This is a genomic window from Rhodococcus sp. NPDC127593, from assembly GCF_042671975.1.
GTDB lineage: Bacteria > Actinomycetota > Actinomycetes > Mycobacteriales > Mycobacteriaceae > Rhodococcus_F.
Genome location: NZ_JBHXWI010000030.1, coordinates 56,745 through 114,415, shown reverse-complemented (window position 1 = coordinate 114,415; position 57,671 = coordinate 56,745). Strand labels below are relative to the sequence as shown.

49 protein-coding genes and 2 pseudogenes (2 of these 51 cut by a window edge) are annotated in these 57,671 nt (G+C 63.7%); 33 read left to right on the top strand and 18 right to left on the bottom strand.

Going from position 1 to position 57,671, the window contains the following annotated elements:
- The 13 genes from ACFVJ3_RS26975 to ACFVJ3_RS26915 form a co-directional block, all read left to right on the top strand.
- Positions 1 to 625 carry the end of an AMP-binding protein gene (locus ACFVJ3_RS26975; RefSeq protein ID WP_378454968.1) on the top strand. Its footprint begins 1,331 nt before the window's first position, so only the last 625 of its 1,956 coding nucleotides appear in the window; the start codon falls outside the window, past its left edge; it ends in the stop codon at positions 623 to 625.
- Positions 622 to 1,791: an acyl-CoA dehydrogenase family protein gene (locus ACFVJ3_RS26970; protein ID WP_378454967.1), complete on the top strand. Its 1,170-nt coding sequence runs from the start codon at positions 622 to 624 to the stop codon at positions 1,789 to 1,791. The genes ACFVJ3_RS26975 and ACFVJ3_RS26970 overlap by 4 nt, the downstream gene beginning before the upstream one ends.
- Positions 1,791 to 2,561, top strand: a complete 771-nt coding sequence (fabG, locus tag ACFVJ3_RS26965; RefSeq protein WP_378454966.1) for a 3-oxoacyl-ACP reductase FabG — start codon at positions 1,791 to 1,793, stop codon at positions 2,559 to 2,561. Before ACFVJ3_RS26970 ends, fabG begins: the two co-directional genes overlap by 1 nt.
- A 40-nt stretch (positions 2,562 to 2,601) precedes the next feature.
- Positions 2,602 to 3,810, top strand: coding sequence for an acetyl-CoA C-acetyltransferase (locus ACFVJ3_RS26960; RefSeq protein WP_378454965.1), 1,209 nt, complete (start codon positions 2,602 to 2,604; stop codon positions 3,808 to 3,810).
- Positions 3,811 to 3,878: 68 nt separating this feature from the next.
- The gene (locus tag ACFVJ3_RS26955; RefSeq protein WP_378454964.1) at positions 3,879 to 5,105 is read left to right on the top strand and encodes a CaiB/BaiF CoA transferase family protein; all 1,227 of its coding nucleotides are present in this window, start codon (positions 3,879 to 3,881) and stop codon (positions 5,103 to 5,105) included.
- Positions 5,102 to 5,908, top strand: a complete 807-nt coding sequence (locus ACFVJ3_RS26950; protein WP_378454963.1) for an enoyl-CoA hydratase/isomerase family protein — start codon at positions 5,102 to 5,104, stop codon at positions 5,906 to 5,908. Before ACFVJ3_RS26955 ends, ACFVJ3_RS26950 begins: the two co-directional genes overlap by 4 nt.
- A complete protein-coding gene (locus ACFVJ3_RS26945) occupies positions 5,905 to 7,305 on the top strand; it encodes an acetate--CoA ligase family protein (RefSeq protein WP_378454962.1) in 1,401 nt (466 codons plus the stop codon). Before ACFVJ3_RS26950 ends, ACFVJ3_RS26945 begins: the two co-directional genes overlap by 4 nt.
- 145 nt (positions 7,306 to 7,450) lie before the next feature.
- Positions 7,451 to 8,260 carry an SDR family NAD(P)-dependent oxidoreductase gene (locus tag ACFVJ3_RS26940; RefSeq protein ID WP_378454961.1) on the top strand — a complete coding sequence of 270 codons (810 nt, stop codon included), beginning with the start codon at positions 7,451 to 7,453 and terminating at the stop codon, positions 8,258 to 8,260.
- A 640-nt stretch (positions 8,261 to 8,900) separates the two neighbouring features.
- Positions 8,901 to 10,187 (top strand): MFS transporter, encoded by a 1,287-nt coding sequence (locus ACFVJ3_RS26935; RefSeq protein ID WP_378454960.1) that lies wholly within the window; start codon positions 8,901 to 8,903, stop codon positions 10,185 to 10,187.
- 166 nt (positions 10,188 to 10,353) lie between these two features.
- Positions 10,354 to 10,917, top strand: coding sequence for a nuclear transport factor 2 family protein (locus tag ACFVJ3_RS26930; protein WP_378454959.1), 564 nt, complete (start codon positions 10,354 to 10,356; stop codon positions 10,915 to 10,917).
- Between the two features lie 771 nt (positions 10,918 to 11,688).
- Positions 11,689 to 13,401, top strand: coding sequence for an ABC transporter permease (locus ACFVJ3_RS26925; protein WP_378454958.1), 1,713 nt, complete (start codon positions 11,689 to 11,691; stop codon positions 13,399 to 13,401).
- Complete coding sequence (locus ACFVJ3_RS26920) at positions 13,398 to 14,588, top strand: ABC transporter ATP-binding protein (protein ID WP_378454957.1); 1,191 nt, start codon at positions 13,398 to 13,400, stop codon at positions 14,586 to 14,588. The genes ACFVJ3_RS26925 and ACFVJ3_RS26920 overlap by 4 nt, the downstream gene beginning before the upstream one ends.
- A 59-nt stretch (positions 14,589 to 14,647) precedes the next feature.
- Positions 14,648 to 15,715, top strand: a complete 1,068-nt coding sequence (locus ACFVJ3_RS26915; RefSeq protein WP_378454956.1) for an ABC transporter substrate-binding protein — start codon at positions 14,648 to 14,650, stop codon at positions 15,713 to 15,715.
- 582 nt (positions 15,716 to 16,297) lie between these two features.
- Here the strand turns inward: ACFVJ3_RS26915 and ACFVJ3_RS26910 are convergent.
- Positions 16,298 to 16,990 carry a GntR family transcriptional regulator gene (locus ACFVJ3_RS26910; protein WP_378454955.1) on the bottom strand — a complete coding sequence of 231 codons (693 nt, stop codon included), beginning with the start codon at positions 16,988 to 16,990 and terminating at the stop codon, positions 16,298 to 16,300.
- 501 nt (positions 16,991 to 17,491) lie between these two features.
- Between ACFVJ3_RS26910 and ACFVJ3_RS26905 the strand changes: the two are divergent.
- From ACFVJ3_RS26905 to ACFVJ3_RS26895, 3 genes and pseudogenes are all read left to right on the top strand, one after another.
- Positions 17,492 to 17,763, top strand: a pseudogene (locus ACFVJ3_RS26905) (IS701 family transposase); the annotation flags it as partial.
- A gap of 182 nt (positions 17,764 to 17,945) precedes the next feature.
- Positions 17,946 to 18,104: a hypothetical protein gene (locus ACFVJ3_RS26900; protein WP_378454954.1), complete on the top strand. Its 159-nt coding sequence runs from the start codon at positions 17,946 to 17,948 to the stop codon at positions 18,102 to 18,104.
- A 3-nt stretch (positions 18,105 to 18,107) separates the two neighbouring features.
- Positions 18,108 to 19,007: an IS110 family transposase gene (locus ACFVJ3_RS26895; RefSeq protein WP_378454978.1), complete on the top strand. Its 900-nt coding sequence runs from the start codon at positions 18,108 to 18,110 to the stop codon at positions 19,005 to 19,007.
- A 51-nt stretch (positions 19,008 to 19,058) separates the two neighbouring features.
- On the opposite strand, the pseudogene ACFVJ3_RS26890 reads toward ACFVJ3_RS26895, so the two are convergent.
- The 9 genes and pseudogenes from ACFVJ3_RS26890 to ACFVJ3_RS26850 all read right to left on the bottom strand — a co-directional run.
- Positions 19,059 to 19,217: pseudogene (locus ACFVJ3_RS26890) on the bottom strand (acetyl-CoA C-acyltransferase); the annotation flags it as partial.
- 194 nt (positions 19,218 to 19,411) lie between these two features.
- Positions 19,412 to 20,935: an MmgE/PrpD family protein gene (locus ACFVJ3_RS26885; RefSeq protein ID WP_378454953.1), complete on the bottom strand. Its 1,524-nt coding sequence runs from the start codon at positions 20,933 to 20,935 to the stop codon at positions 19,412 to 19,414.
- Positions 20,850 to 22,169 carry an MFS transporter gene (locus tag ACFVJ3_RS26880; protein WP_378454977.1) on the bottom strand — a complete coding sequence of 440 codons (1,320 nt, stop codon included), beginning with the start codon at positions 22,167 to 22,169 and terminating at the stop codon, positions 20,850 to 20,852. Before ACFVJ3_RS26880 ends, ACFVJ3_RS26885 begins: the two co-directional genes overlap by 86 nt.
- A gap of 101 nt (positions 22,170 to 22,270) precedes the next feature.
- Positions 22,271 to 23,302, bottom strand: coding sequence for an ABC transporter ATP-binding protein (locus ACFVJ3_RS26875; protein ID WP_378454976.1), 1,032 nt, complete (start codon positions 23,300 to 23,302; stop codon positions 22,271 to 22,273).
- The gene (locus tag ACFVJ3_RS26870; RefSeq protein WP_378454952.1) at positions 23,302 to 24,333 is read right to left on the bottom strand and encodes an ABC transporter ATP-binding protein; all 1,032 of its coding nucleotides are present in this window, start codon (positions 24,331 to 24,333) and stop codon (positions 23,302 to 23,304) included. Before ACFVJ3_RS26870 ends, ACFVJ3_RS26875 begins: the two co-directional genes overlap by 1 nt.
- Before the next feature lie 2 nt (positions 24,334 to 24,335).
- The gene (locus ACFVJ3_RS26865) at positions 24,336 to 25,238 is read right to left on the bottom strand and encodes an ABC transporter permease (protein ID WP_378454951.1); all 903 of its coding nucleotides are present in this window, start codon (positions 25,236 to 25,238) and stop codon (positions 24,336 to 24,338) included.
- The gene (locus ACFVJ3_RS26860; RefSeq protein WP_378454950.1) at positions 25,235 to 26,179 is read right to left on the bottom strand and encodes an ABC transporter permease; all 945 of its coding nucleotides are present in this window, start codon (positions 26,177 to 26,179) and stop codon (positions 25,235 to 25,237) included. Before ACFVJ3_RS26860 ends, ACFVJ3_RS26865 begins: the two co-directional genes overlap by 4 nt.
- A 58-nt stretch (positions 26,180 to 26,237) precedes the next feature.
- Positions 26,238 to 27,662: an ABC transporter substrate-binding protein gene (locus tag ACFVJ3_RS26855; protein WP_378454949.1), complete on the bottom strand. Its 1,425-nt coding sequence runs from the start codon at positions 27,660 to 27,662 to the stop codon at positions 26,238 to 26,240.
- 484 nt (positions 27,663 to 28,146) lie between these two features.
- The gene (locus ACFVJ3_RS26850; RefSeq protein ID WP_378454948.1) at positions 28,147 to 29,052 is read right to left on the bottom strand and encodes a transcriptional regulator; all 906 of its coding nucleotides are present in this window, start codon (positions 29,050 to 29,052) and stop codon (positions 28,147 to 28,149) included.
- Positions 29,053 to 29,624: 572 nt separating this feature from the next.
- Here ACFVJ3_RS26850 and ACFVJ3_RS26845 point away from each other — a divergent pair.
- From ACFVJ3_RS26845 to ACFVJ3_RS26805, 9 genes are all read left to right on the top strand, one after another.
- Positions 29,625 to 29,993, top strand: a complete 369-nt coding sequence (locus tag ACFVJ3_RS26845; RefSeq protein WP_378454947.1) for a MarR family winged helix-turn-helix transcriptional regulator — start codon at positions 29,625 to 29,627, stop codon at positions 29,991 to 29,993.
- A 54-nt stretch (positions 29,994 to 30,047) separates the two neighbouring features.
- Positions 30,048 to 31,424 (top strand): MFS transporter, encoded by a 1,377-nt coding sequence (locus ACFVJ3_RS26840; protein ID WP_378454946.1) that lies wholly within the window; start codon positions 30,048 to 30,050, stop codon positions 31,422 to 31,424.
- A 132-nt stretch (positions 31,425 to 31,556) separates the two neighbouring features.
- Complete coding sequence (locus ACFVJ3_RS26835) at positions 31,557 to 32,720, top strand: iron-containing alcohol dehydrogenase family protein (RefSeq protein ID WP_378454945.1); 1,164 nt, start codon at positions 31,557 to 31,559, stop codon at positions 32,718 to 32,720.
- 208 nt (positions 32,721 to 32,928) lie between these two features.
- Entirely contained in the window at positions 32,929 to 34,416 is a 1,488-nt protein-coding gene (locus tag ACFVJ3_RS26830; protein WP_378454944.1) for an aldehyde dehydrogenase family protein, read from the top strand.
- Positions 34,417 to 34,475: 59 nt separating this feature from the next.
- The gene (locus tag ACFVJ3_RS26825; RefSeq protein WP_378454943.1) at positions 34,476 to 35,657 is read left to right on the top strand and encodes a MaoC family dehydratase N-terminal domain-containing protein; all 1,182 of its coding nucleotides are present in this window, start codon (positions 34,476 to 34,478) and stop codon (positions 35,655 to 35,657) included.
- Positions 35,654 to 37,240: a class I adenylate-forming enzyme family protein gene (locus ACFVJ3_RS26820; protein WP_378454942.1), complete on the top strand. Its 1,587-nt coding sequence runs from the start codon at positions 35,654 to 35,656 to the stop codon at positions 37,238 to 37,240. The genes ACFVJ3_RS26825 and ACFVJ3_RS26820 overlap by 4 nt, the downstream gene beginning before the upstream one ends.
- Positions 37,237 to 37,986: an enoyl-CoA hydratase/isomerase family protein gene (locus tag ACFVJ3_RS26815; RefSeq protein WP_378454941.1), complete on the top strand. Its 750-nt coding sequence runs from the start codon at positions 37,237 to 37,239 to the stop codon at positions 37,984 to 37,986. Before ACFVJ3_RS26820 ends, ACFVJ3_RS26815 begins: the two co-directional genes overlap by 4 nt.
- A 54-nt stretch (positions 37,987 to 38,040) precedes the next feature.
- On the top strand, positions 38,041 to 38,802 hold the full coding sequence (locus ACFVJ3_RS26810; RefSeq protein WP_378454940.1) for an IclR family transcriptional regulator: 762 nt from the start codon (positions 38,041 to 38,043) through the stop codon (positions 38,800 to 38,802).
- A 210-nt stretch (positions 38,803 to 39,012) separates the two neighbouring features.
- Positions 39,013 to 39,759 (top strand): alpha/beta hydrolase, encoded by a 747-nt coding sequence (locus ACFVJ3_RS26805; protein ID WP_378454939.1) that lies wholly within the window; start codon positions 39,013 to 39,015, stop codon positions 39,757 to 39,759.
- Here ACFVJ3_RS26805 and ACFVJ3_RS26800 read toward each other — a convergent pair.
- From ACFVJ3_RS26800 to ACFVJ3_RS26785, 4 genes are all read right to left on the bottom strand, one after another.
- Positions 39,756 to 40,502, bottom strand: a complete 747-nt coding sequence (locus ACFVJ3_RS26800; protein WP_378454938.1) for a 2,3-bisphosphoglycerate-dependent phosphoglycerate mutase — start codon at positions 40,500 to 40,502, stop codon at positions 39,756 to 39,758. The genes ACFVJ3_RS26805 and ACFVJ3_RS26800 overlap by 4 nt on opposite strands.
- A 95-nt stretch (positions 40,503 to 40,597) precedes the next feature.
- Complete coding sequence (locus ACFVJ3_RS26795; protein ID WP_378454937.1) at positions 40,598 to 41,953, bottom strand: MFS transporter; 1,356 nt, start codon at positions 41,951 to 41,953, stop codon at positions 40,598 to 40,600.
- Between the two features lie 123 nt (positions 41,954 to 42,076).
- The gene (locus ACFVJ3_RS26790; protein ID WP_378454936.1) at positions 42,077 to 42,454 is read right to left on the bottom strand and encodes a carboxymuconolactone decarboxylase family protein; all 378 of its coding nucleotides are present in this window, start codon (positions 42,452 to 42,454) and stop codon (positions 42,077 to 42,079) included.
- A gap of 34 nt (positions 42,455 to 42,488) precedes the next feature.
- Positions 42,489 to 43,415: an NAD(P)-dependent oxidoreductase gene (locus ACFVJ3_RS26785; RefSeq protein ID WP_378454935.1), complete on the bottom strand. Its 927-nt coding sequence runs from the start codon at positions 43,413 to 43,415 to the stop codon at positions 42,489 to 42,491.
- A gap of 360 nt (positions 43,416 to 43,775) precedes the next feature.
- Here ACFVJ3_RS26785 and ACFVJ3_RS26780 point away from each other — a divergent pair, with 360 nt between their 5' ends.
- From ACFVJ3_RS26780 to ACFVJ3_RS26750, 7 genes are all read left to right on the top strand, one after another.
- Positions 43,776 to 45,188, top strand: coding sequence for an aldehyde dehydrogenase family protein (locus tag ACFVJ3_RS26780; RefSeq protein ID WP_378454934.1), 1,413 nt, complete (start codon positions 43,776 to 43,778; stop codon positions 45,186 to 45,188).
- Positions 45,189 to 45,332: 144 nt separating this feature from the next.
- Positions 45,333 to 46,319 (top strand): ABC transporter substrate-binding protein, encoded by a 987-nt coding sequence (locus ACFVJ3_RS26775; RefSeq protein ID WP_378454933.1) that lies wholly within the window; start codon positions 45,333 to 45,335, stop codon positions 46,317 to 46,319.
- 116 nt (positions 46,320 to 46,435) lie between these two features.
- Positions 46,436 to 47,479 carry an ABC transporter substrate-binding protein gene (locus tag ACFVJ3_RS26770; protein WP_378454932.1) on the top strand — a complete coding sequence of 348 codons (1,044 nt, stop codon included), beginning with the start codon at positions 46,436 to 46,438 and terminating at the stop codon, positions 47,477 to 47,479.
- Positions 47,480 to 47,664: 185 nt separating this feature from the next.
- Positions 47,665 to 48,369, top strand: a complete 705-nt coding sequence (locus tag ACFVJ3_RS26765; RefSeq protein ID WP_378454931.1) for an ABC transporter ATP-binding protein — start codon at positions 47,665 to 47,667, stop codon at positions 48,367 to 48,369.
- A 134-nt stretch (positions 48,370 to 48,503) separates the two neighbouring features.
- The gene (locus tag ACFVJ3_RS26760; protein WP_378454930.1) at positions 48,504 to 49,268 is read left to right on the top strand and encodes an ABC transporter permease; all 765 of its coding nucleotides are present in this window, start codon (positions 48,504 to 48,506) and stop codon (positions 49,266 to 49,268) included.
- Between the two features lie 118 nt (positions 49,269 to 49,386).
- Positions 49,387 to 50,844, top strand: coding sequence for an MmgE/PrpD family protein (locus tag ACFVJ3_RS26755; RefSeq protein WP_378454929.1), 1,458 nt, complete (start codon positions 49,387 to 49,389; stop codon positions 50,842 to 50,844).
- A 213-nt stretch (positions 50,845 to 51,057) separates the two neighbouring features.
- Positions 51,058 to 52,038 carry an alpha/beta hydrolase gene (locus ACFVJ3_RS26750; RefSeq protein WP_378454928.1) on the top strand — a complete coding sequence of 327 codons (981 nt, stop codon included), beginning with the start codon at positions 51,058 to 51,060 and terminating at the stop codon, positions 52,036 to 52,038.
- Positions 52,039 to 52,243: 205 nt separating this feature from the next.
- Here ACFVJ3_RS26750 and ACFVJ3_RS26745 read toward each other — a convergent pair whose 3' ends face one another.
- The 4 genes from ACFVJ3_RS26745 to ACFVJ3_RS26730 form a co-directional block, all read right to left on the bottom strand.
- A complete protein-coding gene (locus ACFVJ3_RS26745; protein ID WP_378454927.1) occupies positions 52,244 to 53,101 on the bottom strand; it encodes an enoyl-CoA hydratase/isomerase family protein in 858 nt (285 codons plus the stop codon).
- A 767-nt stretch (positions 53,102 to 53,868) separates the two neighbouring features.
- Positions 53,869 to 54,918 (bottom strand): NAD(P)-dependent alcohol dehydrogenase, encoded by a 1,050-nt coding sequence (locus tag ACFVJ3_RS26740; RefSeq protein WP_378454926.1) that lies wholly within the window; start codon positions 54,916 to 54,918, stop codon positions 53,869 to 53,871.
- Positions 54,919 to 54,990: 72 nt separating this feature from the next.
- Positions 54,991 to 56,019, bottom strand: coding sequence for a zinc-binding dehydrogenase (locus tag ACFVJ3_RS26735; protein WP_378454925.1), 1,029 nt, complete (start codon positions 56,017 to 56,019; stop codon positions 54,991 to 54,993).
- Positions 56,020 to 56,062: 43 nt separating this feature from the next.
- Positions 56,063 to 57,250, bottom strand: a complete 1,188-nt coding sequence (locus tag ACFVJ3_RS26730; RefSeq protein WP_378454924.1) for a CaiB/BaiF CoA transferase family protein — start codon at positions 57,248 to 57,250, stop codon at positions 56,063 to 56,065.
- Between the two features lie 284 nt (positions 57,251 to 57,534).
- On the opposite strand from ACFVJ3_RS26730, the gene ACFVJ3_RS26725 reads away from it, so the two are divergent.
- Positions 57,535 to 57,671 carry the 5' portion of an MFS transporter gene (locus ACFVJ3_RS26725; protein ID WP_378454923.1) on the top strand. It continues 1,207 nt past the right edge of the window, so 137 of the gene's 1,344 nt are visible here — the first part of the coding sequence; its start codon is at positions 57,535 to 57,537; its stop codon lies beyond the right edge, outside the window.

The window sequence follows — 57,671 nt, the reverse complement described above, 5'->3', positions numbered from 1 at the left end:
CTTCAACGGTCCGTTGCCCGGCATGGATGTGGCCGTGCGCAACGCTGCCGGCGACCCCGTGACCGGTGAGGTGGGCGAGTTGACGGTGCACAACACCTGGCCAGGGATGACCCACGCCTTCTGGCATGACCGTGAGCGGTATCTGCAGACGTACTGGAAGCGCTGGGAGGGCATCTGGCTGCACGGCGATTTGGCCAGCGTCGACGCCCAGGGCAACTGGCGGATCCACGGCCGGTCTGATGACACCATCAAGGTGTCCGGGCGGCGAGTTGGTCCCGCCGAGATCGAAGCAGCGCTGCTCAAAGACCCTCGCATCGTGGAAGCCGCGGTGATCGGGGCGCCCGACGAACAGCGCGGCCAACGGGTGGTCGCGTTCGTCGTCGCCCGCCCCGGGGACCTCGATCTCGACGACCTGACACAGACGGCAGTGCACCATGTGGGCCGCTCGTTCGCGCCCACCCTGCACGTCGTGGCCACAGTGCCGAAAACCAAGAACGGCAAAGTGATGCGGCGTGCCATACGCGCCCGTCACCTCGGCGAATCGCAGGGTGACCTCTCCTCACTGGATCCGGCCACCCCCATCGAAGACATCCCCACCCATCAACAAGCAGGAGTGCAGGCATGACCGCAATCGCAACCGAGCAGAGCGATCTGGAACTGATTCGCCAGACGACTCGGGAACTGGCCCGCAAATTCGATCTCGAATACTGGCGGGAGAAGGACAAGAAGGGCGAATACCCCTGGGAGTTCGTCAAGGCGTTCGCCGACGGCGGTTGGCTCGGCGCGATGATCCCGGAAGAATACGGTGGGCTCGGGCTCGGGCTGACCGAATCGGCGATCATGCTCCACGAGGTGGCCGCCTCGGGTGCCGGCACAGCCGGCGCGTCGGCGATCCATTTCTACATCTTCCCGCCGGGCCCGATCCTACGCCACGGGTCGGAAGAGATGAAGCGCAAGTTCCTGCCGAAGATCGCCGCGGGTGAGCTGCTGATGGCGTTCGGTGTCACCGAACCGACCGCCGGCGTCGATACCTCCCGCATCACCACCAAGGCCACCAAGACCGACAACGGTTGGGTCGTCAACGGGCACAAGGTGTGGATCACCAACGCGCAGAACGCCCATAAGATCCTGCTGCTCACCCGCACCTCGCCACGGACCGAGGAGAACCCCCTCCACGGGATGACCCTGTTCTTCACCGATCTCAACCGCGAGCGGATCACCGTCCGCGAGATCGAGAAACTCGGCCGCTCGGCCGTCGACTCCAACGAACTGTTCATCGACAACCTCGAGGTCACCGCGGACGAGGTCGTCGGCGAGGTCGACAAGGGGTTCTACTACCTGCTCGACGGACTCAACCCCGAGCGCATCGTGGTCAGCATGGAGCAGGTGGGACTCGGTCGCGCCGCCCTGGAGATCGCGACCAAGTACGCCAATGATCGCGTTGTCTTCGACCGCCCGATCGGCAAGAACCAGGCTGTGGCTCACCCGCTGGCAGACTCCTGGATCCGTCTGCAGGCTGCCGAACTCACCGCGATGAACGCGGCCGCGCTCTTCGACTCGCATCAACAGTGCGGCGCGGAGGCCAACGCTGCCAAATTCCTCGGCAGCGAGGCGGGTTTCCAAGCATGCGACCGGGCGATGCAGACCCTCGGCGGCTACTCCTACGCGAAGGAATACCACGTCGAGCGGTTCTGGCGTGAGTCCCGGCTCCTCAAGGTGGCGCCGGTGTCGCAGGAGATGGTGCTCAACTACATTTCCACCAAGGTCCTCGGCCTGCCGAAGTCGTACTGATGAGCGCACCGAACCCCACCGTGGCGGCACGGCTGCTCGACAAACAGGTGGCCATCGTGACCGGAGGCGGTCAAGGCATCGGTCTCGCCATCGCGGAAGCGTTGACGGCCCACGGCGCGCGGGTCCTCGTTGCCGACATCGACGGGGACAAAGCCCGGGATGCGGTCGCCCCTCTGGTGGCCGCCGGTGCCGATATCGCAGCGCATCAGTGCGACGTCACCTCCGAGGCTGAGCAAACCGGGCTCGTCCAGGCGTGCCTCGACCGGTTCGGCCGGGTCGATGTCCTGGTCAACAATGCGGGTGTCACCCGCGACGGGTACATCTCGAAGCTGACTGAATCCGATTTCGATCTCGTCCTCGACGTGAGCCTGAAGGGGGCGTGGCTCGGGACGCGGGCGGTGGCCCCGCTCATGCGATCGCAGGGCAGCGGGTCCATCGTCAATGTCTCCTCGCTGTCGGGGAAGATCGGCAACCCTGGACAGACGAACTACAGCGCGGCCAAGGCCGGGCTGATCGGACTGACCAAGGCGTCGGCGAAGGAACTCGGCCCGGCCGGGGTGCGCGCCAACGCGATTCAGCCCGGGCTGGTGCGCACCGCGATGACGTTGGCGATGAAACCGGAGATCTTCGCAGCCAAGGAAGCGGAAGTGCCGCTGGGGCGGGCGGGTCTGCCCGAGGAGGTTGCCGGAGCGGTCATCTTCCTCGCGTCCCCGCTCGCGTCGTACGTCAACGGAGCCGTGCTCGAGGTGACCGGCGGCCGAGGTATCTGAGCCTGCCAGGCACCGATCAGCAGAAAGAAAGAAGGAAGACATGCGCGATGCAGTGATTTGCGAACCGCTACGCACTCCGGTCGGCCGGTACGGCGGCACGTTCAAGGAGATACCTGCTGCCGATCTCGCCGCTACCGTCCTGGCCGAACTGATCAGGCGAACCGGCATCGAGGGCTCGGACGTCGACGATGTCCTGTTCGGGCAGTGCTATCCGAACGGTGAGGCCCCGGCGATCGGGCGAGTCGCTGCGCTCGACGCCGGACTTCCGGTCACGGTGCCCGGGCTGCAGATCGACCGTCGCTGCGGCTCCGGTCTGCAGGCGGTGATCGATGCGGCCATGCGCGTGCAGACCGGAATCTGCGATCTGGTGATCGCCGGTGGCGCCGAAAGCATGAGCCAGGCCGAACACTACACACTGGGATTGCGGTTCGGGTTCCGTGGCGACTCCACCCCCCTGTCGGACCGCATCGGACGGGGACGCGTCACCGCCGGCGGCAGGCACCATCTGGTGCCGGGCGGCATGCTCGAAACCGCGGAGAACCTCCGCAAGGAGTACAGCATCAGCCGGCACGCCCAGGACCGCCTGGCCTTGTCCTCGCATCAGCGGGCCGTGGCTGCTCAGCAGGAGGGCCGTTTCGCCGACGAGATCGTCCCGGTCACCGTGTCCACCCGCAAGGGCGAGGTGACGGTCGGCACGGACGAGCATCCGCGGGCCGATGTATCTCTCGAGAGCCTGGCCGCGTTGAAACCGGTCCGACGGTCCGTCGATCCCGACGCGACCGTGACGGCCGGAAATGCCTCCGGGCAGAACGACGGCGCCGCGGCCTGCATCGTCACTACCCGCGAGCGGGCGGAGGAACTCGGGCTGCGTCCGCTGGCCCGACTGGTGACCTGGGCGGCGGCCGGGGTCGACCCGGCCCGAATGGGAATCGGGCCGGTGCCGTCGACGGAGACCGCGCTCGCTCGTGCCGGGCTCGAACTCAAGGACATGGACCTGATCGAGCTCAATGAGGCCTTCGCCGCCCAGGCGCTCGCCGTGACGGCGGCGTGGAAGCTCGGCGAAGACGACTTCGACCGGCTCAACGTCAACGGTTCGGGCATCTCGCTGGGCCACCCCGTCGGGGCGACCGGTGTACGGATCCTCGCCACGATGCTGCGGGAGCTCGAACGCCGCCAGGGCCGCTACGCACTCGAAACGATGTGCATCGGCGGCGGACAGGGACTGACTGCCATCTTCGAACGACCCTGAACAACAACCCGAAAACGCATGATCGGCAACCGATTTGCGAATGCTCAAGAGCTGTAGAGGAGGTGGATGTGACCGCAACGACGACGGACTGCCGCGAGGACGCGACAGCACCTGTAGTTGGCACGTCGAGGGGACCGCTCGCCGGGGTCCGGGTCGTCGTCCTGGCGGGAATGGGACCGGTGCCGGTCACGGCCATGATGCTCGCCGACATGGGCGCACGAGTGGTGCGCGTCGCGCGCCCCGCCCACCGACCGGCCAGGGCGCTGAACTCTACCGACGGCCTGCGGGAAAGGTGCGACCTGGTCAACCGCGGAGTCGAGACCGTGGCCGTGGACCTCAAGAGCGAGGACGGTGTCGAAACCGTATTGCGACTGGCAGCCGCGGCCGACATCTTTCTCGAAGGCTACCGGCCGGGGGTGGTCGAACGACTCGGACTCGGCCCGCACGTCGTCCTCGACCGGAACCCGGCGGTGGTGTATGCCCGGCTGACCGGGTACGGCCAAACCGGGCCGCTCGCACACACCGCCGGCCACGACATCAACTACGTTGCGCAGTCGGGAGTTCTGCACGCACTGGCGCGGTCCGGTGAAGCGCCGCGGCCACCGATGAACCTGCTCGGTGACTATGCCGGCGGCGCCGCTCTCGGCGCGTTCGGCATCGTGTGCGCGCTGTTCGAAGCCCGCATATCCGGGCAGGGGCAGGTTGTCGACGCCGCCATGGTCGACGGGGTCGCACTCCTGACCGCGAAGATCCAGGGTCTGCGCGCCGCTGGTCTCTTCTCGGACGAACCCGGCACCAACTGGATCGACTCCGGTGCCCCCTTCTACGACACCTACCGGTGCGTCGACGGTCGATACCTCGCGGTAGGCGCGCTCGAACCGGACTTCTACCGCGAGTTCGTCGCGCGCCTGGACGCCGACGTCTCCGAGTGGCCGGATCAGAATGATCGGGCGCGCTGGCCCCAACTGCGTGAACTGATCGCGACGCAGATCGGATCCAAGACCCAGGTGCAGTGGACCACGGTCTACCAGGGCACCGACGCCTGCGTCACCCCCGTGCTCACCTTCGACGAAGCGGCGGAACACCCGCACAACCTCGAACGCGGACTCTTTCAGCGCCTTGACGGAGCACTCCATCCCGCTCCCGCACCCCGGTTCAGCCGAACCCCCGCACGAGCTGTCAGCACACCGAACGAGGGGGCCGTCGACGTCGAGACCGTTCTCGAGTCATGGGATCCGAGATCCCCGGCACCCTCACCAGCCGATCCGCCCCACCAGGAAAGGACAATCTCATGATCGACAAGTACAAGGAGTTCACCAGCATCTCCTTCGAGAACAACCAGCCCGGAGTGTTGGAGGTGATTTTCGACGGCCCGAACCTCAACGCCGTCGACGAAACCACCCACAGCGACATCCCGCAAATCTGGTCGGTGATCGACCAGGACCCCGAGGTCCGGGCGGTCGTCGTCCGAGGCGCCGGCAAGGCCTTCTCCGCCGGCGGCAGTTTCGACCTCATCGACGCACAGATCAGGGACTACGACGTGCGGATGCGCGTGATGCGTGAGTCGCGTGACCTGTTCTACAACATCGTCAATTGCAACAAGCCGATCATCTCCGCCATCCACGGCCCGGCCGTCGGAGCCGGACTCGTCGTCGCCTTGATGGCCGACATCTCGATCGCTGCGAAGAACGCGCGCATCATCGACGGACACACCAGACTCGGGGTTGCCGCCGGCGACCATGCGTCGATGGTCTGGCCGCTGCTGTGCGGCATGGCGAAAGCGAAGTATCTGCTTCTGACGTGCCGGGAGATCTCCGGGGAGGACGCCGAGAAGGCGGGCCTGGTGTCCCTGTCCGTCGACCAGGCGGAACTGCTGGACACCGCCCGTGAGATCGCCGGCCAGATGAGCGCCGGCGCACAGGAAGCGATTCGCTGGACCAAGTACTCACTCAATCAGTGGTACCGCCAGCAGGGCCCGCTGTTCGACGCCGCGCTGGGCCTCGAGTTCCTGGGCTTCGGCGGCCCTGATGTCGTCGAGGGCGTCGCATCGCACCGTGAGCGCCGCGCGCCGTCGTTCCGGACGGAGACGTGGTCGTGAACACAGCCGTCGCAGATCTGCTCTTCAGGCCGCGTAATGTCGTCGTCTACGGGGCATCGTCGGACCCCGCCAAGTTGTCCGGGCGGCCGTTGGACTACCTGAAGAAATTCGGTTACTCCGGTGGGATCTACGCGATCAATCCACACCGCAATCAGGTCCAGGGCGTCCCGGCCTATGCGGACATCTCCGACATCGACGCAGTCATCGACCTGGCCATTATCGTCGTCCCGGCCGCATCAGTGGTGGAGGCGGTCGAGCGCTGCGCGACCGCCGGCGTCGGCACCGCGATCATCTTCGCCTCCGGGTTCGCCGAGATCGGTGACCCGGGAACGGCGATCCAGGACCGGATCACCGCGGTCGCCCGCAGCAGTGGAATGCGCGTGGTGGGCCCGAATTGTCTCGGTAGCTTCTCGGCAGGAAACTGTGCATACGCAACCTTCTCCACCGCGTTCGACGAGGAGGGCGAACGTCCCGATTCGGCGATCGCGCTCGTGTCCCAGAGCGGTGCGGTCGGCACCTTCACATACAGCACGATGAACTCGCTCGGACTCGGGGCACGGTACTTCGCCAACACCGGCAACGAGGCCGACGTGACGGTGGTCGAATTGCTCGCGGGCCTGGTCGACGCACCGGATGTGGACCTACTGCTCGGACACATCGAAGGAGTCAAGGACTTCGCCGCACTCGAGGAGCTGATGCGCTCGGCAGCCGACCACGGCAAACCTCTCGTCTTACTCAAGACCGGACGGACCCCGGCTGGTGCCCGTGCCGTCGCGGCACATACCGCGAGCCTCGCAGGCGACGACGATACATTCGAACAGGCTGTGACCACCTACGGCGCGGTACGGGTGCACAGCATGGAAGCGATGGCCGATGCCGCCCTCGCCTTCGCAGCCGGACGGACCGCAGCAGGGCGGCGGCTGACCGTCGTCACCCAGAGCGGCGGCGCAGGCGCCCTCGCGACAGACATCGCTGTCGAACTGGGCCTCGTCGTGGAACCGTGGGAGTCCGCGGACCGCGAACTGCTTGCTTCGCATCTGCCCTACTTCGGGTCTACGGCGAACCCAATCGATGCCACAGGGTCGTTGATCAACGACGTCGGAATCTTGACCCGAACCCTGCAGGTGGTCTGTGACAACGACGAGACGGACGCCGTGCTCGTGGTCCTCGGAAACTCCGACGCCGGAGCCGACGACATGGTCGAGGCTCTCCGACGTGCCTACTCTGCGACATCGAAACCCTTCTTCGTCGCGTGGACCGGCGGTAGTGGCCGACCACGTCGGCAACTGCTCGATGCCGGGATCCCGACCTACCCCGAACCGAGTCGTGCCGTCCGCGTACTCAGCTACCTCGTCGAACACAGCCTCCGTCGAGCGGTGGAGCCGGCTGCGGGATGAACGGTGAACTCGACGGTGGAAGTGCTCGAGCCACTGTTTCGGGGACGAAGGTCGACCCGCCGATGGTGTCGGTCGAGATCGTGGGCACGATGTGTGAATCCGGCGGAGGTGTCCTCCGCGCGGAGGACGAAAAAGGAGTTATGGCATGGGGCAGCGCGTAGCTGGCAAGGTGGCGGTCGTTGTGGGGGCAGGGCAGGTCGAGGGGCGGACCGTCGGCAACGGACGCGCCGCGGCACTGCTGCTGGCACGCGAGGGAGCGAAGGTGCTCGCCGTCGACAGGGACCTCACGTCGGCGAAGGAGACCGTTCGGCAGATCGTTGCCGACGGTGGCGAGGCGATCGCTGTGTGCGCGGATGTCACCCGCGAGCCGGACATCGCGGCAATGACGGCCACCTGCGTGCAGGAATGGGGGCGCATCGACATCCTTCACAACAACGTGGGTATCGGGGGAGTATCCGCCGGCGACGCGCCGGTCAGCGAGATCGATGCCGAGGCATTCACTCGAATTATTGCCATCAACCTGCAGGGCATGGCATTGACCTGCAAGCATGTCATTCCCGTGATGCGCGAGCACAGTAGCGGAGTGATCACGAACATCTCCTCCAATGCGGTGCTGATCAACTATCCGAACGTCGGCTACAAGACCTCCAAGGCGGGCGTGGTGGCACTCACCGAACACATCGCGATCACGGAGGCGAAGTACGGAATCAGAGCCAACACAATCCTTCCTGGGCTAATGGATACGCCGATGGCGATCGAACAGCGAGTCGGCAGAGGTGGCGCAACCCGAGAGCAGGTTGCCGCCGAGCGAAATGCGCGCGTGCCGTTACGTAATCGGCAGGGAACTGCCTGGGATGTTGCGCAGGCGGCGCTCTTTCTGGCTTCGGACGAGGCGGCTTTCATCACCGGTGCCTCGCTGGTCGTCGATGGTGGTCAAAGCCTGTTGGCGGGGTGAACGAAGGGGTTCAACCGTCGGAATTGTCTTGGCAACAAACCGCGATCACTGGTAGATCACCGTGTCGGGGTCGGTTGCGGGCCGCGGTCCTGGCGACCCAGGTTCCTGACATGAACGACCCGCCCGCGCTCGGCAAGAGTGGCGGCTTACTTCTGGTCGGTGCCGCGATTGCGGGCCAGCTGTCCGCCGTGTGCAGCTGCACGGGAATTGAAATCGTCACTGGGTGAAGGGGCGGCGTGGTCCTGCTCCGTTCGGGCGAATACCTCTGCGGCCGTAGCGTAATGCAGATTCTAAAGTTCGCGTTGGTCTCGACCCGAGGAGGGTTCCGGTATCTGTGGCCGACGGATAGTGGGAGGAGTCATACCTCTTGCCAAATGTGATCGATCATATATCATCGAGGTAGGCCACGGACCTTTGGCGATGCTGTGTATGACGAGCGGTGAATTCCGTCCGACTAGGTGGTATCCGAGCATCGACCTGGGGCGAGGAACGACATCCGCCGCTGGCAGACCGCCCATGCGTATGCGTCAAAGCATTGACAGACCCGTTTCCTACGCTCGGCATTGAACCAGCCCGGCCGCGGACCATATCATCGGAGATGAGGCACAAAGTGAGCACACCAGGACTAACCTCCCGAGCAGTGGAGCCAACCCGCACACGGCCCGGCAAGGTATTGGCCGCCTCGGTCGCGGCATCGTCGATCGAGTACTACGATTTCATGATTTACGGCACGGCGGCCTCGCTGATCTTCAACAGTCACTTCTTTCCGTCGATCAACCCCACGGCCGGTGTCCTCGCTTCGTTCGCGACGTTCGCTGTCGGGTTCGCCGCGCGCCCGGTCGGGGCAGCGGTGTTCGGCCACTTCGGAGACAAATTCGGCCGCAAACCGGCACTCCTCGGCGCCATGCTCCTGATGGCCATCGCCTCCACCCTCATCGGTGCCCTGCCGACCTACGCGACAATTGGTGTCGCGGCACCGATCGCCCTGACGGTTCTCCGGTGTGCCCAAGGCGCCGCAGTGGGTGGCCAGTGGGGCGGTGCAGCACTGATGGCTATCGAACACGCGCCGCCGAACCGTCGCGGCCTCTACGGTGCCGTCCCACAATTGGGTGTCCCGGTCGGAATGATCACCGGCACCCTGCTGTTCCTGGCACTCAACCAGGTCCTCGACGCCGAGCAGTTCTCCGCCTGGGGATGGCGGGTCCCGTTTCTGCTCAGCATCATGATGTTCCCCATCGCGTACTATATCCACCGATTCATCGAGGACACCCCCGCGTTCCAGAAAGCCGATGACACTCTGGCGGCGCGGTCGCACACGGTCAAGCGTTCCTCGGTCTTCGAGGTGCTGCGGCGCCCGCGGCAGCTTCTCCTAGCAGCCGGCACCTTCGTACCCGCCACCATCGCCTTCTACGTCATCAACACGGGAATGCTCGACTACGGCACCCGCGACCTCGGAATGAGCAAGAGCACACTGCTCACCGCGGTGTTGATCTCCATGGTCGGGTGGACGGTCGGTACGCTCGGATTCGCCTGGCTGTCAGACATCGTCGGGCGGCGTCCGGTCTTCGCCGGTGGTGCGATCTTCACCGGTATCTGGGCATTTGCAATCTTTCCGCTGGTGCAGACCCGCAGCTTCGCGCTGGTCGTTCTGGCAGCGCTGGTCGGGCTGCTTGCCGTCGGTGCCATGCAAGGACCGGTCGTCGCTCTCTTCGCCGAGATGTTCCCGCCGAGCGTGCGGTATGCCGGTGCGTCCATGGGAACCCAGGGCGCCAATATCATCGGAGGCGGTCTCGCCCCCCTGATCATGGTCGCGCTCCTCGAAACCACACACACCACCATCTCGGTGTCCGTCTATGTGGCGTCGGCCGCCGCGCTCAGCCTGATCCCGCTGGCGATGATCGGCCGAGCGCCCCAGCACGCGAATTGACTCGGCCACCGAGGAGGTGGGCCCTGGCGCGGCGTGCCTCGGTAACACCGGGCCGATCGGAAACCTGACAAAGGTCTGTTGATCGGGGGCTGACGTTTCTACGATGTGAGCGCGGATCGCAGCACAGCAACGACAGAATGTTGCCCAACGCCCGAGGAGTGATGGCATGAACGACAGAGAAATACCGGCGCCCGCGCTGCAACGCATCCTTGACCGTCAAGACATTTACGACGTGTTGTGTCGGTACGCCCGAGGGGTCGACCGCGGGGACTGGGAACTCGTCCGCTCGACCTACCATCCCGACGCCCACGACGATCACGTGGAGTACCAGGGAAACATTGACGGACTGATCGAGTGGCTGGACGCCCGGTTCGCCGGCGTCGACAACTCGATGCACTTCCTGGGCAACAGTCTCGTCGAGCAAACCGCGGCAGACTACGCCTCGGCGGAGACCTACTTCGTCAGCTCTCGCCTGATTCCTCCCACCGGCGACGCGGCGGTCCGCACGTCGCCGGGTGACGCCCTCTGCCGACAAGCCTGGGGTCGCTATCTGGACAGGTTCGAACGTCGTGACGGTGCGTGGCGGATCGCGAACCGGCGAGTCGTCGTCGACGCGCGCTTCACGTCGGTGGCGATCAACGGAATCCGAACGGACGGTACGTACTGGGGACTGCGCAACGCCGGGGATCCGCTCTACGCGGAACACGCCACTTTGCCCGGACGGGCCTGACCGCTACCCGGAGGAGCGACGGTCGGTCGGATCTGCGCGGGCCGCGACAGGAGCCGGCGGTAACGCTGCCGTGCCCGGTCGCGGCGCGATCCGTCGACGGTCGATACGCAGTCCGCGGCTATTCGATCCGGGCACGAGGGGGCAGGCGGCCCCCATGTCAGGAGCCGGCCGTCGGCACTCTCGCGCTCTCAAACGCCCCCCTCCTCGCGCAACGTACCTGTCTCGTCCGATGCGTGGAAATCCCGTCCACCGAACAGGTTTGCGCCACAGGCGCAGTTGGCAATCGGACGCTTTCGATACACAAGTAAGCGCCGACAAATCCCACGGTGCCACCCCCGCACACCTCGATGTCGACCTGCACCAGCCAACCAGGCTATGACAGTGCGCCTGCGTGATGCCAGGTGCTCGAGGTGGAATCCTGGGTGGGCAGGAGTTCTCCCGCATTCCTCGGGCGATCCCCGCTCGTCGTCGAGATCGTCCGTCGAATCAATCGTGGTCTGCGCCATTGCGGAATCCAGCAGGAGCCGTGGATGGCAGCGGAGGAAAGCTCAATCGTCTCGCAATCACCTTGAAGGTGAAAGGGTTTCACTCCAGTGCGTATTCGCACCGACCGGGACAAGTGAAGTCGTGACCGGCGACAGTGTGGGCATTCTTGACCCTTTCTCGAGCGCAAACAAAAACGACTCATCTTCGGTAAAGCCTTGCCCGACTCCTGTGACGCAGCATATATTATCGACTATCAGTGATCGAGTTCACGCAGAGGAGTTCCGCATGAGCGGACAATCAACAGCGCCATTTCCGTTGCAGCGTCACCGAAGGGAACTGGGCCGGCAGGGCCCGTGGATCGCGCTGACCGCACTGGTCGCAGTCCTGGTGCTCATCCCCATCGTTCCACTGCAGGGCAAGGCGTTCGCAGATGGCGGTGCCGGCCTGAAAGAGCTCGGGGGAATGCGAGGTCTGGGATCGGTACTGGTCAATACGCTGTATCTCGGTGTCGGAGCGACGGTCGTCGGTCTGGTGCTCGGCACGGGGCTGGCGTTATCCGTCCATTCGCTGCCGCCGAGGCTTCGCAGTGCCCTTTCGTTCGCCCCGGTGCTGCCGATCATCATCCCCGCGGTCGCGCACGTCGTCGGGTTCGTGTTCCTCTTCTCACCCGAGAACGGGTATGCCAACACACTGCTCAGAGCGACCCCATTTTTCGGTGACGATTCGTCCGGTCCGATCAACGTCTACACCCCGTTCTGGATCATCGTCTACACCGGCATCCACCTCTCCGCGTTCGTGTACCTCTTCGTCTACAGCGGACTTCAGGGGCTGGGCGAGGACTATGGTCTCGCTGCCCAAGCGAACGGCGCCGGCGGTCTCCGAATCCTGCGAACGGTCACCCTGCCGATGCTGCGGCCGGTTTTCGTCTACTCGGGGATGGTCGTGTTCCTGCTGGCACTCGGCCAGTTCACCGGACCACTGATCCTGGGCCGGCGGGAAGGGCTCGACGTCCTGACCACCAGAATGTTCGTGCTTACGACCGAGTATCCGATCCACTTCGCGCTCGTCGCGTCGCTGGGCACCCCGCTGCTGGTCCTCGCGTTCTTCCTGATGTTCGTCCAGCGACGACTGCTCGGCGACCAGAAGCGCTACGTGGGCCGAGGCGCGATGAGCATGGCGAAAGCACCCACCCGCCGCTGGACCACCGCAGCGGCGACCGCGTTCATCGCTGCCTTCGTCGCGATCTCGGCGATACTGCCGCTGCTCGCACTGGCCTTCGTGGCGCTGTCCCCGTACTGGTCCGGGAAACTGAGCGGAGAGCACTTCACCACCGCCCACTTCGTCCGGGCGCTCTCCGACGCCCGGGTGCGGGAGTCGATCACCACCAGCCTCACCGTGACCCTCGCCGGCGTGATTCTGGCGATGCCGCTCGGCCTCCTCGTCGCCCTCGCGGTCACGAACAAGGACCGCATCTGGCGGCCGGTCACGCTCGTGCTGGACGTGGCGGCAGCGCTACCACTCGCCGTACCTGCAGCCCTGATCGGATTCGGCTTCCTGTTCGCGTTCTCCTCGGCGAACACCGGACTGTACGGAACGAAAACCGCCCTGTTGATCGCCTATGTGGCGATCATGCTGCCGTATGCCGTCCGATACCAGTTGACGACCTTGATCGCGCTCGGCCCGCAGACCATGGAGTCATCCCGGGTCAGCGGCGCCGGACCGCTGCGGACCTTCACCCGAATCATCTTTCCGTTGTCCCGGGGAGGAATGGCCGCGTCGGCAGCAGTGATGTTCGTTCTGCTCATCCACGAGTTCGGTGTCTCGTTGCTGCTCCGGTCACCGGAAAGCACCGTGATGTCGGTGGTGCTGTACGAGGAGTTCAGCACCGGGTCCTACCCGCGAGTGGCTGTCGTGGCCCTCATCATGACTGTCATCACCGCAGGCGGCGTCGTAGCGGCACTTGCCTTCGGCGGAACCAAAGCTATGGAGCGACTGTGAACGAATCCACATTGACCACCGAAAAGACCGCACCCGCGCGCAAGCACTCGGCTCCGACCGTCGAGGTGCGCGTTTCCGGGTTGAGCAAGGGTTTCCAACGGCGACGCGAGAACGTCCGCGTTCTGAAAGAGGTCAACCTCGAAGTCCGGAAGGGCGAGTTGCTCGTCCTCCTCGGCCCCAGCGGATGCGGCAAGACCACCTTGCTTCGATGCCTGGTCGGCCTGGAACGACCGGGCGAGGGACAGATCGAACTGGGCGGCGACCTGGTCGCCGATCCGGCGAAGGGAATCTTCACACCCCCGAACCGACGCAACGTAGGTATGGTGTTCCAGAACTACGCCCTCTGGCCCCACATGAAGGTCTCGCAGAATGTGGCCTACCCGCTGAAGGCGCGAAAGCTCAAAAGCGCACTCGCGGGTGGCAGGGTCGAGGAGGTACTCGACATCGTGCAGTGCGGCCACCTGGCTGACCGCTACCCGCCCGAACTCAGCGGTGGTCAGCAACAGCGCGTATCGCTGGCTCGTGCGCTCGCCCCACAGCCGGCCGTTCTCCTGTTCGACGAGCCCCTCAGTAACCTCGACGCGCTCCTTCGTCTCGACATGCGAGCGCAACTCCGGCGGCTGCACAGATCCTTGGGCTTCACCGGCGTGTACGTCACCCACGACCAGGAGGAAGCGCTGTCTCTCGGCACCCGGGTGGCCGTGATGAACGACGGGCGCATCGAACAGATCGGTGCACCACAGGAGGTCTACCGCAATCCGGCAAGCGAGCGGGTTGCAGATTTCCTCGGAGCCAGGAACTCGATTCCGATGGTCGTCGACCGATCGGGGGCCTCCATGGCGGGGCGCCGCATCCCCGATTCCGCTGCTCCGTCGCTGGCGGGGGAGTACATCATGCGGATTCGGCCCGGTCATGTGCAACTGCGGAGACCGAGCGAACACGGGCATGACGAGGGCACGACCTGGTTGATCGGCGGCACGGTCGTGGAGATCCTTCCCGGCGCCGACCGAACCGAGTACATCGTCGAACTCGGTGACAGCGTGCTGTACGTCGAGATCCCCGTCAGCGGAACCGGTTTCCACATTGGAAGCGCTGTCGACGTGGGACTTCCGCACGCATCGACTCATTGCTACGGCGAGGACGGGGCATTGGTACCGACCGAGCACGTGCGGGTCGGAGTCGCGTGATGGCGCACAGAACAGGTGCGCTCCGGTCGTCGAGGCGACGATGCACCTACAGCGGAGAGATGAACAACCAGCCTTCCACATCGAACGCGGGTGTCACCGCGAAACGATGGATCCGGCGGGTCGCCGGGGCCACTGCCATCGTGCTTGCGACTGTAGGCCTCGCAGCGTGCCGAACCGACAACCCCACGGCCTCGTCCGAAGCCCAATCGTGGGATTCGGTCATGGACAGCGCTGCGGACGAGGGTGTCGTGAACTTCTATTCTGTCGCTCCCGAACTGCAGAACGTGCGATTGGTTGAGGCGTTCAACAGTGAATATCCGGACATCAAAGTGCGGGTCCTCAGGGGTGGTGGTGAACTACCGTCCAGAGTCTCGGCGGAAATTCAGTCCGGATCGAAGGGAGCCGACGTCTTCCTGTTCAGCGATCCGAATTGGTTCACCAAGAATGCCGATCATCTAATGGCGCTGAAAGGACCCGAGGCGGAATGCTGGCCGGCGCAAGCGTGGAGGGTGAAGGACAAGGCAGTCGTCCCGTCGGCGTATCCGTTCGGGATGATCGTATGGAACACCGACCTCTTTCCTGACGGGTTTCACAGCTGGGACGATCTACTGGATCCATCGGTCAAGGGGAAATTTGGTACCCGATCTGACGTAACTCCCTCCTACGCCGGGTATCTCGACTTTCTGGAGAGGACCATGGGACCTGCGTACCTTCCCGCGCTGGGGGCGCAAGATCCCAAGTTCTACCCCTCGGTCGTACCGATGACTCAGGCCGTTGCCTCCGGCGAGATCGGCGTCGCGAACACGACAACGCCGTCGATCGTGAAGGATCTCCAAGAGATGGGCGCGCCGGTCGATGCCGTTGTTCCTCCGCACACCTATGCAATCGAGTGGGGTGCAGCTGCAATCGACGGCTCTGAGCACTCAAACGCCGCCCGGGTATTCATGGACTTCATGATGTCGCAGCGCGGCCAGCAGGCTCTCAACGGCGACGGCCTCGGAATCTCCGGGCGCACCGACATTCCCGGTGTCATCCCGCAGGCGGGTATGGAGATGCTTGAATCCGAGAAGTACCCCGCCGAGGTGCTCGCGGAATGGAGCCGGAAGGTCGACGAATACCTGTCCTGAGCGGGTGCACGATCGAACGGCGCTCATTGGGAAAGTGAATGACCTCCGTCATCGGTCATGGTTTTGGTGCAGACCTTTCGACCCCTTCCTGGATCCGGTCTCGCCGGCAAAATGAGTTGTACAGCCACCATTTTGGAGGCAACCGAACTCGATGAGATTGGCGCGGGGAATTAGTGATCGGGTTGCAGGCTGATTGTCGGACAGGAAATGTTTCTAACGGCATCGGTCGTCCGCAGGCCATCCGAAATCAGAGGAAGCGCCCGAAAGCATCTCTGACCGGACACATGCGACGGGACGTTTCGTCCTCCTGGACGTCGAAAAACTTCCGGATCAGGAGGGGCGGCTTTGTCAGTAGCTTGGGGAACCGACCTGAGTCCGAGGCTCGCGGCCGCGAGCAGGAAGGTTCGCTTGCTGATCGGCTCCCGCGGCGGTCCCGAAGAGGCGGCGACTGGGCTCCTCCCACTCCCGGTCGCTCCACCCGGGTAGTGGGTGGTCCGGTCTCGATACCTCGGGCAACGAAGCACACCCGAAGGCGACCCGCGACCGATGCCCGCACAGGATCGGGCAGTCCGCCCGCGCGGGTCAGCGAGCACCGGTCTCGGCGTCGGTCTTCCACAGCCCGCGCTGATCGAGGTCCTCGATCAGGTGATCTGCGCCGTCCATGATGTGCGATTCCATCAGAGTTCTGGCTTTCTTGGGGGCGTGCTTCCGCAAGGCGTCGAGGAGGAGGGGGTGCTCGTCCTGCGTCGTGGTGAGATGGCCCTCGATGCTGGCGTAGAACCGGTTCGGAAGGTTCGTGACGAGGGAGCCGAGGAGGCGGGCAAGCCTCGGCGAGTCCGCGGACAGGTTGATCTTGCGGTGAAATGCGTGCCCGAGGGAGGCGATACGGTCCTCGTCGCCCTCGGCGATCGCAGTCTCGTGGTCGTGGAGGATCGTCTCCAACTCGGTGATCTGGTGGGAGGTGATGATCCGCGCGGCGCGGGCGGCCAGCTCGCCGGCCAGCTGGGCCTGCGCCCAGAAGAGATCGTGGACATCCTGCTTCGTGAACGCGGCTACAACGAAACCGCGCCGGGGGACCATCTCGACGAATCCCTCACTGCGCAGCGCGAGCAGGCCCTCCCGGACCGGCGTGGTGCTGACACCGACAGCCTCGGCGATCCGCTCGATGCGGAGGAAGTCGCCCTCGCGCACCTCTCCTGAGATGATCATCTCGCGGACATACGTCGCCACTTCCTCGGGAAGTTGTTGTCGTCTCGACCTGTCATTGAGGGGCATCGTCAGGGGCGCCTTCCGGGTTTTGGAACTTGACATAATATACCATTCGATAGGTATTGTCTTGTGTTCCGTCTGGGTCACATCGGGTGCGCGGTCGCCTTCGCTGCCCTGGTTCTCGAGATCATACAAGCCGCATGCCGCGGATGGTGGTCGATCAGGGCGTCGGAGCTGGTACTCCCGGAACGCAACGCCGGAGTGGGTGTCGAGGAATGCGTGGAGCCGGACGTAGGCGAGTGTGTGACGAGACGTTGTGGTCCGGGAGGGTGCCGCAGACTCCGCTGAGGGCGAGCTCGCCGCCGGGGTCGCCGACCGCCCTGGCACCGTATCCTGTTGGTGTTCAACACATTTCAAAAGCAGACTGAACGCAGATCTGGTGCAGTAATCCGCAGTAGCGCCCCAGTGAGGAAATCCGCAGGAGAACCGATGTGGTCGGGATCTTCCCGGCCGTATCGCCCTAATACTGCAACGGCACTTGCTTGACAGGTAGACGATACTGATTGTGTGGTCCTTGATCTGGTTGCTGCCGAGTTGGAAGCGTTGCATGAGCGGATATCCGGCCGGTTCGCCCGGTCGGAACCGCGTACCCGAGTCCGTGAATATGTGACGGGTCTGGTCGCGGGTCTGGAACGCAAGAACGGGTGGACCCTCGCCGAGCGGGCCGGTGAAATGAGCCCGGATGGGATGCAACGTCTGCTGCGGCGGGCGACGGGGTGCGCGACGATGTGCGTGACTACGTGGTCGAACGCCTCGGCGACCCGGCCGGCGTGTTGATATAGCGAGCGGGCACGACATCCCATCAGCGATCTATCCTCCCGGCCGACCGGTGGGGGCGACGATCTGTCAACAGGACTCGAAGTCCAGAGAGGGGAAAGTGCTCACCCACGGGCCGCTACCGGTAGCAAGCCTGCCAGAAGCCGGACCCGCTAACACTCATTAGAGAAGGGAACCGTCTTCCATGATCGTCATCGGTATCGATCCCCACAAGTCCACCCACACCGCGACCGCGGTCGACCCGGCCACCAACACCGACCTCGGGTCGATCCGCATCGACGCCACCCGCACCGGCTACAAGACGCTGATCGCGTGGGCCAAGGCCTGGCCCACGCGCAAGTAGGCGATCGAGAACGCCGAGGGACTCGGACATCACCTCGTACAGTGGCTACTGGTCCTCGACGAACTCGTCCTCGACGTTCCGACCACCTCCACCGCCCGGATCCGGCAACTCTCCCGCGGCGGCCGACGGAAGAACGACCGCATCGACGCCGCAGCGGCCGCATGCGTCGCCGCCCTACAGGGCGACGCCCGCCCGGTCGACCCCGAGGGCCCGACCGATATCCTGGCGCTGCTCGACGAGCGTCGAACCAACATGTGTAACAGTCGAACTCGTCTCGCCAATCAGCTGCACGCGTTGCTGCGGCAGCTGCTCGCCGGCGGCGCCCCGACCTCGCTGACCGCGCCCGCGGCCACGGCACTGCTGCGAGGCTTCCGTCCCCGCAGCGACGTCGATCGGATCGTTGTCGGGCTGTGTCGGGACCTGATCGCCGACATCCGCCGCCTCGACGACCAGCTCGCGGCGAACGAGAAGCAGATGACCCGGGCGCTCGACGAGCACGGCACCCGCCTACGCGAGGTCGACGGGATCGGTCCGGTGACCGCCGCACGCCTGATCGGCCGAACCGGACGAGCCAGCCGGTTCCCGACCGCCGCGGCCTACGCGAACTACAACGGATCGGCACCGGTGCAGATCGCCAGCGCCGACACCGACCGCCACCGACTGTCCCGGTACGGGGACCGGCAACTCAACAGCGCGCTCTACACCGTCGCGATGGTGCAGATCCGGATGCCGGACAGCGCCGGGCGCGCCTACTACGACAAGAAAATCGCCGAGGGCAAGAGCCCCCGTGCCGCGACCCGCAGGCTCAAACGGCACCTGTCCGATCACGTCTGGCGCATCATGCTCGCCGACGAAGAACGCAGCCACCGACAACACGAGAGAGAACCCGCAAGCGCGGCTTGACAAACAGAGAGGCACCCCCGGGCCACCTGGCGGGCTAGGGTCACTACCCGCCTGGACAACGTTGCCCGTCAGTACCTCATCCACGGTCGAGGCGTCGACGCCGGCTCGGTCGAGTGACCCGCGGATGGCGTGCGCGCCCAATTGGACTGCGCTCAGCGATGCCAGTGTATCGGCCAGTTTTCCGATCGGGGTGCGTGCCCCGGCAATCATCACGGTCTCGGTCACGTTCTATTACCTTTCGTGCGTCGCTGTCGCCGCCTACGGCGACGGCGGGACCGCGCTGCACGTGGTGTGCAACGCGGTCTCCTTGTTGCGAGTGGGGGCCGAGTCGACCATGTGCTCGACCATTCAGTCGGTCGAATTACGGGCGAGTCGGAAGAACGCTGAGAACGGAGGACATTCTTCTACGCCGTCCCAGACGCTTCTGGCTCGTGCGTAACGGCCAGGAGCGTACGTACCAGTTCGTCGATCGTAGCGCCTGAATCCAGACTTTCCACCAGCTCCTTGAGCCTCGCAGGTGTGTGGGCGTTCAGCGGCTTCGCCGCAAACGCCACACAGTCCGCCGTCTTCGAAGTGATTTCAGTCGACGTCATGGGGTTCTTGGGGTGGCCCTTCGGGTAATCGATTCGTGACTCCACAACGGACCCGTCCGTGAACTCCACTATTACCAGCGCGGGTGTCACGAAGCGATGCCAGTCGCGATCGATATCCTCCTCGACGAATGGCACCACTTTGCGGGTGAGAGCGAGCACTTCTTCACGGCCGATTCCGTCGACGGAGAAGTTCTCGATGCTCAAGCCGTTGTCGACCCACGCGGCAGCGACGGTGTAGGGAATGCTGAACTGAGCTTCGACGATGGTCTTGGGCGCTCGGCGTACTTCTTCAGGCACGCAGACCATTTGATAACCAGGCCCGGTGACACCGACCTTGATCGACGCGATCTCGTCTGCGGACCGACCCGTGCGGTTGCGGATTTCGAGTGCTGCATCGACGGCGGAATGAGTGTCTCGGCAACACGGGTACGGCTTGTAGCTCAGATTGAGCATCTCGAAGCGTGTGCCCAGGCCGTCTTTCGCAGTTGTCACGTCGACGCGATCCTGGAGATAGATCCTGAAGAATCCGTCGGCTCCCTCGAAGATGTTTCTGGGGCCCCTGATGCCACGCTTCGCCAATTGTGCTGCGACGACGCCGGCTTGTGCCGCGAGGCCGGGTTGCAACCGCTTCATCAGGGATGCGTCGCGAGTGACCTGATGGTTGCCGGCGACCGAACTGTAGACGATGCCCAGTGCGTCCCAGGTCTGCTCTGCGGACAGCCTCAGAGCACGGCTCGCCGCGGCAGCGGCTCCGAAGTATCCGAGTAATGACGAGTAAATGAACCCGGATTCGACGATGTCGACCCGGATCGCGGTACCCAGTCTGCAGGTGATCTCCAGTCCTGCGGCAACGGCCGACAGGACGTCTTCACCGGTGGCATCGTTGTTGAGCTGAGCAGAGGCCAACGCTGCGGGGACGGAGGATATGCCCGCGTGGAGAATTGCAGCATCGTGTGTGTCGTCGTAGTCGCGTGCGTGCGCCATAGCACTGTTGAGCCAGGCGGCGTGGTGTGCTGGATAGCGTCCACCGAAGACCCACGCGTCCGCTTGTGGCGCCCCGCCCCACTCGTCGACGATGTCTCGCACCACATCCACGGCCGGTGCCGTGGATCCGGAGACCGCGCAGGCAAGGGTGTCGAGAATGTTCGCCTTGACCGCGTCGACGACAACTGCGTCGAGCTTGGCCACGGACAGTCCGGATATGAAGTCGGCGAAAGTGGACGCCAGGTCCAATTTGTCCTTGGCCCCATCAGAATGCTGACTCATGTATTGTTCCTTCTTCTCGGTGTCGGGGTCGATCTCGGCCGCCACACTGCGTGCGGCGATGGTTGTCACGCAATTTACTCGGTCTGCAAACTATTCCAATTATCAAAGCGCACAGTGAAACTATCGATAGCGACAATTGAGGCGACGTGAGATCCGCAATCGAGCCCGTCACAAGAGCTGCGATCGGGCGTGACCCGACGAATCCCATCAACCACAGCGCCATGACGCGACCACGCATGTCGTCACGTATTCGTACCTGAATCATGGTGCTGGCGGCTGCGCTTCCGACGATCAACCCAAAGCCAGCCACGGCATTCGCTGCGACTGCTGCTCCCACATTGGGGGCTGCAGCGCAAGCGCCCAAGCCGATGGTCATCGATGCGATTCCGCCGCTGCACACCCGTTCGTGCGGAAGTCGTGGACCCATCCACGAACTCGCAATAACGCCCACGACGGCGCCGGCACCGAACCCGGCAGTCATCGCACCCACCGAACTCGAACCGCCCCCCAGCCTGTCTGCGAGAATGGGCGCTAGTGTCGTGAACGGTTCGCACGCGAATCCGAGTGTTGCCACGGCGAGTAGCAGCAACATGAGGGGACGGTCGCGCGCGACCACGCGCAGTGCCGCTCGCATCGACGAGTTCCGCGGACTGGGACGGGGCTCGCACGCACGAGGAATCTTGATGAAGGGCAAGATCGCGACGAACAGCAGGTGCCCAGTCGTAGCCGCGACGAACGCCCATGCGGGATCGGAGAAGTGGACCATCAGTGCACCCGAAGCCGGTCCGATCACCCTGCCCATCGTCATCGGAGCGGTATTCAATGTCATGGCCGTCGGCAGCTCCACGGGACGGACGAGATGCGGCGTGACGGCCTGCATCGCCGGACCGCCGGTCACCAATCCGAGACCCGTGACAACCGATGTTGCGATGACCACCCACGCAAAGGACCAGCCGGTGGGTTCCATCGGTGAAAGCAGTACGCCCGCCAGTGCGGCGGATCCGATCGCACAGACGAGTCGACCTATGATGATCTGCCGGATCAGATTGCCCTTGTCGGCCCGCGAGCCTGCGAGCGGCGCCAGCAGAAGCTGGGGGGCAAACTGAGCGACTGTCACCAGCGCGACCGCCAATGCCGAGCCGGTCGCCTCGAATGTCACGATGGCGGCGACGACGGAGTGTAGGTAAACCGCACTCGCAGTTGCCAGCTTGCCCCAGAAGAAGCTGCCGAAGTTGGGATCGAGGAGCAGCCGGAATGCCCCTCGGCGGCGTTGGTTCGTCGACTTTCCCACCCCAGCTTCCATATTCGCTCCATCGTCTGTTGTCATCCACGCCAGCCCGTCGGTCTCAGCGGCTACCGAAGATTTGCACTGCCGTAGCCGCGTCGGGTGATCCTCCGTGCCCGTCACATCCTGCTTAATGCAGGCGCGCCGACCATCGGCTTCTCGGGTTTCTCCGCTGAGTACAAATGGCATGCCACATCGACACTGCCTTCGTCGCGCCTGGCTACAGGCTTGTCGCGGCGGCAGATGTCCATGACGTCCGGGCATCGCGTCTGGAATGGGCATCCCGGAGGCGGCGACGCGGGATCGGGAAGATCACCCTTGAGGACGGTACGTTTCGCCTTCTTGGTCCTGTCCGGATCAGGCATCGGGATAGCCGAGAGAAGCGCCTGCGTGTACGGATGCTTCGGATTGATGTAGACACTTTCCACCGGACCGGATTCCACGATGTGACCCAGGTACATGACGGCCACGCGGTCGGCGATGTGCCGGACCACAGCGAGGTCGTGCGCGATGAACAGGTAGGAGAGTCCGAAATCTTCGCGCAGATCCTCAAGCAGGTTGATGACCTGATTCTGTGTGGAGACGTCGAGAGCAGAGACCGCCTCGTCGCACACGATCAATTTGGGGCGCAACGCCAATGCGCGGGCGATCGCGACACGTTGTCGCTGGCCGCCGGAGAATTCATACGGGAATCGTGTGGCATGACTCGGGCGTAGACCTACCACGTCGAGGAGCTCGCTCACGGTGGACCACGCCTGCCGTTGCGACATGCCACGGTGCACTCTGAGCGGCTCGCTGATGCTCGCCCCGATCGTGGCGGACGGATCCAACGAGGAATACGGATCTTGGAACACCATCTGCATATGTGGCCGCAGGTCCCGCATGGCGCGCCCGTGAGCAGCTCGAACATCGTGACCGTCGACGAAGATCTCGCCGCTGTCGACGGGGAGCAACCCGAGCAGCGCCCTGCCTGTGGTGGATTTTCCGGAACCGGATTCGCCTACGAGGCCGAGGGTCTCTCCGTGTCCGATGTCGAAACTCGCATTGTTGATCGCGCGCACTTCTCGCGTGGGCCTGAACAGCTGTCGCTTGCGAAACGACAGGTTGAGGTCCTTGACTGAGACGAGGGCATCGGGACTTGAATGCTTCATCATCGAGCTCCTTGCAGGTGAAGTTCGTCGACACGAATGCATGCCGCGGATCCGGATCCGTTGTCGCGCAATCGCATTGTGTGCTCCTGACACGCCGCGACGCTGTGCTTGCATCGAGGTTCGAATCGGCATCCGGGTGGCATCGCCCACGGTTCCGGCGTGGATCCCGGAATCGTTGCAAGTTTTCCATGCTGGTCACCCAGCTGTGGCATCGCGGTGATCAGTCCTTCGGTGTACGGATGTCGGGGCCTCGTGAAAATATTTCTAGTGGAAGCCGTTTCGATGACTTCACCGGCATACATCACAATCACTCGGTCGCACGTCTCTGCGACGACTCCGAGGTCGTGGGTGACGAACACGACACCCATGCCGGTTTCGGACCGGAGATCCCGCAGGAGGTCGAGGATCTGGGCCTGCACGGTGACATCGAGTGCGGTGGTGGGCTCGTCGGCGATCAGCAGTCGCGGTTCGCAGACGAGTGCCATAGCGATCATCACCCGTTGACGCATGCCGCCGGAGAATTCGTGGGGGTAGTCGCAGAGCCGCTGCACCGCATTCGGTATACCCACCAGATCGAGGACTTCGACCGCACGCTTCTTTGCTGCCTTGCGCGATCCGCCGCGGTGTTGGCGGTAGGTCTCGGCGATCTGATCGCCGATGGTGAATGCAGGGTTGAGGCTCGTCATGGGTTCCTGGAACACCATCGAGATCGCGTCGCCTCTGATGTGACGCATGTGCGAGGTGCTGGCCTTGGTGAGGTCCTCTCCTTCGAACATGATGCGACCGCCTGTGATCCGGCCGGGCGGCGTGGGTATGAGGCCCAGTACGGACAGGCCGGTGACGGTCTTGCCGGATCCGGATTCCCCCACCAGACCCACGATCTCGTCTGCATTGATGGCGAAGGAGACCCCGTTTACGACGGTGTGCCACCCGTGCTCCGTGGCGAAATCGACTTTCAGGTTTTCGATCTGCAGCAACGGCGCGGTTGTCGACCGGTCGGATGCCGCGACCTCAGCGGCTTGTACGTTCATCGTCATTTACCCTTTCGAATCTCGCGGCCGAGTGCGTCACGTAAGCCGTCGCCGATGAGGTTGAACGACAGGGTGGTGATGGCAATCGCGACGCCGGGAACGATTGTCAGTAGCGGCGTCGTGCTGATGTCGTTGAAGCCCCGGCCAAGCATGCTTCCCCAGCTCGGAGTTGGTGGTACGACGCCCAATCCGAGAAGACTCAGGGCGGCCTCGGCAAGTAGTGCCGCGGCCATCAGCAGCGAAATCTGCACGAGAAGTGGTGACATCACGTTCGGGAGAATGCGACGCGTGAGAATGCTGCGCGTGGGAGTGCCGATACTGATCGACGCCTCGACGTAGGTCTGTTGCCGTACCGCCAGTGTGGAGCTTCTGACAATGCGAAACAGCCTGGGTGCGTATGAAATCCCCAGGGCGATCATGGCGTTGACCAGACCCGGGCCGGTGGCTGCGATCACTGCGATTGCCAGGATCATCGCTGGGAACGTCATCAGAACGTCGGCGGTTCGGCTGAGAAGCCAATCCATGCGGCCACCGAAGTATCCTGCCAGCAGCCCGGTGGGGATGCCGATGATGCCTGCGATCGCGACGGCGAACGTCGCGGCAGTCAGGGAAACTCGGCCGGCATAGAGCAGGCGCGAAAACGTATCTCGTCCCAGACTGTCGGTGCCGAGCCAGTGTTCGGTCGAAGGACCGGACAACCGATCGAACACATCGAGCTGGTTGGGCCCGTAGGGGGCGATCAGTGGCGCCGCGATCGATGCGATCCCCAGTAAGAGGAGAACGATCGCAGCGGCGAGCGCGACCCGGTTGGAGCGAAATCGTCGCCAGAACCTTTTCAAGCCTGCGAAACGCTTCGGTACCGCGGGGGTTGCTGTCACCGGGGCGGTACGGTCGATGACTGTCATGCTTGCCTCACCCGGGGGTTGAAGTATCCGTAGGAAACGTCGACCAGGAGATTGATCAACAGGATGAATATTGCGGTGACCAGTAGAACGCCCTGAACCATGGGGAAGTCACGACTGAACACCGCCTGGTAGCCCAACTGTCCTAGACCTGGAATGGCGAACAACTGCTCGATGACGATCGTTCCGCCGATGAGTCGGTTGACCTCGATGCCGAAAACCGTCGCGATCGGCAGTCCAGCGTTCTTGAGGGCGTGTTTGCCCACGATCTGCAGTCGTGATAGTCCCTTGGCTTCTCCGGTTCGGATGTAGTCCTCGGACATCACGCCGGCGACGGCAGCACGTGTCTGTCGTGCGATTACCGCGGCCGGTGCGATCGCCAGCGCAGAAGCCGGAAGCACAACGTGGCTGAACCAGGCCCCGAATCCGTCACCCAGTGGGGCGTATCCCACCGCAGGTAAGATCGGGTTCTCGATCGCGAAGAAGAGAACGAGCATCATGCCAACCCAGAAGTAGGGAACGGCAACGCCGAGGCTCGCGGTGAACGTGGCGACGCGGTCGATCCACGTGCCCTGGCGCAGTCCGGCGACCAAGCCGACGGAGACGCCTAGAAGGAGACCCATCGTGATGGCCACCAGTGCCAACGACAGCGTTGCCGGGAGTCGGGTAGCGATTGCGGCACCGACCGACTCGTTGCTGTAGAGCGAGCTCCCCAGGTCTCCGGTGACCGCGTCGGTGAGCCACCCCCAGTACTGAACGAGGAACGGATCGTTCAGGCCGAGTTGCGTTCGCACCTCGTCTATCTGTGCGGCGGTCGGGTTCTGCCCGGCCAGAGAGACGGCGGGATCACCGGGGACCAGCACGATCAGAGTGAAGATCAGCAAGCTGACCACGAGAAGTAGTGGAACGGTATACGCCAGTCGGCGCGACAGTAGGGAAAGCACGGGTCCTCCAGGCTGATTGATCAGGAGCGGTGAGCACTGCGTCCTGGTACCGGGCGCGTCAGTTGGTCGACGGTGTCACGCCCACGCCACGGAACAGGCGGTTGCCGAGTGCGTAGATTTCGACGCCTTTCACTCGGTCGTTCATGGCGAAGACTCCGATCGGATGGCACAAAGTGATCTGAGGAGCGACTTCCTCGTGGACGGTATCCATCAATTCGGTGTAGGCGGCCGCCCTGTCCTCGGTGGAGACGAGATCCATCGCTTGTTGGTGAAGTTCGGTGATCCTGTCTGTTCCCCATCCGCCTGGATTGTTGAATCCGTTAGGCAAGTAGAATTTTCCGGTGGTCACACTGGGGTCGGACTCACCCTGCTGGGATGACAGGACGGCCTCCGCCGTCTTGTTCACACTGAAGTCCTCGGCCAGGGTTCCTGGATCGACAGGTTGGACCCGCATGTTGATCCCGACGTCGGCCAGGTTGGCCTGAACCACCTCGGCAGCACCGAGATAGGTTGATCCCTGGTTCATGACTTCCAGTTCGAAGTCGAATCCATCGGCAAGTCCGGCCTCGGCCAATAGTTCACGTGCCTTGTCGGGGTTGTATCCGTACGACTCGGGCGTGATGTTCTTCGACGATGCGAAGTACGACTCGGGAAACAGTTGGGATGCCGGCTTGCAGAAGTTGTTCTGGACGGCTCCGAGCGCAACTCTGTCGATCGCGTAATTGATCGCCTCGCGAACGCGCTTGTCTCCGAAGTGGGAGAGTTGAGTGTTCAGGCTGATGTTCCACGAAGTCACGCCTCCGTCGTCCTGGCAGGTAACCAAGCCCGCTTTGACCGTGGCGTCGTACATGTTGTCGCGGATGAACGTTGCGTCCGCGGCCTCTGTCGTGATCGCATTCAGTCGAGCGTTGTCGTCACCAGAAATGATGAAGTCCATCTCGCGAGCACCCTGCGACGAAGGATCCCAGTAGTTGTCGACTGCTGTGTATTCGACCCGGCTGCCCGAAAGGTAGTTCGAGATCCGGTAGGCGCCTGACCCTCCGGTCGGCGCGAAGGACTGATTCTCGTCGTCCATCACCAGCGGGCTCATCATCATGCCGGCGGAACCGCCGAGGATGCCGATCAAAGCGCCAGCGCCACGGCTGACATTGAATCGGACCGTGTTGGAGTCGACGGCTTCGACGCTATCGACGATATCGAGAGCCCTGGTGTTGTACGTGCCGGGTGCTCTGTGCCTCTCGATGTTCGCTACGACCGATTGCGCGTCGAACGGTGCGCCGTCGTGGTACGTGTATCCATCGATGAGGTTCATGTCGAGCGACTTCGAGTCCTCGGCCACGGTCCAGGAGCGGGCGAGCATGGGCTCGGGTTCGCCCTCTGCGTTGATGCGAACGAGGGTGTCGTAGAGCGGGAACAGGTACATCAAGCTGTGCGTCGCCGTAATGCGGTCCGGGTCGAAACTTGTGCTGTCGGTGCTGTACATCCACTTGAATGTGCCGGTCTCGTCGGCACCCTGAGCTGATGGCGGGCATGGCACTGCTTCTGCCAGAGCGACGCTCGGCGGGCCGTCCGACGACATAATTCCGCACGATGTCGTCAGAAGTATGACGCCAGCAGTAGTGGCCAGTTTGAGACGCCGCTTCATTGTTGTCCTCGCAATCGTATATACGAACTAAAGTTCGGTAATAGGATGGTAGTGGCGTAGAATGTGCTGTGTCAACGATCACTGAGGGTGCTCAGTGTGGTTGGGGGCACCGACCGATCAAGCGGCTAGCGACGGGACCTCGATTCCGCGCCGTGCTGGAGCTACGACGACGACCTGCAGCAAGCCGAATCCCGTGGCGCCGGGGCCGGCTGGCGCCAGCCGGGAAGGCGTCGCAGCTGCCCGACGAGAAACGAGAGCGGGTCTTTTTCGAATTGCGGGCCTGTCCACTCGGGCCAGCCTGTTCGTAAGAGACCCGCGCTCGTCAGAGCGCGCCGCACTGTTTCGGAGGCTCGCACCGTGGGGCCTTTCGATGGTGATCATCGGACCGCTGCTGTCGTGGGGCATCTTCACCCTGTTGTGACCGGTGGGATCCTTTCCTGGGTGGCACGGTTTCCTCGAAGTGACGTTCGCGGTTCCCGGCCCGAACTCGGTTCGCGTACCGCGTCGATCCGCACGCCCTCTTCGCGTGCTCAGAGTGCGTCGGCTCCAACGTTTTCCGGGTTGCGGTAAGGCTGCCGAGGAGCTTGACACTCTCTTCAGTCGGCGACTCGGATTCAGTGGTGTAGGCGAACATCGTCCATCCGGAACTGTGAAGGAGTTCCATTGCTTCGTAGGCGAATTCGAGTTCACCGATCTCGGGGTGGTGGATGCGTTCGACTCCGCTCCGGTGGAAGCGGGCTTTGCTGGCTGACCAGCGGATCCGGAAATCGTCGCTGCGGGTAACGAGCTCGCCGATGAGATCGGTCAGACCCTTGTCGAGTGGATTGCGTCCCGCATAGGTGCGCAGGTTCGCGACTATGTCATCGGCTCCGCGTTCCCAAACAGGATAGTCGATGCGGGCGGCGGGGTTGAGGAAGACGAAACGGGCATTGTTGCCCTGGTTTACCGGATCGGCCAGCAGCGGTGCCAGCAGCGCGAGTCCGAGGTGGTTGGCAGCGATGAATCCATGCGCTGGTTGCGCACCCAGGTGGGTGCCCGTGATTGCGTCGAGGAAACGTTGGAGGGTCGGTCGGGCTTCCTGGTCGTCGCTACGTTTACATCGCCGGATCGGCTGCGGCTGCGCGGTGCGGGTGAGGTCGTAGAGGTGCCGCGTTTCGGCGAGTTGCAGAACCCGGGACAGGCTGTCGAGGACGTCATCGGAGACACCGGCCAGGTTGCCATGTTCCATCCGGGCGTAATAGTTGATGCTGATCCCAGCCAGCAGCGCGACTCTCGCGCCGGAGTCCCGGTGCTCGGCGATGCCCGGTACCGGTGGCGAGGCCGGCCTGGGTCGGGCCGATCCGCCCGCGCCGCGTGCGGAGGAACTCGCGCACCTCGAGCTGGTTGTCCATGTCGTGACGGTAGATCGCGTCCTGCGCGTGAAGAAGGAACTACCAGTACACGTAATAGCCGACACTTGCAGCCACGTTCGCTCGCGCGTCCAATGGCGTTGACTAGGTATCGGTCCCCATCGCGTTCACCACCAGGAAGACATCCTCTTGGCGGATTTCGGACGCGCAACCGATAAGGCCGGATCGGGCCTGCATGTACTTGCTGGATTGGTTACATACGCCAGATTAGACAGTAATGCTGTGTATGATTCGACCATTAACTGCCGAGATAGCGAATCTGCTTCCGGATTAAAACAGCACTACTGTCTAGTTTGGTGGGTGAAGTCTCGTGGATGAACGTGTCGATCGGCTGAGGGGGCACGTTGTTCTCTTCAACCGCAAAATTCGAAGTAACAGCTCAGGGCATCTGATGACTCCGACGCAGATGCAGGCTCTGTCGCATCTGGACCGGTCGGGGCCGTTGAGCGCACGCGCTCTTGCGGACCTGGAGCAGGTCGCCCCGCAGACCATCGCCCGGACGGTCTGCTCCTTGGAGATCAAGGGGATGGTCACTCGTTCGGGCGATCCGAAAGATGCTCGTTCGCAGCTTATTTCGATCACGGAGCTGGGTGTCAGTACTCTCACGGCGGATCGGGGCAGGCGTAGTGAGTGGCTGGCGGCCGCGATCGAGGAACGATGTACCGATGTCGAGCGGGAACTGCTGTTCCTCGCGGGAGGCCTGCTGGCCCGCCTCGCGGAGGTTCCTGGCCAGGCCCGGCCGCGGGAGGGGCGGTCGTGACCGCTGTCGGCAGTCGGACTGCTGCGTCGGAAGGCCAGGCCGATCCCGTTCCGTGTGAGCGGTGCGCTCGCGACCGGTAGCGTTCTGCAGCCGCTGAACTCGTCGATGATCGCCGTTGCCATCGTCGGCATTGCTGCACAATTCGGGTCCGCCTCGGGGGTCTCCTGGGTCATCTCGGCGATGTACATCACCACAGCGGTGGGTGCGCCGACGGCGGGCCGCATGGGTGCACTGTTCGGAGCGCGCCGTGTATTCGTCGGTGGCCTGGTTCTGGTCGCTGTCGGCTCGATCGTGGGAATGCTGGCCCCGGATGTGGGATGGCTGATCGCCGCGTATGTTCTTCTCGGCATCGGGATTTCGGCGCACATGCCCAACGCCATGACGATGATCCGCAGCTATGCGGAGCGGTACGGTCGACAATCGCGCACAGCGCTCACCACCCTGGTGGTGTGCGGTCAGTCCGTTGCTGCGCTCGGGCCCACGATCGGCGGCTTGCTCGTGGGTACGTTCGGATGGCAGTCCATCCTGTGGGTGAACCTCCCGGTCGTGGTGCTCAGCGCTGTTGCCGTGATGCGTGCGGATGTCGGGTTCGCCGGCGGACGCCCGGCGTCGGTACGCGTGGCCCTCCATGCGCTCGATGTGGTCGGCATTGCGGTGTTCCTCGTCACGATCACCTCGTTGATGTTGCTGCTCGTCTCGCTTCGAGATCGTCCGTCGTGGTGGCTGCTGCCCGTGGCCGGAATCGGCCTCGCCCTGTTCGTGTGGTGGGAGTGGCGAGCGCCCGAACCCTTCTTCGATGTTCGCGCCTTGGTGCGCAACCGCGCGCTCAGTAACACTCTGATTCGGACGATGATCACCTACACCTGCTTCTACTGCGTGTTCTTCGGCATTCCGCAGTGGCTGCAGTATGTGCGGGGGATGAGTGCGATCGAGGCCGGCCTGACGATGCTGCCGGTCGCGGGGGTGAGCGTCTTCTCGACGATCATCGGGTCTCGTCTCTACCGGAGGGCGGGGGCTCGGGCGACCCTTCTGGTCGGCACGGTGGCTCTGTTGCTCGGGGGCCTTCTGATTGCCTCCGTCGAGCGTTCGACAGCGCCCGTACTGGTCCTGTTGCTTGTCGCTGCGGTGCTGGGCATTCCCAACGGGTTCAACAATATTGGCAATCAGAGCCTGGTCAATTCGGTGACCTCGGTCGAGGAGGTCGGCACTGCGATCGGCATGTTCCGCACGATGGCGTTCATCGGAGCCAACCTCTCGGTGGTGGCGCTTCAGGTGACTGCCGGTCACGAGATCGACGACGCCGGACTGCATCGAATGGGTTGGTTCATTGCCGCAACAGCGTTCGTGCTGGTTGTCGGGGTCGCGCTCTCGCGCAACATGGGTCCGAAGGTCGAGGTGGAAAGAGTCGATTCTCGACCACGCTCGGGGTAGCTCCTCCTTTCTGCACTGCCGCCAACCATCAATATGGTTGCATATACGACCTAGGGTTCCTATATAAGAACAATGCCGCTACGCTCGGGACGGAGAAGACATCTAGAACTCACCGACCCCGGAAGGCTCCCCATGACCGTGTTGGCCGTGCGGCACACGACCCCGGCGTCTCGCACCTACTCGGGTGAGAACGCCCTCGACCTGCTGTCGAAAGAACTCGACCGTCCCGGCCCTCACCGCGTGATGCTGGTCTGTGGCGCCTCGATGCTGGCTCACGACGAGGCGCTTCGTCGCGTGGAATCGGCCATCGGGGAACGGTTGGTTGCGCGCTTCAGCGAGGTGCGCGAGCACAGCCCGCTGCCGTCTGTGGAGAAGGCACGCGATGTGCTGATCGACTCCGGGGCCACTGCAGTCGTGGCGCTGGGCGGCGGCTCCGCGGTCGTCACCGCGCGGGCGGCGGTGATTCTGGCGGGTGAGAACGGAGATGCCCGCGACCTGTGCACCCGGCGGGCGGACGACGGCCGGATGATCAGTCCACGCCTGTCTGCCCCGAAGGTTCCGATGTGGGTCGTCCCGTCCACGCCGACGACCGCCTACGCCAAGGCCGGCGCCGCAGTACGGGATCCCGCGACAGGCGAGAGGCTGGCGCTGTTCGATCCGAAGGCGCGCGCGACGGGTGTCGTGTTCGACCCGGTGGTGGCATTGACCGCGCCGGCGCCGCTGATACGTTCGTCGTCGCTCAACGCCCTCGCGTTGGCAGTGGACGGGATGCAGTCGACGGGCGGGAACCCGCTGGCCGAAGCACTGCTCGGCCACGCATTGACCGTTTTGACGACGTGGCTGGGCCGTGTCGGCGACCGGCCCGACGCCGAGACCGCCGTCCAGTTGATGTTCGGCGCGCTCCTCGCGGGGCAGGGCAGCGATCACGCCGGAACGGGCTTGGCGCAAGCACTTTCACATGCGGTGGGGCCGCGGTCGACGGTGGGCAACGGCGTCGTCGAAGCCCTTCTGTTGCCGCACACGATGCGTTTCAATCTCGGCGTGACCGACGAAGCCCTCACTCGGATCGCGCGTCTGCTGGGTGCGCCGGGAACCGATTCACCGGCCGATGCCATCACCGCGATCGAAGCGGTGTTGACCTCTGCTCGAATTCCGCTACGGCTTCGCGATATCGGCATCGAGCAGGCCGACCTGCCGGACATTGTCGAGCACACGCTGCACGACTGGGCCGTCACCGCGGTCCCGCGTCCTGCTGATCGCGACGGGCTGCGCAGCATTCTCGATCAAGCCTGGTAACGCAAGCTCGTTACGTTTCGCCTGCGTGTGGCCCGGTTCAGGTACTTCTTTGCCCGTGGGTGTTCCTAAATAAAACCAAGAGTTCTAATATACGAACTATCGCATTCCGTTGCCCTCGGGCCAGCGAGTGCCGCCGACACGAGAACACCGTCACGTCCAGCCGGTCTGCACTACAGAACCGGCCGTCCATTCACAAGGAGAGACGTTCATGACGACACAGCCGCAGAGCTGGTCCTTTCCCCTGCAGGCAGATAACGGGCCCGCACCGATGCTCATCGACGGGAGTTGGCTCTCGTCGATCTCGGGGCAGACGTTTCCGACCTACGACCCGGGAACGGGCGAGAAGATCGCGGACGTCGCGCTCGGTTCGGAGAAGGACGCCGAGGTTGCGGTCGCGGCCGCCCGCCGCGCCTTCGACGAAGAGCGGTGGATGAAGCTGCCGGCGCAACAGCGGGGTGCAATCCTGTGGCGGGCCTCCGAGCTGATCAAGGCCTCGGCCGACAAACTGGCCAAGCTCGAGAGCCAGGACATGGGAATCCCCGTTCCCCAAGCCCGCGCCATGGTGCTCGAGGCTGCCGCGCAGTTCCAGTACTACGCCGGATGGGCAGACAAGACCCACGGGCGCACCGCCGACCTCGGTCCCGCCGAACGGCGCATCCAGGGTTACACGCTACGAGAACCGGTCGGCGTGGTGGCGATGATCGTGCCCTGGAACGCCCCGCTGATCTCGGCATCGAAGAAACTTGCCCCCGCCCTCGCCGCCGGATGCACCTGCGTCCTCAAGCCCGCCGCCGAAACCCCACTCACCGCGCTGTGGCTGGGACAGATCCTCTTCGCAGCCGGCGTCCCTGCGGGTGTGGTCAACATCGTCACCGGCCCCGGCTCGACCGTCGGAGCCGCGCTGGCCGAGCACGACGACGTCGATGCCGTGGCATTCACCGGCTCGACCGAAGTCGGACGCTCGATCATCCATGCCGGTGCCGGCAACATCAAGAAACTGTCCCTCGAGCTCGGCGGCAAGTCACCGGTCATAGTCATGCCGGACGCCGACCTCACGGCCGCAATTCCCGGAGTGGCAGGCGCGGTCTTCTGGAACACCGGCCAGGTCTGCGCCGCGGGTACCCGACTGTTCGTTCACGAAGCGGTCTTCGACCAGGTCGTCGAAGGTGTCGCGGAAGAAGGCCGTCGACTGCGCATCGGTTACGGAACGGACCCGGACGTCGATCTCGGTCCGTTGATCTCCCGCAAGCAACTCGAACGCGTCACCGCATACGTCGACGGTGGCCGAGAGGCCGGCGCCCGCGTCGTGTCCGGCGGCAACCGGATCGGCGACAAGGGCTACTTCTTCGAGCCCACCGTCTTGGCCGACGTCGACCAGACCATGGCCGTCATGCGCGAGGAGATCTTCGGACCCGTCCTCGGGGTGATGCCCTTCTCCGATGTCGACGAGGCCGTCGCCCTCGCAAACGACAGCTCGTTCGGGCTGGCCTCGAGCGTGTGGACACGCGACGGCGCAGTCGGCCACGCGATCGCGCGGCGACTGCGTGCCGGACGTGTGGGCATCAACGTGCACCGCGCGGGCGGCGTGCACATGCCTGCCGGCGGCTACCGCCAGTCGGGATGGGGTCGCGAGAGCGGTCCCGAGGCGATGGAGAACTACCTCGAGACGAAGTCTGTCGTCTCAACTCTGAGCTGACCCAGCTGGAAAAGGCTGCGGCCAACTCACCGCAGGCTCATACATCCACAAGGAGAACCATGACCCAGACACAGGACCCCCAGATCGGGCGCGAGCTCGCGCAGGCGAAGTTCACCGACGAGATGCTCGACAACATGCGCGCACTGATCGGCACCGAACTGCGCACCGCCTCGGCGGTGAACAACGAGTACGCAACGCGATTGGCCATCCTGCGCTTCTGTGAAGGCATCGGTGACGACAACCCGGTGTGGACCGACGAGGAGTATGCGTCGACCACAGCGCACAAGGGAATCATCGCTCCGCCGTCGTTCATCTTCGCCTGCCTGGGTTCGGTGCAGGTCGGATGGCCCGGCCTCGGCGGATTCCACTGCGAAACCACCATCAACTTCCACGAACCGATCCGCGTCGACGACAAGATCACCGCGAAGGTGGTTTTCGACGGGTTCGACGGCCCGACCGACGCAAGTAACTTCGCCGGCCGACGGATCAAGGACTACCTGCGGCAGGAATACCGCAACCAGAACGACGAGCTCGCCGCAACATTCATCTGCTCGCGGATGCGGTTCGAGCGCACCGAGATGCAAGCGAAGCGTGAGTCCCGCAAGGTCGAACTTCCACACCCCTGGACCGAGGCCGAGCTCGAACGGATCGAGTCGGACATCCTCGCCGAGAAGCCGCGTGGTGCCGAACCGCGCTACTGGGACGACGTTCAGATCGGTGACGACCTCGACGTGATCACCAAGGGCCCGATCGGACTGACCGACGAGATCGCGTTCGTCGCCGCAGGTGCCGCACCGATCCCGCGCATCGCCGCCCACGGTGTCGCGCTGCGCCGCTACAAGAAGCACCCCAAGTGGGCCTTCCGCGACCCGTCGACCAGCGCGCTCGAGCCCGTCTACTCCGTGCACTACAACGACTACGCGGCCCGCCTGCAGGGCGCCCAGGTCGCCTACGACGTCGGAATCCAGCGCACCTCCTGGCAGATCCACCAACTGACGAACTGGATGGGAGACGACGCCTTCCTCGAGTCGATCCACGGTCAGTACCGCTCCCACGTCTACCTGTCCGATGTCGTCCGCCTGGGCGGCCGGATCACCGACAAGCTCATCGACGACGCCGGCCACCACGTCGTCCACGTCGAGACCTGGGCAACCAACCAGCGCGATCAGTCCGTGATGCCCGGTTCCGCCGTCATCCGCCTGCCGCACCGCGCGGCCGACGCCGAGGAGAACGCGCAGTGACCCCCGAGCCCACCACCACGACCTGGGGAACGTCGATCGTCCCCGTCGTCGTCGACGGCCGAGAATTCCGCATGTACGCGGAACGCCCACGCAATCTCGGGTCACTGTTGCCTTTTGCGGACCGCTGGAGCGAACGTGCGCACATCGTCCAGGGCGAACGCGTGATGACTTTCGCCCAGTTCCATCGGACAGTTCGGGCACGCACCTCTGAACTGCGGGCACGCGGCGTCACCACCGGTGATCGCGTGGTGATTCTCGGATGGAACAGCCCGGAATGGATCGTGAACTTCTGGGCGACCGTCTCCGCCGGCGGCGTCGCGGTTCTGGCCAACGCCTGGTGGAGCGAGAAGGAACTCGCCGACTCGCTGGACACGGTTGCCCCCGCATTGGTGATCGCCGACGACCGGGTCGTCGACCGGGTGCCGTCCCAATGGGAGTTGCTCCCCTGGGATCCGCAGTCCGAGACCGACTCGGAGACACAGCTGGAAGCGTCCGTCGATGACATCGACGAGAACGCCCCCGCGACGATCATCTTCACCTCCGGAACCTCGGGCCGCCCCAAGGCCGCCGTCCTCTCCCACCGGTCGCTGCTTGCCGGACTGCAGATGCTTCTGCACATCACCCGGCGGTTGCCGCATCAGGTCGACGAATCGACCGGCCAGCCCGCCCTGCACACCGGGCCCATGTTCCACGTCGGCGGAGTGCAGACCCTCCTGCGGGCGATCTGCGTCGGGGACACGCTGGTGATGCCGGCAGGCCGGTTCGATCCCCTCGAGGCAATGCGACTGATCGAGCAGTGGCGCGTGCAACGGTGGAGCGCGGTGCCGACCATGGTCTCCCGTGTTCTCGAGCATCCGGATGTTCGGACCCGCAACCTGACCACGCTGAGGTCATTGACCGTCGGCGGCGCCCCGATGACCCCGGAGTTCGTCGAACGCATCCGCACCGGGCTCTCCGGTGTGGAGCCGCGAATCGCCACCGGCTACGGGCTGACCGAGAACGGCGGACAAGGCGTCGCGGCCTCGGGAGCCGACACCGTCGAGCGCCCCGGAACCACCGGACGGGCTCTGCCGTGCGTCGAGATCACGATCGCCCCGGCTACCGAGTTCACGGACGGGGAAATCCTCCTGCGGAGCCCGACCCAGATGCTCGGGTACCTGGGGGAAAAGGAAGCGCCGATCGACTCCGACGGCTGGCTGCACACCGGTGACCTGGGACGTCTGGACGACGACGGATACCTGTTCATCACCGGACGGTCGAAGGAGATGATCATCCGCGGTGGTGAGAACATCGCCCCCGCAGCGGTCGAAGCGGCTCTGACGGCCTTGCCGGACGTGGCAGACGCCGTCGTGTTCGGGATGCCTCACCCGGATCTGGGTGAGGAGGTCATGGCGGCGGTCGTTCTCACCCATGACGTCGATCCGGACACCCTGGCAGGTCAGCTGCGTGGCCGGATCGCATCCTTCGCGATCCCGAGCCGCTGGGTCCCGCACCGCGAGCCCTTCCCGGTCAACCACGCAGGCAAGATCGACAAGAAGGGGGTCGTTGCCGCCGCACGACAGCTCCTCGAGGAGGTCCGATGACCAGCGTGGTTGAAGCCCTCACCCAGGGACGGGTGGGCATCGTCGAAGTACAGCGAGGACCGCACAACTTCTTCGACGAGGCCAGTCTGAGCGACATCGGTGAGGCACTCGTGCACTTCGACTCCGTCGCCGATGTTCGTGCGATCGTCCTCTGCTCACAGGGACGGAACTTTTGTGCGGGCGCCGATCTCCGGGGTGTGGACCAACACATCCTTCGCCGGGTCTACCGCGCAGCTGCGTCGCTGTTCACCACCCGAAAGCCCATCGTCGCGGCAGTCCAGGGCGCGGCGGTCGGAGGTGGGCTCGGTCTCGCGTTGGCCGCGGACTTCCGTGTTGCGGGCGAGGACGCCAGGCTGACGGCGAACTTCGCGAGACTCGGCTTTCATCACGGCTTCGGGCTGTCTGTCACCCTTCCCGCGGTCGTCGGCCAGCAGAAGGCACTGGACCTGCTGTACACCGGCCGCAACGTCGGTGCGGACGAGGCTCTGGCGATCGGATTGTGTGATCGGGTCACCGCCGGTGATCCCCGTGAGGCCGCGATCGAGTGGGCAACCGAGATCGCGGAGTCCTCGCCGCTGTCTTTGGTTGCCATCAGGTCCACGATGCGACGCTCCCTCGCTGCGCAGGTGACGGCGGCCTTGGACGAGGAAGCCACCGCGCAGACGATGCTGCTGGCAACCGCTGATCTGCACGAGGGCATTGCGGCTTCGATCGCCAAGCGTCCCCCGGTATTCGTCGGAGCCTGAGATGAAAGGCTGCAGCGGCCGGATACCACGAATGGATGGGGTTAAATTGTGACCGTGAGCGATTCTTCGAGCGACCGCGTGGACCGAGGTCCGCAGAACCACCGGACGATCGACCGTGTGACACGCATCCTCGAAGAGGTTGTCTACAACCCGGGGATGACCTTCGCCGAGCTGTCCCGAGCGTTGGACGCTCCGAAGAGCTCGGTACACGGTTTCATTCGCGGGCTGGTCGCTGCCGGATGGCTCCACCAGGACAACAACCGGTTCTACATCGGTCCGGCCCTGCACGGGCTGACGCTGGCAAGTGGACACCTTCGTGCCGGATCGGTCACCGACGCCGATCTCCAGGCGCTGCACGAGGCGACCGGCGTGACCGTGTTTCTCGGCGTTCAAGCCGGCGACAACCTCATCTATGTCTCCGAGATCGGTGCGGATCTCCTCGCCGGGTTCGGCGCCCGCAAGAATATTCGCCGGCGGTTGCTCGAGACCGCCGGCGGCAAGGCACTGCTGGCCGACCAGCCAGCGAGCCAGATGGACGCCTACCTTCGTCGGTGCGGGAGTGACGAAGCGGCGCTCGTCGACACCTTCCTCAGCGAATACGACGAGATCAAGCGCACCCGCGTCGCCCGGAACACGCTCCACGCCGGTACTCGGTTCGCGCTGGCCACGGTGGTTCGGAACAAGGCCGGGAATCCTGTTGCCGAAGTGACCCTGGTCGGTGCGAGCGCCGACATGCTGCCACGCGAGCAGGAACTGAGGAAACTGCTGCTCGACCACGTCGACGGATGGCAGCAGCGGATCGGTTCCCCGCGCTGAGCGCTGAGTCGCAGAGCTCGTGCGGCAGTTGCACCGCTGGGCGCCACCGCTCGTTTCACCACGAATCGTGACCTCGCAGGTGAACCGAGCGGGCGCGCCCGGCGGCGTCAGCAATGACGAAACACCAATGCCGCCTTCGCCCTGATGACATGTCGGATCGATCGTCCACATCAAACTTGTGCAGTAGTGACTCGAGAAAGGGAAGCTGCGATGGATGCGGCCTCTTCACCAGTATCGACACCCTTCGTGCTGCTCCACGGCGGTCGCCACGGCGGGTGGTGTTGGCGGCGTGTCGCCGCGCTTCTCCGCCAGGATGGACATGAGGTCTACACACCGACCCTGACGGGGCTGGGCGACCGATCTCATCTCCTGAGCCCGCAGATCGGCCTCGACACCCATATTCAGGATCTCGTCGCGACTTTCACCTTCGAAGACATCCGAGACGCCGTGCTCGTCGGTCACAGCTACGGCGGCATGGTGGTCACCGGTGCGATGGAGGACATCTCCGACCGTGTGAAGACCGTCGTCCTGCTCGACGCACTCGTGCCCCGCGCCGGGGAGTCGGTCTTCGACCTGAACGGTGAATCGCGGGCCGCGGCGATGACCGCGCTGGCCGATGAGCACGGAGATTCCTGGTACATCCCCCCGGCCGACGCGAGTCGATACGGGGTGACGGATCCGGACGACGTCGCGTGGGCGAACAGTCGAATGACCGCGCAACCACTGAAGACCTATCAGGATCGGATCGGCGCCACCGACCGGCTCTGGCGTCACCCCGGGATGTTCGTCGAGTGCGTCCCCTCGTCACTCGAACCCCATCTGCTCGAGCGAGCCCGAGAACGTGGTGCAACCGATCCCCGCTTCCACTACCGGGTACTGCAGACCTCTCACAACGCGATGGTCACCGACCCCAAGGCTGTGGTGGAGCTCCTGTTCGAGGCGCGTGACCTCGCTTAAGACACGTGGGTGGGCTCCAGGACGACACCTCCGGGCACGACCGGGCGCAGAGCGTCGTCCAAGTCGTATCGAATCGGGATTCCGGTCGGAATGTTCACCGCACCGATGTCGTCGGCAGTCAGGCAGTCGAGATGCATGATCAGCGCGCGCAGGGCATTTCCGTGGGAGACGACCAGTGTTGTTCGACCGCGCACCAGATCGGGGACGATTGCTTTCTCCCAGTATGGGAGTAGCCGGTTCTGCACGTCGTGCAGTGACTCCGCCGAGGGGACGTCGACGCCCAACGCGCGATAACGGGGATCGCCGTCCTGTGAGAAAGCGCTACCTGGTCGAATCGCGGGTGGTGCAACGTTGTACGAGCGTCGCCATAGCAAGAAGCGGGCGTCGCCGAACTGGGCGCGGACATCTTCTCGGGTTCGCCCTTGGAGGTCTCCGTAATGGCGCTCGTTGAGCCGCCAACTGCGATGGACGGGAATCCATTGACGTTCAGCGGCATTGAGCGCAACATCGGCCGTCGCGACAGCACGGCGCAGCAGCGACGTGTGCACGACATCCGGAAGCAGGTCGGCCTGACGGATCAGCTCACCGGATCGGTGGGCCTCGGCCTGCCCCGCGTCGGTCAGTGGAACATCGACCCAGCCGGCGAACCGATCAGCGGCGTTCCACGCGCTTTCCCCGTGCCGTAAGAGGATCAGGCGGCGCCGCCCACCCGTCACGCTTCTGTGTCCGGAGTCGGAGTTCATCGTCAGCTCCCTTCGTAGCGTGCTCATGGCCATTGACGCCGGACTGCCTCCGGTCCCGATGAAGGACCGGAGGCAGTCTGCTGTCTACGGATTCGTCACGAAACGGGGACGCCGTCTTCGCGGTCGAGGTCCAGTTGCTTCGTTTCGCCGATCATCAGGACGCAGGTCAGACTCACCACCGCCAGGGCGGCCATGACGAGACCGAAGGCGAATCCGCCCCAGGCTGCGATGATGGGCGTCGCGATGAGCGGGGGGATCGCCCCGCCGAGCATGCCGGCGAGACTGTAGCTCAGGCCGGTCGCGGTGTAGCGGTAGCGAGTGTGGAACAACTCGGAGAGGAACGCACCGAGGGGACCCGTCGCCAGACCCGAGATGAACATCGTCACCGGAACACCGAGCGCGAAAGCGAACAACGACCGCGTCTCGAGGATCGGGAACAGCATCAGTGTCCAGACAATGGCCAGACACGCAGCCGTCATGATCATGCGGCGCCGACCGATTCGATCGGACAGGACGGCGCCGAGGATGACCGCAACGGAGATCGCGAAACCACCGACGACCGCGATGCTGAGGACAAACGGACGCGGCAGTTCGAGAATCTTGGTGCCGTAGCTGATCAAGTAGGTACCACCGATGTACGTCAACGACAGCGTCATCGCTGCAGTACCGGTTGCCAGCAGGACCTGCTTCGGCTGGCTCTTGAACGCATCCAGGAAAGGCGTGCGCGCTGCCCCGTGCTTCTTGATCTGCTTAGCGAACACCGGTGTCTCGTCGATGGTCAATCGGACCCAGAGTCCGACCCCGATGAGAAGGATGCTGGCCAGGAAGGGGACTCGCCAACCCCACGCGAGGAACGTCTCGTCGCTCATCCCGACGGCCGTCCCGAAGAACGTGGCGTTGGCCAGAATGATCGCGCCGCCACCACCGAGCGACGGGAACATCGACCAGAACCCACGCTTGGATTTCGGTGCATGCTCGGAGACGAACAGCACCGCGCCGCCCCATTCACCACCCGCGGCAAGGCCCTGCAGGATCCGTAGAACAACGATGAGAATCGGTGCGGCCACGCCGATCTGTGTCGCAGTCGGCATCACGCCGACCAGGAGGGTAGCCACACCCATCAACAGCATCGTGACAATCAGAGTCTTCTTTCTGCCCAGACGATCACCGAAGTGTCCGAACAGGATGCTGCCGAAAGGCCGGGCGACGAAGGCCACGCCGAGTGTGGCGAAGGATGCCACGGTGCCCGCCACCGCACCCAACGCGGGGAAGAACACGGTCGGGAACACGAGCGCCGCGGCGACACCGTAGATGTTGTAGTCGTAGAACTCGATCACGGTACCGATGAAGCTCGCTGCCGCGACCTTCTTCATGCCCGGCGGATTGGCCTTACCCGTGGAGGATCCGGGTGTGGGACTCGGTGGGTGGACCTTCTCCTGCGAGTGGGTCATTTAGATCTCCTTGCTGCCGACGAGTCACATCACCCAGCGAGGGGAGGGAGGCGCCGGAAGGTTCGTAGAGGAGTTGTGGAGGATTGACGGGGACGGGCCGGCCCGAAGAATGGGTGGCACGTGTCAGTCGAGATGGCCGTGTTCGCGCAGAACGTTCTCTGCGACCCGGAACGCTTCACCAGCTGCGGGGAGTCCGCAATAAACGGCCGCCTGCAGCAGTACTTCCTTGATTTCGGCGACCGTGCAGCCGTTGGTGAGGGCGCCTTCGACATGGTGGGCGAGCTGAGCCGGTCGGTTGAGCGCCGTCAGCATGGCGATGTTGACGATGCTGCGTTGCTTGCGGTCGATGCCGTCGCGTGCCCACACCCGGCCGAAGCAGACCTCGATGGAGTAGTCGTGAATGACGTCGTTGAACTCGTTGCGGGTCTCGTCCTTCTTCTCGACGTAGTCCGCACCCATGAGTTCGCTCATGATGCGACGTCCGGTCTCGTTGGCTTCCAATGGATCTCCTGATGTTTGTGAACGAGGCGGCTGGTCAGCCTCGATCGAGTACTTCCTGTACATCTTCTGCGGACAGCTTGATCGTCACGTTCGCTCGCTCGTTCTGCAGCTGCATCGGCGACTGCGAGTCGCGATGCCCCCATCCTCGGTCGAGGGCCTCCGCAAAGTCCGCCTGTGCAACTTTGGCGCATCGCATCGGCACGTCGAGTTGGTCGGCCAATTCGAGGGCCAGACGAAGGTCCTTGTTGGCGAGTGCCAGTGCGAAAGACGGTGGCTCGTAAGCGGACTGCAGGTACCGATCGCTGATCCGGTCGAACGTGCGTGAACGCCCGATCGCGCCCTGCCGCATGGCGTGCCAGAGCGCTGCCGGCTCGACACCGGCCTTGACTCCCATGGTGAACACCTCGGCAATGGCGAGACGAATCGTGATGCTCGCGCAGTTGTGAACGAGCTTGGCCGTATTGCCCGCACCGATCTCGCCGACATAGAGGATTTGGTCACCGATGGCATCGAGCACCTGCTTGTGCTGGTCGAATGCCGTCTGACTACCGCCGACGTAGATGGCGAGCTTTCCCGTTCGTGCACCCTTGGGCCCGCCGCTGACCGGTGCATCGAACAGTTCGACGCCGTGGTCGGCACAGGCCGTGTGCACCTCACGGACAACAGCGGGGGAATTCGTTGTCAGGTCGAACCAGGCGCTTCCGGTCCGCAGTGTGCTCAGCAGACCATCCTTGCCGAGGCCGACTTCCTGCATTTCCGCCGGACCGGGAAGTGAGGTGAAAACTACGTCGACCTGCCGACCGAGCTCGGCGACACTGTCGGCCCAGCTTGCGCCTGCCTGCTCGAACGGTTGCCCGCTTTCTCGCTTGATGTCGTGCACGACGAGGTCGTATCCGGCGTCGAGGAGGTTGTGGGCCATGCCCGACCCCATGCCGCCGAGGCCGATGAACCCTACTTTCATCTGCGGACTTCCCTTCGATGATCCTATATACGAACAATTGTTCCTAAACGGGAACGGAACGACCGTAGCTGTGGTGGGAGTCACTCGTCAACAAGCTGGGCGGCAATGGGGGGCAGGCGGGGCGAGTTTCACGAGAGTCTCGGCGAACGACCGGCGAGAGACATTGACAGCTTTGTCCGAATCCGCGTAGCGTGCTCAAGGTCACACTTGCGATCAAAGGTTCGTATATACGAACTTACGATGGGTTTCCGGACGGAACCAGTGTGGCGAGCCATCTACATATCCGCGTTCGTCGGGGCGTCCAAGCGCTGCAGCTTTGTCCCCCGCGACGTCCCGACAACGTCACAGGAGTGAGTTCGGTTGATCGTCAAAGATCAGATCTTCATCAACGGCAAGTGGGTTCCTTCAGCAGGCGCCGACGTCATTCCCGTCATCAGCGCGATCTCCGAGGAAGTAATCGCGACCATTCCGGCAGGTACTGCGGAGGACGTCGATCTCGCCGCACAGGCAGCCGCAGACGCGTTCCCGGTATGGTCTCAGACGCCGGCCGACGAGCGTGCCGACATGCTGCACAAGATTGCGCGCGGCATGGAAGCGCGGGTCGACGAGATCACCAAGACCATCATCAGTGAGCTCGGATATCCCGCCAAGATGGCGGAGGCCGCGCATGCACGAGCCTCGATCAAGGACCTTCAGATCGCCGCGGACAGCCTCAGCGACATCGTGTGGTCGGAACAGGTCGGCAACACGACGGTCTCCCGTGCGGCCGCGGGCGTCGTCGGCGCCATCACGCCGTGGAACGGCCCGATGCGGATGGTGAGCCTGAAGGCCGGAGCGGCACTTGCTGCCGGATGCACCGTCGTGCTGAAGGGCACGGAGCTCGCTCCGCTGAGCTCGTTCCTGTTCGCGGAGATCGCCGAGGAAGCAGGGCTCCCCGACGGCGTGTTCAACCTGGTGTCGGGAACCGGGCCGGTCGTCGGCGAGGCGCTCGTGACGCACCCGCTGGTGGACATGGTGTCGCTCACGGGATCCGTCCGCGCCGGCCGGCGTGTGATGGAGCTGGCCGCACAGTCGGTCAAGAAGGTCTGCCTCGAACTCGGCGGCAAGTCGGCGAACATCATCCTCGAGGATGCCGACCTCGAGACCGCGGTCACCAGCGGAATCACGGATGCCTTCCGCAATACAGGGCAGGCCTGCGGCGCGCTCACGCGGATGCTCGTACCGCGATCGAGACTGGCAGAAGCGGAGCAGCTCGCAATCCGTACCGCGGAAAGCTTCGTACTGGGAGATCCCTATGACCCCAGCACGACCCTCGGCCCGGTTGCGAACGCGTCGCAGCGCCAGCGCGTCCGTGACTACATCCAGGTGGGAATCGACGAGGGAGCGCGCCTGCTGACGGGCGGCTCGGAGGCACCCGAGGGCATCAAGCGTGGATTCTTCGTGCGCCCCACCGTCTTCTCCGGCGACAACTCTCTTCGAGTCGCCAGAGAGGAAATCTTCGGGCCCGTCGTTGTCATCATCCCCTTCGACAGCGAGGAAGAGGCCTTCCAGATCGCGAACGACTCCCAATACGGGCTGGCCGGGGCGATTTGGGCCGGCGACGCCGATCGGGCGAAGAAGCTGGCGAGCAAGCTGCGCGCCGGTCGCATCCGCATCAACGGTTCACCCGTGAACCTGAGGTCGCCGCACGGCGGATTCAGACTGTCCGGAATCGGCCGCGAATCGGGCCGCTTTGGAGTCGAGGAGTACCTCGAGTACAAGTCCATCGGATAGCTGCTCTGGTCCGACCAACGCCCAGGCGCAGCCGGTCTCGCACCGAGTTCTCCTTGCGCACCCCCGAAATGAGACGATGTGTGAGAAGTGATGTTTCGCCGACTGTGCTTGTTGGTCGCTTCCGCCGCGATTGCGACTTCCTTGGTGGCCTGCAGCGCTCGATCCGGGCAGCTGGAGGCCAACGAGGACGGAATCACGACAATCCGAATCACGAGCACGCAGTCGTTCAACACAGCGCCCGCGGCACTCTTGGTCCATGGTGATTTCGCGGAGAGGTACGGCCTGGACTTCGAGCAGGTCAACATCGCCGGATCGGGAAGCTCGAACCAGGTCGCGGCGATCCTCTCCGGCGACGCTGATATCGCAGGTTCCAACGCGTTCGTGGACTCGGCTATCGGAGGAGCGGATCTTCAGATGTTCGCAGGCCTCAGCGACATCATTCAGAGCCTGGTCGTGTCGAACAACGCGATCGAGCGATTCGGTGTCGACGTCGATGCCGACCCGCGGGACCGCGTGCAGGCACTGTGCGGGATGAAGATCGGTGCGGGACCGACCGGTTCGGCGGGCAATTCCGCTCTGCGCGTGGTGCTGAACGATGCCGGACTGGACCCAGACCGGGACGTCACGCTCGTTCCACTCGCAGACACCAATAGTGCAGTGGCAGCGGGCCTCGAGCAGGGGTCCTTCGATGCAACCTGGGCGACCATCGGTTCCGGCGAGGTTGCCGTTGCGCGGGGTACCGCCACCACGGTCATCTCGGTGCCTGCCGGCGAGGCGCCGGCACTGGAGGGCTACGTCTGCAATGTGGCCTTCGCGCCGACCCGCTTCATCGAGCAGAATCCGGAACTCGTCGACCGCATACGTGAGGCACTCGCCGAGGCCACCCGCATGACGAAAGAGGAGCCGGAAAAGGCGGGACAGTTCCTGAAGAACTCCGTCTACAGCGGTATGGATCAAACGGTATTCGACCTCGCCTGGAGCGAAGCCGTCAAGGGATACAACGAGGGCAACCTGTTCACTCGTGAGGACTGGAACTCATTTGTCGGCATCTTCGATGAGTCCTCCGAACACGACTATTCCGCAGTGGATTACGAAAAGATCATCAATCCGGTGGCGCGCGGACAGAGCTGACTGCGCTCGAGTGAACGCCTGCTTCCCCGGATAAACCGACGAAGCCCACGTGCAACCGGTGTCATACCGATTTCTCCTTGCACCCCCCTTTCGAGATGACAAGAGGTGGATACATCATGCATCGCCGATTGGCCTTACTGGCCATTCCTGCCGCGCTCGCGGTTGCATTGACGGCCTGCGGCGCTCAGTCCGGGCCACTGAAGGCCGACGAAGCTGGCGTGACGACAGTCCGAGTCACCAGTAGCCAGTCGTTCAATACGGCGCCCGCAACACTCTTGACGCAAGGTGATTTCACTCAGTACGGCCTGAACTTCGAACAAGTGAACATAGCTGGATCGGGAAGCTCGAACCAGATCGCGGCGATCCTCTCCGGCGATGCCGACATCGCGATCGCAGGCTCCAACGCGTTCGTAGACTCGGTTATCGGAGGAGCGGATCTTCAGATCATCGCAGGTGTCAGCGACATCATTCAGAGCCTGGTCGTCTCGAACAGCGCGATCGAGAAGTTCAACGTCAACGTCAATGCCGGTCCGGACGAGCGAGTGCAGGCACTTCGCGGAATGACGATCGGCGCAGGAGTGACCGGCTCGGCCGGCAATTCCGCTCTGCGCGTCGTGCTGTCCGACGCAGGACTTGACCCCGACCGCGACGTCACGCTCGTTCCACTCGCAGACACCACGACCGCAGTAGCAGCAGGCCTCGAGCAGGGAACCTACGACGCAACGTGGGCTGCTGCCGGTTCCGGCGAGGTCGCCGTGGCGCGCGGTACCGCCACCACGGTCATCTCGGTGCCGGACGGTGAGGCGCCGGCGCTGGACGGGTACGTGTGCAATGTGGTTTTTGCCCCCACGCGCTTCATCGAGCAGAACCCCGAACTCGTCGACCGCATCCGCGAGGCGCTCGCCGAGGCCACCCGGATGACGAAGCAAGAGCCGGAAAAGACGGGGCAGATCCTGAAGAATTCCATCTACAGCGGCATGGATCAAACGGTATTCGACCTCGCGTGGAGCGAAGCCGTCAAGGCGTACTACGTGGGTAACCTGTTCACTCGTGAGGACTGGAACACCTTCGTCCGAATCTTTGATCCCCTCTCCGAACATGACTATTCCGAACTGGATTACGAGAAAATCGTCAACCCGGTGGCACGCGGAGAGAACTGACGGAGCTCGAGTCAACGCCTACCCCGAGCTACACCTTTAGGAGCCTGATCATGTCGAAGTTAGCCCACCATGCAAGACGAGCCGCCGCGAAATCAGCTACCAGCCCCGCATCCGGGCCGATCTTTGAGGTACGGAACCTAGCGATAGGTTTCGACGAACGTGAAGACGTTCTCCACAATGTGACAATGCAGGTCGAACCTGGCGAGTTCGTCGTGCTGCTCGGACCGAGCGGATGCGGAAAGACCACCATCCTCAACCTCGCCGCCGGGCTGCTGAGCCCGCGCAGCGGATACGTTCGTTTCGACGGCGCCGAGATCAACGGTGTCAACACCAATGTCGGCTACATGACTCAGGATGACACCCTCCTGCCCTGGATGTCCGTGCAAGCGAATGTCGGTCTGCCTCTGCGCATGCGAGGAGTGAGCAAGTCCGAAACCAAGGCGCAGGTCGAGCACTACCTCTCGCTTCTGGATCTCTCGGAAGCCGGAAGTCTGTTTCCGAGCCAGCTCAGTGGTGGCATGCGCCGCCGCGCACTCCTCGCACGAAGCATGATCTACGATCCCCGCCTGCTCTTGATGGACGAGCCGTTCGCGGCTCTCGACGCCCAGCTTCGTCACCAGATGCATGTCGAGCTACGACGAACAGTGAAGAGACTGAACCAAACGGTCGTCTTCGTCACTCACGACATCGCCGAGGCAGCAAAGCTGGCCGACCGAGTGCTGATCGTCGGCGGAGGGCGACCCGGCCGCTTGGTTGCCGAGTTCCAAGTTCCCTACGGTGACGAGCGGGACCTCGAAACCCTCGCCTACACAGACGAGTACGCCCGGTTCGAGCGCGAGTTGAATGAAGGGCTCCGTAGCGCGCGTGACCCGAACATGCCAGCCGTTTGAGCGTGACGAATCCATCGAGCTTCAACCCCTGACCAAGACAGGTGAAACTTATGTCCACACAAGTCCTCAGTGCACCGGCGGGTCCGGCGTCCCCGTCGGTGAAGCCGCGCAGTTCGGTCTCACACACTCGTAGGATGCACCGGGCGAAAATCGCCGTCGCACAGATCGCGATCATTGCCGTCCTGCTCACGACCTGGGAGCTCGTCTCCGGTCGGCTGATCAACGACATCATGATCAGTGCGCCATCGAAGGTGTTCCCGCTCTTCTGGGAATGGCTCACCACCGGTGTCATCCTCGATGCCGCTCTCCAGACGTTCAGCAACGCCGCCCTCGGTATGGTGCTCGGTGGAACCGCCGGCATCGCGGTCGGAGTGATCCTGGGTCAGTCACGGCTATTGGGTGACACCTTCGAACCATTCATTACCGCGCTTTACACCATGCCGAAGTTCGCCCTGATCCCGCTCTTCATCATGTGGGTCGGAATCGGGTCAGCACTGGGAGTCCTCACCGCGGCGGTCGTCGCGTTCTTTCTCATCTTCTTCAACACTTTCTTCGGCATCCGGGAAGTGAAGCAATCGCTGATCAATTCGGTCCGCATCATGGGCGGATCGACCCTGGATGTCCTGTGGCGCGTCCGGCTTCCCTCGGCGCTGGTGTGGGTCTTCGCAGGACTCAAGCTCGCGGTGCCGCAGGCGATCGTCGGAGTCGTGGTCGCCGAGATGCTCGCCGGCGACCAGGGCCTGGGTCACCTCGTCGCACGTAACGCGTCGTCGTTCAACTCCGCGGGCACGTACGCGGCGCTGGTCGCGCTCCTGCTGGCCGGATTCCTGATCGACAGGATCATGAGCGCGCTGACGAAGAAGCCGCTCGAATGGAAGAACTCCGGTAGCGCGATGTGATGCCGATTCGGGCGCGTGGATTGGATCGCCGCGCTGTTGAACCACCCAACCCCCGCACCACGCGATTGCGGCCGCGGTCGAGCGGGCCTCGATCGACCCCGGCCGCGATCGTTGCCGAATGTTGTGCCATCGTCACAACGAAGAGATACGGAAAAGAATGCTGAAGCAACATGAAGTCGCTGCAGACACCCTGATCGGCAGTGCCGCTTACACATTGGCGAGCTATGCCACTGCCACCAAGTACGAAACATTGCCCGGGGAGGTGGCCGATCGTGCGAAGCTCATCGTGTTCGATCAGCTCGCGTGCGGATTCGTGGGCGCCGAGCTCCCGGCAGGCCGGATCATCGGACGCTATGTCGACGATCTGGGCGGCAGACCGCAGTCGGTCGTGCTCGGCTCGCCCAACCGATGTTCAGCGCCGCTGGCCGCCCTCGCCAACGGCACCTCCGGCCACGCTGACGAGTTCGACAGCGTGCATGCGACGTCGGACTTCCTCGGCACCGGTCATCCGGCCGCGATCATCGTTCCTGCAGCGGCCGCACTGGCCGAACGCCAGTTTTGCACCGGGCGCGATCTGGTGAACGCAGTGGCCCTTGGTTACGACGTCGGCGCACGAGTCATCTCGGTGACCGGGGGCCTTGCGCCCATGATGGGCAACCACGGAATCGATCCGGGCTCATTGCATTCGCTGGGCGCGGCGTTCGCGTGTGCGCGGTTGCTCGGGTTGGACGAGAACCGGCATCTGTTCGCGGCTGCGCTGGCTGTCCAGCAGAGCGTGGCGCTCAATGCACCCTACGGGGAGCGCAGGCACATGAGTAAAGCGTTCGTCACCGGCCAGGCGGCCTACGCAGGCGTCACCGGCGCGGTTCTTGCGGCAACGGGTTTCGAGGCCAGCGACAACATCTTCGAGGCCCCAGGTGGGATCATCGACACGTGGGCCGAGCAAGGGCGCGAGGGACAGCTGGCAAAGGACCTCGGCGCCGACTACGCGGTGATGGGCGCAAACTTCAAGTTCTATTCCGCGGGTTACCCCATCCATTCTCCGGTTGAAGCCGTCCTCGGATTGAAGAGTGAGCACGGCTTCGCGCTCGATGACATCGAGCGGATCACCGTTCGTATGCCGTCGCATCCGGCCAGCGTTGTCGACAACCGGTCGATGCCGACCATCTGTCTACAGCACATGGTTGCGGCCGCGCTGGTGGCGGGCAAGCTTGGGTTCGACGAAGCGCACTCGGCGGCATTGCTCAATGACCCGGAGGTGCTGCGACTGAAGTCGCTCGTCGCCCTGATCGGCGACGCGGAATTCGATCGCATTCAGCCGCAAGGGCGTGGTGCCGAAGTGACGATCGAGGTCGGTGGTGGCTCGGTTTCGCGCAGGGTCGAGCACCCCCGGGGGCATCGGTTCAGGACCCCAGCCCCGGCCTGGGACGATCTGCGGGAGAAATGGGAAGACCTGCTGGTGCGTCGGGTCGGACAAGGTCGTTTCGATCAGTTCTTCCAGGCGTGCGCATCCCTCGAATCGGTAGACGACGTCAACGAGGTGAGTGGTCTGCTCGGCGTGGGAGGTTCGTCGTGATCCTGGTGCGGGGGATGCAGGTACGTGGGCGGTGCGCGGTCGCATGCTTTGACAGGTTGATCACGTGTCGACCTTGACCGACATTGCGGACGAAATATGACAACCGACCGCAACGAGCCAGGTGAGGACGCAGACGAATCCAGACGGCCGCTCGTATTGGCCGACCAGGGTTGCTTTTATGTCGGTGGCCGGTATAACGACGACACTGACACGATGACGGGCCAGGCGTTTGTCCAGTACCAGATACCGGCGGAGCCGTGCTACCCGTTCCCGGTTGTGATGATTCATGGAGGCGGACAGACTGGCGCGGGCTTCCTGTCGACGCCCGATGGTCGGCGCGGCTGGGCAGACAACTTCGTCGCGGACGGATTCGCCGTGTACGTCGTCGACGCGCCAGGCGGAGGTCGAGCCCAAGGGCACGATCAGGTGGGCGCACTGCGCCCGGCAACAGCGGTCGCCGGCCGAGTGTGCGCCGACCGTTCGGCACCGTCGTGGCCGCAGGCGCATCTGCACACCCAGTGGCCCGGCGATGGGGGACGGGGAGATCCGACCTTCGACCAGTTCTACGCGTCACAGGTGTCGAGTCCGGTCGACGCAGCGTCGGTGGAGCGGGCAATGCGCGACGCCGGCGCCGCGTTGCTCGACAAGATCGGTCCCGCAATTTTACTCACGCATTCCCTGGGCGCCCCGCTCGGTTGGCAGATCGGCGACGCACGTCCGGACTTGACGCGTGCAATCGTGGCGATCGAGCCGAACGGTCCGCCCGTCTACGACGTACGATTCACTGCGGAGCCGGACTGGTTCGACGACGGTGACCTGGCCCGGCCGTGGGGAATAACGCGGGCGCCGATCACCTATTCGCCGCCCATCGAATCTGCGGGCGAGCTGGCGTTCGAGCGTCAGGAAAGTCCCGACGGACCCGGATTTGCGCGGTACTGGCGTCAGACAGAGCCTGCGCGCCGGCTGCCGAATCTGGCTCGCCTCCGAATTCTGATCGTGTCCGGTGAGGGCTCGTATCATGCGCCGTACGACCACGCGACATCGGCGTACCTCGCCCAAGCTGGTGTCGAGCACGATTTCGTTCGACTCGCCGATCGAGGTATTCGCGGCAACGGACACATGATGATGTTGGAGAAGAACAGCGCCGACATCGCGTGCTTACTCCGCGAGTGGATCCTCTCCAGTCCTGCATGAGGTGCGGGTGCTGCAGCGGACGAGTGTGAGTAGTAGGCGTTTATCCAATGATTAGTTCCGCGTGGAGTCGATCGGCGTTGTCGGTCCTCGGGAACACCACCCCGCGGATTGATCTCGAGTAGCGCCGCTGGCTCCGGCCTCGGCTGGAAAACAGTGGTGTTACTTGGGAATTCCGCGTTGGTCCGGACTGATGGGGAGCGACCCGTTATAGCGAGGAACTCAGCACGTCGCCAAGTAGGGCCTCCAGGCGCATCTCGCCCTCTCGAGTCTCACCACCTATGGCGAGGAATCGCTCGACGTTGGCCAAGGACTCAGACGAGGCCATGAGTCGTCGGAGTCTGAAGTTCTCTTGTCGCAGTCCATCCTGGATGGGTCCGTCTGCCAGGGCGATGACTTCCTTCGTGAGGCGAACAGCCTCCGCAGGGCAGGCGGCAATGCGCCGCGCGGTGCTGGAGACGAAGTCGTCGATCTCCATAGGCGGAAGTGCGCGGTTGAGGTACCCCCAGCGTTCCGCTGTCAGCGCATCCAGATCGAGCCCACCCATGATGAGTTCAATCGCACGCGACCGTCCGACGAGGCGTGGCAGGTATTGCGATGCACCGCCGCCCGGAACGCTGCCGATGGGAACCGACATCGTGTTGAAGACGGCTTTGCCGATGGCGCCGAACTTCATGTCACACGCCATCACTATGGCCGCGCCACCGCCGCTAGCTCGGCCCTCCACCTGTGCAATCGTGATCTTGTTCATCGTCCTCAAGCGCTCGCAGATTTCATGCATGTGGTTGAGACCGACCTCATCTACCGACGCGGGGATTTTTGGTGGCTGCATACGGTAGAGGTTTGCGAAGTCGTTGTGAGTGATGAAGATTTCGGGATCCCGACTCTTCAAGACGACGACCAGCGCATCGGGGTCGGCCGAAACGTGCCGGGTAAATGTGTCGAGGTCTTCTACCAGGTGGCGTGTCAAGAGGTGCAACGGTGGGTTATCCACAGTCGCGGTGACTATTCGCCCCCGGTCCTCTACCTTCAACGTGGTGAATGAGTCGTACTGCGGGCGGGTCATGATGTTCCCTAGGGCTGTTGGTGTGGGATCGAGTGCAGTGGGATGCCCAGAACGCCGGTCGCGTCGCATATTCTAGTGCGCCTTGGGGCAAGCAATTTGACGGTCAAGCTGTGGCGAAATACTAGAAGTTCCGGTCACGCCCAATGACGTGCGGACCGCCGACTCGGCGGGTACGGATATACGCCCTCTAAAATGTGTATCTCACTTGGGAGACAGTTTGATTCAGGGATGACCTGCCACAATCGCTCGATGAACCGGCGCATTGTCATTCCGAAGTGCACAAGGATTTCCTCCTCGGTGGCGCCCCCGAATGGTGCCCACTTGCTGGCAAACTCAATGAGACACTCCGCATCGGTGTCGGAATGAATCCGTTGACGGTTGACTTCGATCCAAGCGGCGCGACGCCTTTGGCGCCACTGGCGATACTCACGAGAGTTCATGCGAATACAATCCAATAGTTGGGACAGCCGAAGCCTTGGAAGTTTGGGGACCCTCGCTGCAGCGAGGGAAATACGCAGAGTGCCAGACGCTCTCGACTGTCAAACCAGGCCTCGTTGAGATCCTTCGTACGTGGTACGCCGACCCCGTGGTAGGACGATCAGGTCGATGTCGATCATGATGAAGGGGCCGAGGCGGCCAACGACGGGACAGGCAAGAATTTGACGGTGCATGACAAGGAGCACCTTGACAAAGGTCCACGGCGCCGTCGCCGTCGGGTGCCGTCGGACAGACGGCACCCGCGAGCTGGGTCGATCAGAGTTCGCGCTTCATTTCGAAGCCATCGTGCTGATGTCGATGACGAAGCGATACTTGACATCACCGGCAGCGACCCGATCGTAGGCCCGATCGATCTCATTGGCGTCGATCACCTCCACCTCGGCAGCGATCCCGTGGGCGGCGCAGAAATCGAGCATCTCCTGCGTCTCTTCGATACCACCGACCAGAGTTCCCGCGATCGACCGACGGTTGTGCAGCAGGGAGAACACATCGAAGCTGATCGGACGCTTCGGGACACCGAGATTGACGAAGGTTCCATCGAGCGCGAGCATCTTGAGGAAGGCGTCGTAGTCGAGGTTCGCCGGCACGGTCGACACGATCAGGTCGAAGGTGTCGGCATAATCGGTGTAGACCGTCGGATCCGTCGTCAGCCGATAGGCATCGGCGCCGCGTCGCAGAGCGTCGGCTTCCTTGTCCATGGTCAGATCCAGCACGGTGGTGTGTGCACCCAGGGCCTTGGAGATCGACACGCCGACGTGTCCGAGGCCGCCGAATCCCACGATCGCGACCCTGCTGCCGGGTCCGGCCTTCCAATGGCGGAGAGGGGTATAGGTGGTGATTCCGGCGCACAGAAGGGGCGCAGCCTCGTCCAACGGGAGACTGTCCGGGATCCGGAGAACATACGCCTCGTCCACGACGATCTTCTCGCTATACCCACCCTGGGTGACCTTCCCGTCACGGCCGACGGCGTTGTAGGTCCTGATGTGTTCCACACGGCAGTACGACTCGAGGCCGGCTTTGCAGTGGTCGCACTCCCGGCACGAATCGACGAAACACCCGATCCCCACACGGTCGCCCACAGCGAACTTGCTGACCTCGCCGCCGACGGCGGACACGGTTCCGGCGATCTCGTGTCCAGGGACCAGCGGGTAGTTCGTGCTGCCGAATTCGCTGCGCGCCCGGCTGACATCGGTGTGGCAGATGCCGGCGTACGCAATGTCGATCAGTACATCCGCCGGGCCGACCTCCCGTCGCTCGATCTTGGTCGCTTCGAACGGCGCGCCCGGGGCCGCCGTGGAGCGGGCGTTGACAAGCATCATTTGTCCTTTCTCTTCGCCATCGCCGACCACTGTGTGGCCGAGGCGGATCGGATATGAATCTGTTCAGGTCGGTCAGAAGACGAACACGCCTTTGCCTGCGTCCTGTTTGTCGAACTTCGTGTATGCCTCTTCTGCTTGGTCCAAGGACCAGCGATCGCTGAACAGGTCATCGACCGGCAGCGCGTGACGTTCGATGAAGTCGGCGCATTCCAGCTGCTGAACACTCGACAGTGACCAGGACGTCATGACGGTCAGCTGCCGTGAGAGGTTCTGCCGGACATCGAGTTCGACGGTGCCACCCAACCCCACCACGCACAGACGACCCCATGGTGCCAGCGCCGCCACGGCTGACTTGGCAGCTACGGTGGCGCCGGAAGTCTCGACAATCGCCGGTGCGCCCAATCCTCGAGTCAGATCTTTGATCGCCTGGACGGCGTCGACGGACCCGGCGTCGACGGTCTCGGCAGCACCGAACCGAGTCGACTGGGACAACCGCTTGGGCTCGAGATCCACTGCTATGACTCGCGCTCCTCGCGCCGCGGCGAGCATGGTGGCGGAGAGACCGACCGGTCCTTGCCCGAACACCACGACATCGGTGCCGCCGATCTCGCCGAGTCGTTCCAGCGCGCCCCACGCGGTACCTGTCCCGCATCCGATCGCCGCGCCGGCCTCGAAGGAGAGGGAGTCGGGAAGTCGAAGTGCTGATCTCGCTGAAACCTGCATGAACGGGGCATGGGCGCCGTGCGCGTTCTTGCCGTACACGAGGGGAGCGCTGGTGGTGCACATCTGGGTCCACCCGGACCGGCATGCGACACAGCGTCCGCAGCCCGCGTAGTGATGGATCATCACACGATCGCCGATGGCCACGCTGTCGTCGGCACCCGGTCCGATCTCCTCGACGACGCCGGCCGGCTCGTGGCCACCGATGCAGATTTCCCCTGCGTCGGGCATGGCATCGGTGGTTGCACGGTAGTAGTGCAGGTCGCTCCCGCACATACCCGATGCGGTTACCTGGATGACGATTTCACCTTCGCCGGGCTTCGGGTCTGGAAAAGGGCGCAGTGAAACCCGCCGATCTCCGTCGAACACCAGACCCCGCATTACTACCTCCTGCTACAGATGATTTTACGGGTGCCGACCACCCTCAGATGGCTCCAGCCGAGCGCAGTTGCTCGATCTCCTCGGACGACATACCCAGCTCCTCGAGCAGGATCTGGTCGGTGTCGGCTCCCAGACCGGGAGCCCTGGTCGGCTCCACGATCGGTGAGTCGGAGAGGAACAGTGGGCTGCCGAGTGTCATCCACGAGCCTTTGTCGTCGGACATCCGGCGCAGGACGCCACGCTCGGTGATGTGGGGATCCACCATCAGTTCGGCAAGGTCGATGACGGGCGCGGTGGGGATGCCGGTGTTCTCCAGCAGGTCGGCTATCTCTTGCTTGGTGTGTGTGCTCGTCCACCGTTCGACGATCATGTCGACGTCGTCGACGTGATCGCAGCGGCCACCCATCGAATCGAAGCGAGGGTCCTTCGCGTCGGGGTCGCCCATGATGTCGCACAGTCGATCCCAGTGCACCTGAGTTGGACACAGCACGGTCACCCAGCCGTCGCGTGCCGGGTACGCGTTGTACGGCACGACCGCCATGCCGCCGTGACGGTTCCCGGTCCGCTCCGGCATCGAGTTCTCGCTGTGAGCCATACCCGCGATGTTCGACGTGAGCGACGGCAGAATCGCGTCCTGAAGCGCCACCTCCACGTGTTGGCCTCGACCGGTGTGCTCGCGCTGGTAGAGCGCCGCGAGGACGCCGCCGACGAGGTGGGCTCCTCCCATGAAGTCGACCACGGAGGGGCCGGTGCGGGTGGGGGGTCCTTCCATGAAGCCGGTCGTGCTCATGACGGCCGTACGGGCCTGGATGGTCAGGTCCATCGCGGGCTGTCCTGCATAGGGCCCGAACGAGCCGAAACCGGTACCGGAAGCAACGATCAGCCGAGGATTGACCTTCGCCAACGCTTCGTAGCCCAGACCGTAGCGATCCATCGCTCCCGGCGCGAGATTCTGGATGAGAATATCGGCGGTCTCGGCCAGCCGCCGAAGCACGGCCTGTCCATCGGGGTTCTTCAGATCCAACCGCATGGCGCGCTTACCGGAGTTCAACATGCTGAACTGGACTGACGAGCCGTCCTCGGTGGCGGTGGCCAACCTGCGATATGGATCGCCGGCAGGTGCCTCGATCTTGATGACGTCGGCGCCGAGCCGCGCGAGCAGCATCGAGCAGTAGGGCGCGAAATAGAACTGCCCGACGCAGATGACCTTCACACCGTTGAGTGCGGGCATCCCTCACCCCTTCATGATCGTAATTACGGACAAAAGTTTGTTAGTGCGAAACGATAGGCGCGCCCATGGGGTGTGTCAATGAACCGAATGGCGGGCCGATGCGGCTGCGCCGCGACTTTGCGCGGCCCGTCGAGGGAATCCTTGACTCGTGACGGGCACCACAGTTATCGTCAGATAGATCTTTATTGGGAACATTCGTACTTATATACGAACTTTGTGTCGGGTGCGAGGCCGCGGCGATTCGGCTTCACGTCGGATCGCTCCACCATCAAGGAGAAGACCTGATGTCGCTGCAAGAGCAGCCGGTGGGAGTGGATTCCCCCGCTTCGCCCCCGAGTACGAACAAGATGCGCAAGGTTGCCCTCGCGAGCTTCATGGGCACTGTCATCGAGTTCTACGACTTCATCATCTACGGCACCGC

What these genes read in the sequence shown, in the direction of transcription:
- ACFVJ3_RS26835 (WP_378454945.1), top strand. Translation starts at nt 31,557, where the DNA reads ATGACCGTGTTGGCCGTGCGGCACACGACCCCGGCGTCTCGCACCTAC.
- ACFVJ3_RS26730 (WP_378454924.1), bottom strand. Translation starts at nt 57,250, where the DNA reads ATGCCCGCACTCAACGGTGTGAAGGTCATCTGCGTCGGGCAGTTCTAT.
- ACFVJ3_RS26745 (WP_378454927.1), bottom strand. Translation starts at nt 53,101, where the DNA reads ATGACCCGCCCGCAGTACGACTCATTCACCACGTTGAAGGTAGAGGAC.
- ACFVJ3_RS26865 (WP_378454951.1), bottom strand. Translation starts at nt 25,238, where the DNA reads ATGACAGTCATCGACCGTACCGCCCCGGTGACAGCAACCCCCGCGGTA.
- ACFVJ3_RS26940 (WP_378454961.1), top strand. Translation starts at nt 7,451, where the DNA reads ATGGGGCAGCGCGTAGCTGGCAAGGTGGCGGTCGTTGTGGGGGCAGGG.
- ACFVJ3_RS26795 (WP_378454937.1), bottom strand. Translation starts at nt 41,953, where the DNA reads ATGACCCACTCGCAGGAGAAGGTCCACCCACCGAGTCCCACACCCGGA.
- ACFVJ3_RS26755 (WP_378454929.1), top strand. Translation starts at nt 49,387, where the DNA reads ATGTTGTGCCATCGTCACAACGAAGAGATACGGAAAAGAATGCTGAAG.
- ACFVJ3_RS26960 (WP_378454965.1), top strand. Translation starts at nt 2,602, where the DNA reads ATGCGCGATGCAGTGATTTGCGAACCGCTACGCACTCCGGTCGGCCGG.
- ACFVJ3_RS26850 (WP_378454948.1), bottom strand. Translation starts at nt 29,052, where the DNA reads ATGGAACATGGCAACCTGGCCGGTGTCTCCGATGACGTCCTCGACAGC.
- ACFVJ3_RS26740 (WP_378454926.1), bottom strand. Translation starts at nt 54,918, where the DNA reads ATGATGCTTGTCAACGCCCGCTCCACGGCGGCCCCGGGCGCGCCGTTC.
- ACFVJ3_RS26765 (WP_378454931.1), top strand. Translation starts at nt 47,665, where the DNA reads ATGCAGGTCGAACCTGGCGAGTTCGTCGTGCTGCTCGGACCGAGCGGA.
- ACFVJ3_RS26815 (WP_378454941.1), top strand. Translation starts at nt 37,237, where the DNA reads ATGACCAGCGTGGTTGAAGCCCTCACCCAGGGACGGGTGGGCATCGTC.
- ACFVJ3_RS26830 (WP_378454944.1), top strand. Translation starts at nt 32,929, where the DNA reads ATGACGACACAGCCGCAGAGCTGGTCCTTTCCCCTGCAGGCAGATAAC.
- ACFVJ3_RS26735 (WP_378454925.1), bottom strand. Translation starts at nt 56,019, where the DNA reads ATGCGGGGTCTGGTGTTCGACGGAGATCGGCGGGTTTCACTGCGCCCT.
- ACFVJ3_RS26785 (WP_378454935.1), bottom strand. Translation starts at nt 43,415, where the DNA reads ATGAAAGTAGGGTTCATCGGCCTCGGCGGCATGGGGTCGGGCATGGCC.
- ACFVJ3_RS26770 (WP_378454932.1), top strand. Translation starts at nt 46,436, where the DNA reads ATGCATCGCCGATTGGCCTTACTGGCCATTCCTGCCGCGCTCGCGGTT.
- ACFVJ3_RS26845 (WP_378454947.1), top strand. Translation starts at nt 29,625, where the DNA reads ATGACTCCGACGCAGATGCAGGCTCTGTCGCATCTGGACCGGTCGGGG.
- ACFVJ3_RS26800 (WP_378454938.1), bottom strand. Translation starts at nt 40,502, where the DNA reads ATGAACTCCGACTCCGGACACAGAAGCGTGACGGGTGGGCGGCGCCGC.
- ACFVJ3_RS26910 (WP_378454955.1), bottom strand. Translation starts at nt 16,990, where the DNA reads ATGCCCCTCAATGACAGGTCGAGACGACAACAACTTCCCGAGGAAGTG.
- ACFVJ3_RS26930 (WP_378454959.1), top strand. Translation starts at nt 10,354, where the DNA reads ATGAACGACAGAGAAATACCGGCGCCCGCGCTGCAACGCATCCTTGAC.
- ACFVJ3_RS26760 (WP_378454930.1), top strand. Translation starts at nt 48,504, where the DNA reads ATGCACCGGGCGAAAATCGCCGTCGCACAGATCGCGATCATTGCCGTC.
- ACFVJ3_RS26915 (WP_378454956.1), top strand. Translation starts at nt 14,648, where the DNA reads ATGAACAACCAGCCTTCCACATCGAACGCGGGTGTCACCGCGAAACGA.
- ACFVJ3_RS26855 (WP_378454949.1), bottom strand. Translation starts at nt 27,662, where the DNA reads ATGTACAGCACCGACAGCACAAGTTTCGACCCGGACCGCATTACGGCG.
- ACFVJ3_RS26970 (WP_378454967.1), top strand. Translation starts at nt 622, where the DNA reads ATGACCGCAATCGCAACCGAGCAGAGCGATCTGGAACTGATTCGCCAG.
- fabG (WP_378454966.1), top strand. Translation starts at nt 1,791, where the DNA reads ATGAGCGCACCGAACCCCACCGTGGCGGCACGGCTGCTCGACAAACAG.
- ACFVJ3_RS26900 (WP_378454954.1), top strand. Translation starts at nt 17,946, where the DNA reads ATGATCGTCATCGGTATCGATCCCCACAAGTCCACCCACACCGCGACC.
- ACFVJ3_RS26805 (WP_378454939.1), top strand. Translation starts at nt 39,013, where the DNA reads ATGGATGCGGCCTCTTCACCAGTATCGACACCCTTCGTGCTGCTCCAC.
- ACFVJ3_RS26825 (WP_378454943.1), top strand. Translation starts at nt 34,476, where the DNA reads ATGACCCAGACACAGGACCCCCAGATCGGGCGCGAGCTCGCGCAGGCG.
- ACFVJ3_RS26870 (WP_378454952.1), bottom strand. Translation starts at nt 24,333, where the DNA reads ATGAACGTACAAGCCGCTGAGGTCGCGGCATCCGACCGGTCGACAACC.
- ACFVJ3_RS26880 (WP_378454977.1), bottom strand. Translation starts at nt 22,169, where the DNA reads ATGGAAGCTGGGGTGGGAAAGTCGACGAACCAACGCCGCCGAGGGGCA.
- ACFVJ3_RS26925 (WP_378454958.1), top strand. Translation starts at nt 11,689, where the DNA reads ATGAGCGGACAATCAACAGCGCCATTTCCGTTGCAGCGTCACCGAAGG.
- ACFVJ3_RS26950 (WP_378454963.1), top strand. Translation starts at nt 5,102, where the DNA reads ATGATCGACAAGTACAAGGAGTTCACCAGCATCTCCTTCGAGAACAAC.
- ACFVJ3_RS26875 (WP_378454976.1), bottom strand. Translation starts at nt 23,302, where the DNA reads ATGAAGCATTCAAGTCCCGATGCCCTCGTCTCAGTCAAGGACCTCAAC.
- ACFVJ3_RS26750 (WP_378454928.1), top strand. Translation starts at nt 51,058, where the DNA reads ATGACGGGCCAGGCGTTTGTCCAGTACCAGATACCGGCGGAGCCGTGC.